Here is a 57303-nt window from a genome sequence, read left to right on the forward strand (position 1 = left end):
ATCCTGGTGCGCGAAACCTTCGGCTACTCGTTCTCGACATGGCGCTTCCATCTGCGCGGCGAGACCATCCGCAGCGCCCACGATGTCGGCTGGATGCGCAGCCTCACAGTCGGCTCGATGATGCGCAGGGACATCAAGACCATCTATGCCTCGACGACGCTGGCAGCCTTCCGCAAGGAGGTGCCGCTCGGCTCGGCCCAACGCGTCATCGCCGTCGATGCGGGCGACCACTATGTCGGCGTGCTGATCGTGGCCGAACTGCACAGCGATCCTTCCGGCGGCGAGGTGCCGGTGCGCGATCTTGCCAAATACAAGGACGCGGTGCTGGTGCCGAGCATGAACGTGCAGGCCGCCGCCGAAACATTCCAGCGCGCCGGCGCCGAAGAGCTCGCCGTCGTCGAGGATTTCACCGACCACATCGTGCTGGGCCTGTTGACCGAAGGCCATTTGATGCGGCGCTATGCCGAGGAACTCGACAAGGCGCGCCGGGACCTGTCGGGCGAGGGTTAGCGGGAAGGCCTAACCGGATGCCTGCGACAGTGGGCGCGGTTGCGGAGCCTAATGCTCGATTGGTCCCTTGGCCATCACAAGCGCCGTGCCGGCGGTGGTCGGGCGCTCGATCATGCGTCGTACGCGGGGCGGTTCGTCGCCGCTGTGCAGGGCCCGCACGCGTTCTCCGATGACAGCGTCGGCATGTGTGATGCGTCCATTGTGCCTGATATATTCGATCCAGGTCGGCGTGTGATAATGCTCGATCCATACGGTGGGATTCTCGAGATCGCGCGCCAGCGTCCAGTTGCGGGCGCCGTCACGGCGGCGGATGCGGCCCCGTTCGGCCATGATGGCGAGGAACTCCGGCTCGTCCTCGTGCCGGATCACATATTCGATCATGATGGCGATGGGACCACTGCGCGGCTTCAGGTCAAGCGCCAAATGCGGTTCCTTGAAGCGATTGAGCGGGTCGAGGTTGAGCACCTGCTGTTGCGGCAGCGGGAGCAAAAGACCGATGGCGCCGCCGGCCAGCATGGCGACGCTGGCTGCGATCAGCGCGGTTTCGGCGCCGTGCGCATCGGCGACGACACCCCAGATCCAGCTGCCGAGCGCGATGCCGCCGAAGGTCGCGGTCTGGTAGACCGACAGCACCCGGCCGACCACCCAGCGCGGCGTCGCCATCTGCACCGTGACGTTGAAATGCGAAAGCGCGATCACCCAGCAGGCGCCGCCGACAAGCAGGCCGAGTGACGTCTGCCAGGCATGCTGGCTGACGGCGGCATTGAAGGCGCAGACAGCGAAGCCGGCGAAAGCACAGCGCACCATCGTCTCGCTGGAGAGCAACTGCCGCAGCCTGACGCTGATCAAGGCGCCGCCGACCGCGCCGATGCCGAAGGCGCCGAGCATGATGCCATAGGTCAGCGCATCGCCCTTGACGACATCACGCGCCACCAGAGGCAGCAACGCAAGCACAGCGCCTGCACTGAAGCCGAACGCAGCACCCCTGACCAGCACCTTGCCGATGTTGGGCGACATGGCGACATAGCGCAGGCCGGCGCCCATGGCTGCCCCCAGCGACTCGCGCGGCAAGGTCGATATGGGCACGTCCGGCTTCCAGCGCGCCAGCACGATGATCAGGCCGATATAGCTCACCGCGTTCGCCGCGAAGGCGGCCGCGGCACCGGCGGCGGCGACGATGATGCCACCGATTGCCGGACCGACGCTGCGCGTCAGGTTAAAGCCCATCGAATTGAGGGCGACGGCCGCCGGCACCTTGTTGCGGGGAACGATATCGCCGACGGAGGCTTGCCAGGATGGGCTGTTGAGCGCGGTGCCGCTGTCGATCATGAAGGTGAAGGCAAGCAGCGTCCATGGCGTGATCAGGCCTGAATAGGTGAACAGGGTCAGAAGCACCGACACCACCAGCATGAAGGTCTGGGCGACAAGCATCACCTTGCGCCGGTCGAAACTGTCGGCGATGGCGCCGGCTACGAGTGCAAACAGCATGATCGGCAAGGTGGTCGAAGCCTGGACCAGGGCTACCTGATAGGGCGAGGTGGCGATCGTGGTCATCATCCAGGCGGCGCCGACACCCTGGATCAGGCCACCGAAATTCGAGACGAGACTTGCGCCCCACACGGCGCGGAAAATGCCGTGACGGAAGGGCGCCAGCGCCGAGACGCTCTCGCTGTCCGGCTTTTCGTCAATCATTTGGGGTTCCTGCCATGTCGTGCCTGCTCGTCAGACAATCCGTTTGCGCAGACCGTTTGCCGAAAGTAGGGCATGGCGCCGCAAAGGGCAAAAAAGCTCATGGTCCAACAATGGGATAGAGGCGGTCCAGGCCTGTCCGCCGTGGGTCCGGAGGTGCCGCGGGATCGGCGGCGTCTGTCTTCAGACAATTGTGAACGGCATGCCGCGGCACACGTTCCTGGAACAGGTTCAGAACCCGTTCTGGATGCGCTCGAAGATGACGTTGGTGAAGGCCGATATCTGGCTGCCGATGAAGGGGCCGGTCAGCGCCACCACCAGCATGATGGCGACGATCTTCGGCACGAAGGTCAAGGTGATCTCCTGCACCTGCGTCAGCGCCTGGATGAGGGCGATGCCGATGCCGACCACCATGGCGACAAGCACCACCGGAGCCGACGCGACGAGCACCGTCCACACCGCATACTGGACGATGTCGAGAGCGTCGGCCTCATTCATGGGACTGGCTCTCTGTCGAAAGCGTCAGCTAGCTGCCTTGACCGAAACTCCCGGACCGACCGCGACTTCGGTGCCGTTCTGCAGCACGGCGATGAGACCGCTGCTGGCGAGGCGCACCGAAGCCACGGTGCCCGTGGTCAGGCCGTCGGCGGAGGTTATCGAGCGCCCGATCAGTGCGTCGGCCTGCGACAGCGCCGACGACTGCATGATCTGATTGAGCTTGGTGTTGGTCTGCACCGATTGCTCGACCTGCGAGAAGGTGGCGAGCTGGGCGACATACTGCGTCGAATCCATCGGCTTGGTCGGGTCCTGGTTCTTCATCTCGGCGATCAGGAGCTTCAGGAAGGACTGGTAGTCGACCGCTGTCTTCGAGGTCGAGGCCGTGGCCTGATTGGCGCCGGTCGGAATCGTCGTCGTCATGTCCACGTTCATCAGTATCGTGCTCCCATGGCCAGCGGGCGCTCGGCACCCGAAACATCGTCATTACCGCCCAGCGCGCGGCGTTCGAGCGGATAAAGCGCGCGGATCGCCTTCAGCGCCTCGTAGATATGATCCTCCCCGACCATGCGGTCGATCTGTTTCAGCGCGCTGCAGATCTGGGTGTCCTCGAAGCTTGCCAGAAGCAGCGGCAGCGAACGGCGGAACATGTCACGCGCGGCGGCGGCGCCCGCCGGATTCATCAGCATGACCTGCAGGATGAAATAAAGCTGCTTGAGCGGCGTCGAGGCATCGTCGGCCTGGATCACGTGGCTTTCGAGCAGGAACTGGACGTCGTTCATCAATTCGACGGTGACCTTGCGGTCGACCCGGATGACGGCGCCGTTGATGTAGATCTTTTCGTTCGGCTTCAGCGATATCTTCAGCGTGTTGGTCATTGAATGCCGTCCCTGATGATCTGGGACACCTCGATCAACCCTTCGAAATTGTTGGTGCGGCCCTGACGGATGTCCTCCGCCTCGCGCAGCAGCCACAGGCCGATGGAAATGAGATTGGCGCGCAGTTCCTTGGGCAGGGCGTTGTCGCTGGAGCCAAGATCCTCGACGAAGGCGGTCCAGACGCGGTTGGTGAAATGAAGCGCCTCGATCGCCTCCATCGAATCGTGGCCGGCCACTGCTGCCGCCGCCAGCATGTCGATCGAGCGGGTCAGAAGCTCCCGCTCGCGGTCCTTCGCGTCGGCAACGGAGTTGCTCTGGATGTCGGCGTAGGAGAATTGGTACATCGTTGGGGCTCTACCGTTCCGTTAAGCGTTGTCAGGTCAGGTAATTCAACAGGCTGAGCTGCTGCAGGCGTGCGGTCAACGCGAAAGACGTTTCGATGTGCTGTGTCAGGTCCGCGACCCGTGTCGCGGCTTCGGCCGGATCGACGGCTTCCAGATCGAGAATGTGCCGTTCGAAAAGGTCAACCTGCGTTTTCATCCGATCGTTGGCATCGGAAACCCGCTTCTGGACGATGCCGGTCTCGGATTGAAGCTGGCCAATGCCGCTCAGCGCTTCGCCAACCAGCGTGGTGGAGCGGCTGACAACCGTATTCTTCGCCGCCTGGCTGATGTTGCTGGACATCAGGCTGCTGACCATGGCTGCGGCCATGGCGAGTTTCTGAATGCCATCGCTGTTGGCGCTGGTCGAAGTCGGTGTGGTTTCGTTGAGTGCGATGCGGCTGACGATCTGCTGGTCGGTGGCGTTCGACCAGTTGCCCTGCCAACCCGCGCCCGCGAATTGCGGCGCCACATCATTGGTGATGAAATCGTCCATCTGGGCAGCCGTGATATTGGCCGCTGCCGGGTCGTCCTGGGTGAAACCGAAATTGGTGAGGAAAGCGGTATCGAACGCAGCCTTGGCAGGAGAGCCGGCAGCCGTGAAATCGTTGATCGGCTTGACGTCTGTGTTGGTGCCGGCAAACAGATATTCACCATTGACGCTGGTGTTGAGGATCGAGGTCAGCTGCTGGATGGTCGCCTTGCCGGAGTCCCGGGTGAGGCTGTTGGACGAGTCGCTCGAGGAAGCGGTGGTCAGGGCGGACAGGAAGGTCTGCGCCGCGGTGGAGAGCTGACCAAGCGAGGTCTGCGTCGAGGAAAGCCGGGCGCCGACCAGGCCGTTGGAATCGATGATGACGTTGAGCCGGTCAAGGTCGCGCTGGAAGGTGACGGCCTGGGTGGTGCGCCCGCCGAGAGCCAGGCCGACATCGGCGACCCTGCCCGTCGAGGATTCCTTGGTGGCTTTGACGAGTTCGGCCTGCATGCGCATCTGCTGGGAGCGCATGGCATTGGAGATTGCGGCCGAGGAGACTGAAGTCATGGAATTATCCCACCGCGTTGAGCAAGGCCGTCATCATGTCGTCGACGGTTTTCATCATCCGGGCCGATGCCTGGTAGGTGTGTTCGAGGTCGAGCAGCAGCGACATTTCCTGGTCGACATTGACCCCGGTCGCGTTGGACAGCGCCTCGGCGCTGCGCGATGCCAGTGCTTCCTTGGCGTCGGAGGCGGTCGAAGCCTGCTGGCGCACGCCCTCGAACCAGCCGATCGAATTGGCGGCGTAGTCGGACACGCTGGACGTTGCAGAAACCCCGGCGGCGGGGTCGAAAGTCATCGGCTGGTCGAGCCGGTCGCCATAGGCAACGAGAAGGGTGGAATAGGATGCACCGCCGCCCGTGTTGGCGACATAGGCCGCACCGTTGGCGCCGCCGTCGCGCAGCAGCGTCGGGTTGCCGCCGGTGCTCGGGTCCATCGCTGCGTTGACGCTGATGGATGCGGCAAGGCCGGTGACCAGCGTGCCCGCGGCCGGCACGGCCGGCGCGCCCGACCAGGTGAACAGGCCGGCGGCATTGGCCATCGAGGGTGCGGTCTCGGCAAAAGCGGTGATCGGGCCACGCGCCGTCTCGTCGAGCTGGCTCTGCATGGTCGAGGCGACACCGTCGCGCAATTGCAGCAGGCCGGCAAGCGTGCCGCTGGCGCTGGTGTTGCCGCCGGCACCCGCCGAGATCGGCACGTTGTCGATGTAGACGGCATTGCCAGCGGCACCCGCGGTATAGCCTGCCGACGCCGCGAAGGTGACCGTGCGCGGTATCGTCTCGAACAAAGTCGTGCCATCGCCGGTGGTGATGACCATGTCATTGTCGCCTCGCGTGAAGGTCGACACCGGGACATAGTTCGAAATCTTCTTCAAAAGCGCGTCGCGCTGGTCGAGCGCATCGGAAACGTCGGTGCCGGAACGGGTTCCGGACATGACCGCCGTGTTGGCATCCTGGAACTGGCCGAGCAGCGAGTTCAGGTCATCGACGGCGGTGGCGATCTGGCCGTCGGTCTGGGTGCGGAAATCCTGGACTGCCTTGGAGCCCTCGTTGAGCGAGCGCACGACCTGCTTGGCGGCGTCGATGACGGAGGCACCGAGGTTCTGGTTGGACGGCGAGGTGGCGTAGAGCTGCAGCGCCTTCTGCAGGTCGGCGATGGCGGTCGAGGGCGAGGACGCATTGTCGACGCCATTGACCGCAACGCCCAGCTGATCCATGCCGCTGTAGAGCGCGCTCTGGCCACTCCAGGCCGACAGCGCGCCGAGATTCTGGCGAAACAAAAGCTCGTTGGCTGCGCGCTGGATATCGACCGAACGCGCGCCCGGCGCCGTACTGGTGACGACGGCCTGGCGCCGCGAATAGTCCGGGTTGGAGGCGTCGGCGACGTTGCGCGAGACAACGCTGGTCTGTCGCGCGGTGTTCATAAGCGCCGACTGGGCGATACTCAATGCGGTAGACAGTGACATGCGGGTCTTTCGCGGGCGACGCCCGTCTTATCTCTTCAGGTTGACAAGGACGTCCATCAGATCGGAACCGGTCTGGAAGACTTTCGAATTGGCGGTGTAGCTGCGCTGTGCCGCGATCATGTTGGTCAGTTCTTCGGCGATATCGACGTTGGAATTCTCGAGCGCGCCGGAGATGATGGAGCCGAGCTTGCCTTCATTGGCAAAGCCGACACGAACCGCACCGGACTCGGTACCCTGCGAATAGACGTTGCCAGGCAGCGCGGTGAGCTGGTCCGGGCTCTGCACGTCGGCGAGCGGGATCTTGTAGAGCGGCTTGGTGGAGCCGTCCTTGTACTGGGCGTAGATGGTGCCGTCCTTGCTGATCTGGACTTTGTCGATGGTGCTCGGCGCGTTGCCGTTGACCTGGGCGTCGGAAACGGTGAAGCCGGTGCCGAGCTGAGTCAGCGCCGACAGATCGAGATTGAGGGTGGCGCCGTTCGGCACGGTAAATGAAACGCCGGTGGGCGTGCCGGTGAGCTTGCCGGTGGTGGTGTCGAAGGTCAGGTTGGCCGAGCCCAGCAAGCCGCCGGCGGTGTAGGGGAACGATGTTCCAGCGGTGGCCTTCGACTGATCGAAGACCGCCACCTGCCAGGTGCCGGCGCCGGTGTTGGTGAAATAGACGTCGAGCAGCTTCTTGTTGCCGAGATTGTCGTAGGCGACCATCGAGGATTTCGACGTGTATTGCGCGGTCGCAGCGTTGGCGGCGGGCAGGTTGGCGGTCGCGACCGGTGTCGCGCCTGCCGGCAGGTTGCCGGCATAGCTGCCCTCGGTGCTCGGCGTTGCGGTCATTCCCTGGTCCGAGATGACGACCGGAACCAATCCCTCGAAGCCGTTGACCGTCGCTGCCGGCACGCCATTTTCGTAGCTGTAGGCCATCAGCTGGAAGCCGGCCGAGTTGACCAGCCTGCCCTGCCCATCGGGAACGAAGGCGCCGGCGCGGGTCAGATAGGGCGTACCGCTCGGATCCTGAACGACAAAGAAGCCATCGCCGCTGACGGCAAGGTCGGAAACCGAGGTCGTGTACTGAAGCACGCCCGGATCGCTGACCGCCTGACGGATCGTCGTGGTGACGCCGCCGGAATTGTAGGCGCCGCCGGTCGACGGCATGACCAGCGTCGAAAATTCGGCGGAGGACCGCTTGTAACCCGTGGTATCTGAATTGGCGATGTTGTCGGCGACCGTCGACAGGCGGTTTGCCTGCGCGTTCATGCCGGAAACGCCGGTCCGCATCATTCCATAGAGGCTCATCGAAACGTCTCCGCTGTGTCCATGCTGCTGGCTGCGAGGCTACGCATGTTTTCTTGCGCGAGGCTGGCGCGGCGCTGCATCAGAAGACGAGCCGGTAGCCGAGGAAACGCTTGGAATCGATCGGGTCGGTGCCCAGCTTCTCGCGCAGCTTCTTGCGCAGTTTGCTGATGTGGCTTTCCACCACGTTCTCCTCGACCTCTTCGTCGAAGATGCCGTAGATGGCGTTGAAGACCTGGGTCTTGGTGACCCGGCGCCCGCGATTGCTCGCCAGATATTCGAGGATGCGGCGCTCGCGGCGTGGCAGGGGGAGGGGCTGACCGTCGATCTCGGGGTCGCGGCCGTCCATGAAGATGCGCATGGCGCCGATCTCGGTGTAGGCGACGTCTTCCTGGGCGCGGCGGCGGATCGCGGTGATGCGGGCCAGGATCTCACGGATATGGACGGGCTTGCGAATGACGTCATCGACGCCGCTCTCGAACAACCGCAGCGTGTTCTCCAGCGAATGCTGTTCGCTCAGCGCAATCACCGGGGCGCCGGTGCGGTCGCGGATCTGGCGCGGAGAGATGGAACCTTCGCGGCAATCGCCGATGAGGAAGGCCCTGACCGAGCGCAGATCGGTGTCGGCGGCCGAATTCACCCACTCACCGAATTCGCCGGATGCAAAGCCTGCACAGGCGATGCCCTCACGATCGAAAAGTGAATTGTATCCCTCTGTTACGAGCTCGCGCTCGTCAACGATCACAATCATCGGCCCCGCCTTCCGAATCAAATCATTTTCCCCGTGAAGAGAGGCCTATCCGCTGGCGAGAATCCTGAACAACCGTCATTTCTTGTAGCTAGTTTCTTGGGAGTCTGGAATCGTATCGGTTGCATTAGCGTGCAGCCAGATACGCATTCGGCGCCAAGTTTTGGCCAGGCCAGAACAACAATTCGGGGTTGTGTGGTAGGTCTATTAGTAATGGGAAATGCGCTTATGGGTTGCAGAATCCGCGGGCGTTCGCGGTCCATTTTCCAAAGCCGGTGGCGACCATGTTGGCAATGACGCGGCAGACATAGATCTTCTGCGCCGGGTCATTGTCGGGGCCGGCATGATAGCGGGCCACGGCCATCGACCAGGTCTCGTGACGGGCATGAAGGCTGGCCAGGAAGCGCGCCGCATAGTCGACGTTCTGACGTGGGTCGAGCATGTCCTCGACGCTGCGAAAATGCGATGCGTGGTAGTGGTGGTTGATCTGCATGCAGCCGAGATCGATCAGGGTCTTGCCCTCGCGCCGGGCATTGGCGAAGGCGGCAAGGGCCTCGGTCCGGCTCCTGGGAAAGACTGCTTTTCCCTCTATATTCAAAGCGTTGGGTTGAAGGCTGCCCTTGTTGCCGGTCTCCGTCAGGCCAACGGCATAAAGGATGCCGGCGGGAACGCCATAGCGGTCGGCGGCGCGCAGGATTTCCGGCTCGCAAGGGTTGGTCGCGGCTGCGGCAGCTGTCACCGTGCTAGATAAAGATATCGCCGCCAGCGCGCTCGCGAGAAGGCGAAGGGCCGCGGCCGTAGTCCTGCGCGTCATCGTTGCGGTTCCCTGAGGATTGCTGGCCCGGTTGCTGGCCGCCGGCTCCACCATTGCCGCCGCCCGAATTCCCCGGTTGAAAGGATGCTGGATCGCGGCCTGTTGCCGCCGCCAACGGAGCGGTTGTATCCGTCCGAGTTGCAGCGGGAACTGCTACCGAAGGTTGCAGTATCGTGACCTTGTCAACCTCGAAGCCGAGCCCTCGCAGCGACTTGACGATGGCCTCGCTGTCGGCCGACAGCCGACGATAGGCATCGTGTGTTTCAGGCTTCAGCTCAATCGAAAGTTGTTCCCCGGAGAGGCGAAGATTGGCCGTCACCATGCCGAGTTCGGCAGGGTGAAGTTCGATCTTCAACACATGTGTCGGAACGGCAACAGAGCTGGCCAGATGGGTGGTCGTGGGTGAGGCTGAAAGCGCCTTTTGCGGCCCGGCGTCGGCGGCTATGGCGTTGACCACATTGAGGGCCGCCTGGCTGATGGGACCCTGCGGCAGCGCGGGGAAGCTCCGTTCCGACACCACGTCGATGCGCGCGGCGGACAGGGACTGTTTTCCCGCTTCGGGACGCATCGAGGACCGCACATCCTCGATGCTCTTCATCGCATTCGTGGTGGGCTTCGACGGCACGCCGGGCACATCGGCAGCCGGCGCGTCCGACAGCTTCTGAGCCGCCGCTGTGACGTCGCGTTTTGGCGCGCTGGAGGCAGCGCTCGGCGACTGACCGTCAAGCGCCGTCAAAGGTCCGTCGACGATCGACGCCTGCTCCGGCTTCGACATGGTTTCGAGTGCTTCGCGTCCGCCCGACGATTTTGAGCGGTAGGTCTTTGGCAGTGCAGCCTGTCCGCCGAGCGCCGGGTCCGACGGATTCTCGCCGGTGGCCGCATTGCCCCCTGCTGCCTTGGCCGCTGTCGAGAAATGCCGCAGGTCATGAAACGCGATCAGCAGCGGCAGGTCGTCCTGAAGCGGCGCGGTATCCGACGCCGTCTGTTCGGCGTCGGCCTTGTGCGTCTTTGCTTCCAATTCGTCCTTGCCGGTTTTCACGCTTGCGCCTTTGGCCGAGGTGGTCCTTCCGGGCTCGGCCGATGCCGGTTCGGCCTTGGCGCCATGCCCGGCGAGGCCGGCAGCGAGCTTGCTCCAGCGCCGGTCGCGCGATCCCGCCTCTGTCGACGCCTGCCGTTCCGGGCGGGCATCGTCGCGCAGCATTTTGCCGAAGCCGGCGTCATCGTTTCTGCCGTTCGCGGCAGGCTGCTCCGACGTCGCGCGCGTGGAGGCAAATCCTGGCAAGGCCGAGCCGAGGCTGGTGGTCATTTAGGGGCGGCTCCAAGCATCTGGTCGATCAGGTCGAGCTGTCGACGTGTTCTGGTCATGGCGGCGTCGGTCGGATCGGCGGGCTCTGGACCGGCGGCGGGCGAAGGTGCCGACGCCGGCACGACGGTCGCAGGCTCGGCGGATGTGGCTGCAACTGCCGCCGTGTCCGGCGCATTGGCGGCCGGTCCGCCGGAGGCCGCGGTGGCGGCGGGTTGCTCCGAGATGGCGCCTTCGACCGGTGGCAAGCCACTGTCATCGGCGTTTTGCGGCGTGGCGATCTCGGGAGCCGGAGGTTGCTCGGCCGCGACAGGGGCAGGCTTTTCCGCCGGAAGGGCGGTGGGCGGCGCGACGACCTCGCCGGCAATGGCCTGAGCGGCGTCGAGCAAGGCGCGGTCGCCCTCCGACAGCCGGCTGCGATCGATCTTGCCGAGCTTGGCACGAATGTCCTCGATTGTGCCCGAGGTGACGGTGGAAAGGCTGGCATAGAGCAGGGCGCGTGGATCGTCCTGATTGGTGTTGCCGTCACGGCCCTGCTCGGCCCGCGCCGAAGCGAAGGCCGAAAGGTCGTTCAGGCCGTCTATCGCGGCACGGCGGGCGATGCGCAGATAGATCACCTTCTCGCGCTCGGGATCCATCATCGAGGTGATGTCGCCCAGCTTGTCCTGGCTGATCGACATGTGCAGCGCGATGACGCCGGAGACAAAGGAGTCCGCGAACTGGCTGGCATAGGGCGAATAGAGGTAGCGCTCGACATACTGGGTGGAAGCAAGGGCGAAACGTGCCGCGTCGCCTTGCGCGACTGCAAGGCCGACCGAACGGCGAAGTGCCGCCTCCTCGACCAGCGTGCCGGGGCTGAGCAATCTTGCCTCGTCGAGCAGACCGAGTGCGGTCGCCGGTTGATCGCCGGCAAGCAGCGAGCCTTTGACCAAAGCGAGGAAGGCGCCGAGATCCGGAGGCAGCGCCATGGGATCGATCGGCCTCAAGGCTTCGATAGCCTTGCCGGGCCGGCCGTTGAGGTACTCAATCACGCCTTTGGCGATTGCAAGGCTTTGCGGGTCCGCCGTAGCGCGCGACGTGGCCGCTTCGACGGTCACCGGGTTGCCGCCGCTCATGCCGTAGACAAGCAGGGCCCGAAAATTCTTGGGATCCTTGTAGTCCTCGGCATTCGCCGCGCGCAGGCGCGCATCCGTCATCTCGAGCAGCTTGGCCTGCATCGGCAGGGCGGCATGATCGCCGGCGGCTATGCGGTCCTGGATGAGCTGCAGCGAGCGCACCAGCTGATACGGCTGCAGGGCCTCCTGGGCGAAACCAGTGGACGGGTGTCCGCCGGCCAGCAGCAACAGGCCAATCAACCGGCGGGTGACGGCCGCTCGCTTCATCCGCCGGTCGCCATCAGGATCTCGATGCGGCGGTTCGCGGCCGCCAATGGATCGGCTGCTATTTTCGGCTGGCGGTCCGCGAAACCGGCGACCTCGGTGATGCGGCGTTCGTCGACGCCGCCGCGCACGAGCATGTAGTACGCGGAATGCGCGCGCGCCGTCGACAGCCGCCAATTGTCGTAGCTGTCGCTGCGGAACGGCCGGGCATCGGTGTGGCCGTTGATGCTGATGGTGCCCTTCTGGCTGTTGACGATGCGGCCGATCTTCTCCATTGCCAGCACCAGTTCGCGTCTTGGCAACGCCGAGCCGACCTCGAACATGCCGAAGTCGAGCTGATCGGTGATCGAGATGACGACGCCCTTGTCGGTGGCTTCGACCGAGACGCCGTCGTGCAGCTTGTCGCCAGGCTTGAAAGCATCGGCCAACTGCCGCTTGACGTCGGCCGCTGCCTTCACGGCAGCAGCGGTTGGCGCCTTCTCCCCGATGTCGGGCTGGACGGCCTTTTGCGCCTCAGGCTCAGCCTTCGCTACCGCGGCCTTGGTGCCGTCCGGTTTCGTCTCGCCGGCCAATGCCGTGGCAGGGTTCGCGGCCTGTTTACTGGTCGCGTCCTTTGCCAGTGGCTCGAGCGGTGCCGCGACAGGCGGCACGGCTTTGACTTTGAGCACCTGCGTTTCGGCGGTCTTGTCGCCGGGCTTGGCCGGATCGCCCTCGATCTTGGTGCGCTGGGCGCTGGCCTCGGCGCCGGGCGCCGCGACCTGCTGCGACCAGAAATCCGGCTCGAAAGGATCGCGGTAGGAGGCGCCACCGGAGGCGCCGGTAGCCGGGCCGGCAGCCTGCACGCCGCCATCGCCTTTCTGGCTGACATTCTGCATGACGCCGGTATCTGTGGCGATTTCCGAAAGCACGGCGTAGGGGTCGGCGAAGAGATGGTCGTCGGAGTGTTCCGCCTGCTGTGGCTCCTGCTTGTCCTGCTTGCGCTCGGACGCGCCCGCGCCGGCATTGCCGTTCTGTCCGGCTTTGCTGGTCGCCTCTTGCGGATCGTCGGCCGTCAGTCCCATGGCGCGCGGGCCGTCGCCGAGATCCTCCAGGCCCTTGCGGCTCGAATTGCGGTCGACCAGCTTGACCGGGTTGAAGTAGCTGGCCACGGCTGCCTTGGTCTGCTCGTTGGCGGCGTTGATCAGCCACATGACCAGGAAGAAGCACATCATGGCCGTCATGAAGTCGGCGAAGGCGATCTTCCAGACGCCGCCATGGTGGGCCTCGTCATGGTCGTCATGACTGCGCCGCACGATGATGATCTCGTGGCGGCCCTGATCGGCGTTGGCGACGCTCATGCCAGGACCTCCGAGAGGGTCGTCGACCATTCGGCCATGCGCGTTTCGAACACCGCCTCGTCGATAGCCACGGTCAGGTCGAAGCCTGGCGCCTCGACAAAATCGAGATTGGCGGCGCGGGGTCCGAGCGATGCCTTCAGTGTTTCGAACATCGAGAGCGGGCCGCGCACGACGATGCGCACAGCCTCGGCGTCGCCAACCGCTTCGCGGACGGCGTCTGCCAACGCATCGATCGAACGTTTCTGCAGATCGTCGCTGACGATGCCGCCGATGATGCGGGCGACCGTGCCGGCGACAAGTCCGGTCACGCGCGCCTCCATCGCATCGATGTGCAACGAGACCGCCTTGCCGACATCGTCGCCAAGGCTTTCGAGAAATATCCTTGCTTCCTCAGCATTGGCCTGGCGTTCGGCTTCGAGCGCGGCGTCATGCGCAGCCGCCAGGCGGCCCTCCAGCGCTGCCTCCGCCTGGGCAACCGCCTCGGCGATCAGCGTGCCGATATCGGCTTGCGGCGCCGGCGTCTCGGGCTTGTGTTCGGGATCGACTGCTGCCCGGGGCTGGCCGGCACGCTGCGCGCGCGTGCCGAAATCAGGCAGAAGGTCGAAGAGGGCTACGGAAGGCATGGTTTACACCGCCACTTCCTGGGAAGCCCATTTGCGCAGGATCTGCGCGGTGCGCTCCTCGTTGAGGTCGACCATCCTGGCAAGCCGGTCCTGCGGCGCCGGCCGGATCTTCTGGCGAAGATCGTCGAGCGGAGTGGGGCCTGGGCGTGTGCCTGGCAAGGCGCCAACCGCGGCATTGTCGGTGGCCGCCATTGCCTCCGGCGTCGGCAGCGAGCGCTGGACGTCGTCGAAGCTGGGGCCTGCCAGGGCTGGAGCAGCCTTTGCCGTCAGCGCCGCGGCCATCGGCCTCAGGCCGAAGAAGGCCACCAGGAACACCACGACGATGAAGGCACCTGCATTGATCATCGTGCCGGCATGCTGGCCGATCGAATCGAGCATTCCCGCCTGCGGGATCGCCTCGCCATCCAGGCCATCGATGAACTCGACCGCCGAGACGTCGATGATGTCGCCGCGCTTTTCATCCAGGCCGGTGGCGGATGTAACCATCTTCTGGATCTCGGCGACGCGCTTGGCGATCTGCTCCGGTGTGGCGTCCTTGCCGAGGATGGTCGTCAGCCGCTGCTGGTTGACGACCACGGCAATCGACATCTTGGTGACGGTGTAGCCGTTGGAGACGGTGGCGATCTTCTTGGAATTGATCTCGTAGTTGGTGATCTCTTCCCTGCGGTCGTTCTGCGAGGAGGATTGCGGGCCATCGGTGGCGGTTGCCTGGGTCTCGGGCAGGTTCTGCTCGACGCTGGCCGGAGTGGAAGCCTGCTTCTGGTTGTTGTTCTCGTTGGCGCGCACCGACTGCACCGAGCGCTCGACGCGGGAATTCGGATCGAAGATGGTCTCTTCCGTCTGGCGGGTGTCGGTGTTGACCTCGGCCTTGACGCTGGCGCGGAAATTGTCGGGGCCGAGATAGGCCGTCAGCGCACGGCGGATGTTGTCTCCGATCTGCGCCTCGACGGTCTGCTCGACGCCGAGCGTGCGGGCGGCGCTGGTGTTGGAAGGGTCGTCGCCCGCAGCCAGCAGATTGCCGCTGGAATCGAGCACCGTCACCTTGTCGGCCGACAGGCCGGGGACGGCGGCGGCGACGAGATGGCGGATCGACATGGCGCTCTTTTCGGCGTCGATGCCGGCGTAGCGGATGACCACGGAGGCGGAAGGCTGCTGCTCGTCACGGCGGAAATTGGCGCGTTCGGACATGACGATGTGGACCCGCGCCGCCTTGATGCCCGATATCGACTGGATGGTGCGGGCGATCTCACCTTCCAGCGCGCGCACGCGGGTGATCTGCTGCATGAACGAGGTGAGGCCGAGCGAGCCGACATTGTCGAACAGTTCGTAGCCGGCATTGGCGCTGGTCGGCAGGCCCTTTTCGGCGAGCAGCATGCGGGCCTGGGCGGTGGTGCCGGCCGGCACCAGAACCGAGGTTCCGTCGGCGCCGACATCGAAGCCGATGCCGGCTTCGCCGAGCACCAGGCCGATCTGGTTCACGTCGGCGCGGTCGAGTCCGACATAGAGCGTGTCGTAGGCGGGGCGGTTGAGATAGACCGAGGCGATGCCGATGACGCCCATCACCAGAACGGCGATGCCCGCCAGCATGGCGAGGCGCTTCACGCCAAACCCGCGGAGATTCGAGATGATGCTCTGGATCTGTTCCGGCACGGTTCAACGACTCCCAGCATGATTGTCCGCCGGAACTCTAGTCTTCGAAGCTTGTGCGAAAATGAAATCGGGCCGCGCTTGCGGCGCGGCCCGTCAATCGGAGTGCGAAAAGGAGGCGCCGGTGGCGCCCGCGATTAGTTCTTGAACAGCGACAGGATCGACTGCGAGGAGCTGTTGGCGATCGACAGTGCCTGGATGCCGAGCTGCTGCTGCACCTGCAGGGCCTGGAGGCGGGTCGATTCCTTGTTCATGTCGGCGTCGACGAGCTGGCCGACGCCGCGGTCGATGGAGTCCATCAGGCTCTGGGTGAAGGTCTTCTGCAGGTCGATCGAGCTCTTGGCCGAACCGATGATGGTGGCGGAATCAGTCAACTGGGCCATGACCTTGTCCATCATGGTGACCATCTGGGTGATGATGCCGTCGGTCACCCCTGGGGCCGTGATGTCGAGGTTGTAGGCGGAAATATTGTCGACCTTGGTGACCGCTCCCGCCGCCGTCTGGCCGGCAGTGTTCGCGGCGATATCCGTTCCTCCGCCCGCGATCACGCCAGCATAGGCGTTGTCATACAGGGTCTGGGCGGCGCCCGTGGAATAGATGGAGGTCTGGCGATCGAGGACGCCCTGGTTCTTGACCTCGGCGGCAAGGCCGTAGTCGAAAAGCTTGGTGCCCTCGACATTGATGTTGATCGTTCCGATCGAGACAGCGCCGGATGAAGAGCGATTGAATGAGGACACGATCTGCGAGTCGGGCTGGACGCCATCATTGGCGGACGTGACCTGCTTGGAGGTCACCGCGAGGAAATTCGAGCCGGAGAAGGTGGCCGCATCGGCAAAGGACTTCATCTGCGTTTGAAGCGCCTTGATCTCGGTCTGGGTCTTCGCCTTGGCGGCATCCGTCTGGCCGACCATGGACAACACCTTGGTCTTGATCTGGCCGATCGTCGTCAGCACGTTGGTGATGCCGGTGTAGGCGGCATCGACTTTCGAGGCGCCGAGGCCGAGTGCATCCTGCACCGTCGACAGGGCCGAATTGTCCGAGCGCATGGTGGTGGCGATCGACCAATAGGCGGCGTTGTCCGAAGCCTGCGAGACCCGATAGCCGGTCGATATGCGGGCCTGTGTCTGTTCGAGCGACTTGTTGGTGGCGCTGAGGCTTTGAAGTGCGGTTAACGCCGAGGCGTTGGTCATGATGCTCGCCAAGAAAGTCGCTCCTTCTCAAAAGCCGACATGCTCAGACATGCCGGATGGGCCTGTTCAACGATTGGCATCGTGCCGGTCGGACCGATTCGCCAACTGTCGTAAGCTATTGGTTAACCATAACTAGCGCGGCATGGTTAACAGCCTGTTAAAAGCTGGTTTTTGAGAGTTAAGGATCGAGGATTGTGCGGGGCTGGAGCAAACGCAAATAGGGCCGCGCTTTTGGCGCGGCCTGAATTTCTAGTGCGAACTGTGGTTGAGCGGAGGCGATCAGCCGCGGAAGAGCGACAGGATCGACTGCGAGGAACCGTTGGCGATCGACAGCGCCTGCACGCCGAGCTGCTGCTGGACCTGCAGGGCCTGCAGACGGGTCGATTCCTTGTTCATGTCGGCATCGACGAGCTGGCCGACGCCGCGGTCGATGGAGTCCATCAGGTCCGAGGTGAAGGTCTTCTGCAGGTCGATACTGCTCTTGGCGGCGCCGAGCGTGGTGGCCGAGTTGGTCATGTCGGCAAGCGCGGAGTCGATGACGGTCAGCATCTGCTTGATCTGCGAATCGCTGGCAGCGGTGCCACCCGAGAAGATGGAAAGCGAGGCGGCCGAATAGGTGTCGGTGGCCAGTGCAGCCGCCCCTAGAGCTGTCTGCGTGCCGGAGACCGCTGCGGCCACACTGCCGTCGCTGCCGAGGCGGTACGTGTCAAGGATGCCCTTCGCGAGGCCCGAGGTGGTACCAGCTTCATAGAGCTTGATGCTTTCCACCTTGACGTCGATGGTCGAGATCGAAGATGCGCCGGCCGCGTCACGGTTGAAGGCCGAAAGGATCTTCACATCGGCAGCCGTCGTGGCTGTTGAGCCGCTGTCTACGGACAGCATGTTGGTGCCGGAGAAGGTGGCGCCGTCGGCGTAGGACTTCATCTGCGCCTGAAGAGCGGTGATTTCGGTCTGGGTCTTTTCCTTCGAGGCATCCGTCTGGCCGTAGGAAGCCAGCAGCTTTGCCTTGATCTGGTTGATGGTGGAGATCGCGCTGTTCATGCCGGTATAGGCGGTGTCGACCTTCGAGGCGCCGAGGCCGAGAGCGTCCGAAACGGTGGACATTGCCTGGTTGTCGGAGCGCATCGTGGTGGCGATCGACCAGTAAGCGGCGTTGTCCGAGGCCTGCGAGACGCGATAACCGGTCGAGATGCGGGCCTGGGTGTCCTGGAGGGATTTGCTGGTGGCGTTAAGGCTCTGCAGAGCCGTCAACGCGGCGGAGTTCGTCATGATGCTGGACATGGTACTCGTACCTTGGTTTTTACAGGTGTTTTTTTGACATACCGGGCCTCCCGGTATGACGGTGCGGCATCATGCCAATGATCTCTGAAATCGATCACCCGCCATCTGCGAGCGAATATGCGGGCAAGTCCCTACCAAAGGGCTAAACCGGACGGTTAATCGAAAATATATTGCTGGAATTTCGAGCCGGCGCGGCAGAGTCAGTTGAAGGAGCGCACCAGGCTGCCGACAAGCAGGTTCCAGCCGTCGATCAGGACGAAGAACAGGATCTTGAACGGCAGCGACACCACAGTGGGCGGCAGCATCATCATGCCCATCGCCATCGTGATGGTGGCGACGATCAGGTCGATGACCAGGAATGGCAGCACGATCAGGAAGCCGATTTCGAAGCCGCGCCGGATCTCCGAGATCATGAAGGCGGGCACCAGGATGCGCAGGTCGACGGTGTCACGCGAAACGGTCTGGCCGCGCTCGCGGGCGAGATCGGCGAAGAGGTCGAAATCCTTGTCACGCACATTGTGCAGCATGAAGGTGCGGAACGGATCGGAAATCTTGTCGAAGGCTTCGGTCTGGGTGATCTGGTTGTCCATCAGCGGCTTGACGCCGGTGTTCCAGGCCTGATCGAAGGTCGGCGCCATGACATAGAAGGTCATGAACAGCGACAGCGAAATCAGGATGAGGTTTGCCGGTGTCGACTGCAGGCCGATGCCGGCGCGCAGGATCGAGAAGGCGATGACGAAGCGGGTGAAGCTGGTCACCATGATCAGCAGGCCCGGCGCGACCGACAGAACAGTCAGCAGGCCGAACATCTGGATGATGTAGCCGACGGTGGTGCCGTCAGCCTTGCCGATGCCGCCGAGATCGATCTGCTGAGCCGCCGCGATGGAGGTGGCGGCGGCGATCATGGCGGTGGCGAGAAGGAACTTTCTCATTCGAGCAGCAATGTCCTGATGAGTACCTGTTTGGCGTGACCCTGGCTGCGGATCGCGGCGCGTTCTTCGAGGTCGGCCTTCAGGTGCTGGTAGCCGCTGGCTCCCTCGATCTGATGCATCTTCAAGGTGCGCACCAGGGCCAGGAGATCTTGGTGGATGTCATCCGACATTGCCTGTGGCTGCGGCGCGTCATAGACGACGGACACCTCCATCCTGATCCAGGTGCCGGCAGGCGAGGCGATGTTGGTGGTGATCGGCGCCAGCACGACAAGCATCGGGCCCAGGCCTGGTTGCTCGGCTGCGGCGGGCTGCATGATCTTACCTTCGTTCTCAGGCGCGACCGGTACCGACGCCGGTGCGCCGACGCCCTTGAGATAACCGCCGGACATCCAACCCACGCCAATGGCGGCCGCCGTCACAAGCAGCAGCATGCCGGCCTGAATGACAGGGGAGGGACCCTTGCGCGGCTGAACCTGTTCAATATTTGCCACGGCGCCCTGCCCCGATCCTAGAACGGAAGAACCTGGTCGAGGATCTGCTGGCCGTAGGCAGGTTGCTGGACCTCGGTGATGCGACCGCGTCCGCCGTAGGAGATGCGGGCCTCGGCGATGCGTTCGTAGGGGATGGTGTTTTCGGCGCCGATATCGGCCGGCCGCACGATGCCGGCGAGCGTCAGCACCCTGAGCTCGGCATTGACGCGCACTTCCTGCGATCCGGTGATCATCAGATTGCCGTTGGGCAGCACATCGGTGACGATCGCCGCGACATTGAGTTCAAGCGTTTCCGAGCGCTTGATCTCGCCGTCAGCCGTCGTGTCGGTGGTGGAGGTGAGAGCCCCGGCGCCCTTGCCGGCGGTGCTCCACTTGTCCCACTGCGCGCTGAGGTCATAACCGAGCTTGCGATTGGCGGTGCGGCTCCTGTCGTTCTGGTTCTTGAAGTTGGCGCGATCGTTGATCTTGATCTTGACCGTCAGGATGTCGCCCTGGGACAGCGCCCGCGGGTCGGTGAACAGCCGGCTCTGGCGGTCGTCCCACAACGAGAATTTCTTGACCGGCACTGGCGGCGTTTGCGGATATCGATAGAGCGAGCCGGTGCTGCCGCCATCGATGCCGGAGCCGACCGGGGACAGGGCCGGCTCTCTGCCGACCTCCTTGAGGTTGGTTCCGCAACCGGACAGCATGGTAACCGCGCACAGGACAAGCATCTTCCGGATCATGACGGATCTACCCTTCGGGCTGCGCTGGCCATAATGCCGGTGAGCGTTGCCGCCGCCTTCTGGTCCATTTCGTTGAGGATGACGCTCGCCTTGCGTGAATCGAGCTTCATCAATATAGCCGCAGCCAGGTCGGCGTTGACGATGGCCAGCCGCTCGGCGGCGGCGTCGGGTTTCATACCGGCGTAGATCTGGACGACGCCGTCCTCGGCCCGGGCCAGGAAAACCTCGCGCCGCTTCAGCCAGGTCTCGTATTCAGCTTTCTTTGCATCAAGAGCTTTCATGCGCTCGTCAATGCCAGCCTGGAGCTGCTTCAGTTCCTGCGCCTGCAGGACATAGCGGCGGTCGCGGGCGGCATCGGCGATGTTTGAGCAGAAGCGCTCGATCTCGCTTTGGTCCGGCGCCTTTTCCCGTGTCAATTGCTGCGGCGCCGCCGCCACCTGTGCTCCCGGCAGGACCTGGCGGACCGTCTCCTCGCCGCGCGCGGTGCCGCCGGCAAAGGGCAGAGCCGCGAGAAAAGCGGTCGCAAGCAGGATCGCGGCTTTGTGGTGTCTGTCGTGGCGTGGGAAGGAGCGCTTCATCGGCATCGCCTATTGCAGAACCAGGTCGGCCTGCAGGGCCCCGGCCGACTTGATGCCCTGCAGAATGGCGATGATGCCGTCCGGCTTGACGCCGAGGCGGTTGAGGCCGGAAACGAGGGTCTGGAGATCGGGCCCGTCAAGCACGGCAACGCGGGCGTCGGGCCGGCTGGCGTCGATGGCGGTGAACGGTTCGATCGCGGTCTCGCCCTTGGAGAAGGGTTCGGGCTGCACGACGCGCGGCGCTTCGGTGATGCGCACGGTGAGCGTGCCGTGGCTGATGGCGACCCTTGAGATCTTGACGTCATTGCCGATGACGATGGTGCCGGTGCGCTCGTCGATCACGACACGGGCCGGCGTGTCGGATTCGACCACCAAATTCTCGATTTCGGCATAGAAGCGCGCCGCCGAGACACCCTTCGGCCTTCTGATCTGGACGGTGCGCGAATCGCGCTCGGCCGCCACCCGCATGCCGAAGCGCTGGCCGGTGTAGTCGTTGATGGCGTCCGCGATGCGGATAGCGGTCGAGAAATCGGGATTGCGCAGCTGCAGCGTCAGGATCGCCTGATCGTCGAATTCGGCTTGGACGGCACGCTCGACGATGGCGCCGTTGGGCACGCGGCCGGCGGTCGGCACGCCTTGCGTCAGCTGCTCGGCCTGTCCTTGCGCGGTAAAGCCGGACACGATGACCGAGCCCTGGCCGACGGCATAGATTTCGCCGTCCGCCGCCTTCAGCGGCGTCATGATCAGCGTGCCGCCGGAAAGCGAGGTCGCGTCGCCCATCGAGGAGACGTCGATGTCGATGCGGGCGCCCGACTGCACGTAGGGCGGCATGTTGGCGGTGACGATGACGGCGGCGACATTCTTGGCGCGCGCGCTGCCGCCTTCGGTGGCGATGCCGAGGTTTTCGAGCATCGCGCGGATCGACTGTTCGGTGAATGGCGAGTTGCGCAGGCTGTCGCCCGATCCGGCAAGGCCGATGACCAGGCCGTAGCCGACGAGCTGATTGTCGCGCGAACTCTGCAGCTGGGCGATGTCCTTGATACGCGAGGCGACCTGGCCCGGCGGCAGCGAACTCGGCCCGGTCGAGACCCGGAACATGCGGCTGGTGGTGGCCGGATCATATTCGGGATCGTTGTAGACGCCGCCATTCTTGGCGGCGAGCTCGCGCTTGGCCTTCGGCGTCAGGCCGTCGGCCAGCGCCGGCTGCAGGCCAAGCACGGCTGCCAGGATCAAGGTAAGCCCGCGCATCATGAAGCGCTGACCTGGATGGTTCCATCCGCCATCACCGTGCCGGACAGGATTTCGCCGCTGTCGATGTTGCGAACCTTGACGAGGTCGCCCGCGGCTCCTGGCTGCAGCGTCACGGCGGTCGCCGAGATCGTCAGGCCGCCGGCGATGAAGAAGATCTGCACGGAGGCACCCTGTTCGACCAGCCAGGCCTCGCGGATGGCGGCGGAGGGAATGTAGCGGCCGGGCAGCAAGGTGCGCTTGGCGACCTTGCCATCCAGTTCCTCGGCCCGTGTGGCGACCGCCTCCGGCTTGTGCTTGCCGACGATAAGGGTGACCTGTTTCAGGGCAGCCAGGTTGATGGTCTCGCCGGGATAGATAACCCGGCTCGGAATAAGCACCACCTCGCCGCCAGCTTGATTGCTGGCGATCCGGGTGGCCGACTGGTTGGCCGATTCCTGGGCAAAAGCCGGCATCGTGCCGGTCACCAGCGCAAGGACGAGCGCGGTGCGGCGGAATGCAGACAGCAGGCCGGGCGTCGACATCATGCGTTACCTGATGTTCTTGGAGACCACGGAGGCCATGTCGTCGGCGGCCTGGATGACCTTGGAGTTCATCTCATAGGCGCGCTGCGCCGAGATCAGCTCGGTGATTTCCTTGACCGGGTCGACGTTGGAGGCTTCGAGATAGCCCTGCTGGATGGTGGCAAAACCGGGATCGCCAGGCACGCCGACATTCGCGGGCCCCGAAGCCGTGGTTTCCTGGAACAGATTGTCGCCGAGCGGCGCCAGGCCGGCCTCGTTGGCGAAATTGGCGATCTGAAGCTGACCGAGGTTCTGCAGGTCGGTCTGGCCGTCGATGCGGGCGAAGACCTGGCCGGTCTTGTTGACGATGACCTCGACGGCATCAACGGGAACATTGATTGCCGGAATGACCGCAGCGCCGTCGACCGTCACCAACTGGCCGGTGGCGTTGGTGTTGAGAGCGCCGGCGCGGCTGTAGAGCGTGCCGCCGTCGGCACCCTCGATCTGGAACCAGCCCCTGCCGGTCAGCGCCAGGTCGAAACTGTTGCCGGTGCTGGTCAGTTCGCCCTGGGTGTGCACGTTGCGCACCGCCGTCGTCTTGACGCCGAGGCCGATCGAGACGCCCTCCGGCACCAGCGAGGCGTTGGAGCGGTTGGGCACGCCTTGCGTGCGGTCGACCTGATAGAGCAGGTCGGAGAATTCGGCACGGGCGCGCTTGTAGCCGGTGGTGTTGATGTTGGCGATGTTGTTGGCGATGACTTCCAGATTTGTCTGCTGGGCATTCATGCCGGTGGCGGCGATGGCGAGTGCTTTCATGGCGGAATTCCTCAGATGCCCATTCGACTGACTTCGAGATAGGCGGAGACCACCTTGTCGCGTATCGCGACGGCGGTCTGAAGCGCCTGCTGCGCGCTCATCACGGCGTCGACCACCTGGCGGGTGTCGGCATCGCCCTTGAGCGCCTGCATCGATACCTGCTCGGCATTCTGCATCGTGTCGACGGTCTTGGAGGCTGCCTGGCTCAGCGCCTCGGCAAAGGAGGTGCCGACATTGCCACCGGCCGACGGTGTCGCGCCGCCCTGGAGCAGGCTTGTCGCCGCGTCATCGCCGCCGATCGACGGCTTGAACTGAAGGGCTCCGATACCGCTGATCATTATTGGTTCCTCATCAGGTCGATGGTCATGGAAATCAGGTCGCGGGCCTGCTTGACCACCTGAAGGTTGGCCTCGTAGGAGCGATTGGCCTCGGTCATGTCGGCCATTTCGATCAGCACGTTGACGTTGGGCATCTTGACGTAGCCCTTCTCGTCGGCGGCCTCGTTGCCGGGCTGGAACTCGACTGGAAAGTCACTGGGATCTCGATCGATCGAGTTCACTGCAACCGTTGAACTGCCGGAGGCCCGGTCGAGCTCGGAGACGAAGCTGATGGTCTTGCGGCGATAAGGGTCGGAGCCGGGCGCGGTGCCCGTCGACTGGGCGTTGGCGAGGTTTTCGGAAACCACGCGCAGGCGCTCCGACTGGGCGCCGAGGCCGGATGCTGCGACTTTGAGGGCTGCGGTCAGCGCGTCCATGGTCAGCTCTTCACCGCCATCATCATCATCGAATGGAACGCCTTGACGATCGCCGTGTTGAGCTCGAAGGACCGGCGCACCTCGCCGGCCTTCAGCAACTGGTCCTCCAGCACGACCGAGTTCTTGGACGGCATGACAACGCCGTCATCTTCCTGCGGCTTAATGGTGAAGCCGGCATTGGTCGCTGCATTGCCGAGATGGCCGGCCTGGGTGGCCTGCAGCGATACGGCGGCGCGGTCGAGCACCTTTTCGAATGGCTCGACGTCGTTTGCCGTATAGCCCGGCGTGTTGGCATTGGCGATGTTGCCGGCCACGGCCGACTGGCGCACGGCCAGCCATTGCGCTTGCTTGGCGGCGAGGTCGAAAAGGGAAACGGGCTCCATGGGAATCTCCGAGCAGGTACCCAGAGACTAGGCCGCCAGTCTTGCGCGGGCCTTGCGGATGGCCGGAAGCCGGAGATCGTTTATCGGGACAGTTCGATCACCTGGTCGGCACTGGTGACCATGACCCATTTGCCGTTGCGCTGCTCGATGGAGGATACCTTGCTGGAATCCGGCAGTATCGAGCCGCGCTGGACCATCCAGAGGCCAGCGTCGTCCTGGATCATGGCGCGGCCGTTGGCGACATGAACCATGCGGAATTTCGCCGCGTCGGCCGGAAACGGTTGCTCGTCGGATGCGGCTGCGGGATCGGCATCATCCCGCACCGTCCCCGTGGCAAGAAGATCGAGATTGGCCGCGGGAACGTCCTTTGCCGTCAGCGGCGCGCTGCGTTCGGCGACCACGCCGCCGCCCGCTCGCCCGGAATTAGAGCCTGTGCCGCCGAACTTCATCGCCTGGACGCCAAACTGGTCCTGGTTGAAGAAGATATACCAGGGGAACAGGGCGCAGATCAGGCCGAGCGCGATGCCGAGCGCGGCAATGACGAAATCGCTGCGTCGGTCGGACTTCTTCTCCAGTCGGGGAAACGGCGCCTTTGGCGGCTGCGGCCATTCGGCGCGCGGGAACAGGCCGTCGATCAGCGATTCCCGGCTGGCCTGCGTCATCTCGGCAGCCACCGCCTGGGGAGCCCGGGACAGAGCGGGTTCGACGGGCCTGGCCAGATCAGGATCGGCTTTGCCAGCCCGTGGCAGGATTGGCTTGACGGCTCTGGCCAGAACGGCCTCGGCTTTGGCCGCGATGGCACGGGCGGCCTTTGCTTTGGCATTTCTCGCCGTGTCAGCCTCTGCCTGCTGCGCGGCATTGGCCTCGGCGATCATGTCGCGCAGGATGCGCTCGGTGTATTCGCGTTCAGTCTCCGGCATCGGCGTTCAGCTTGCTCTTGAGGTGGCGGGCGAGATCGGAGAACGGGTCGGCTGAGGGGCGATCCTTCGGCCCTTGCGTCAGCGCTTCATAGATCAGCGGCACCTGGCGCACGGCGATGTCGAGTTCGGCATCGACGCCGCCCTGATAGGCCCCGAGCAAGCGGATATCGCGTGTGTCCTCGAAGCGCGAGATCATCGACTTCAGCCTTGTCACCAGCGCGCGCTGTTCGACGCTCCAGGCCTTTCCGGCCAACCGCGATATGGACGACAGCGGGTTGACGGGGGGATAGCGACCCTGTTCGGCGATCGTGCGGTCGAGCACGACATGGCCGTCGAGGATGCCGCGCACGGAATCGGCGACCGGGTCGTTGTGATCGTCGCCGTCGACCAGTACGGAAATGATGGCGGTGATGGATCCCTTGCCCTCCGTACCCGGCCCGGCGCGTTCGAGCAGCTTGGGCAATTCGGTGAACACCGAGGCCGGATAACCGCGGGCGACCGGCGGCTCGCCGGTTCCCGTCGCCACCTCACGCAAGGCGTGAGCGAAGCGGGTGATCGAATCCAGCACCAGCAAAACGCGATGCCCCTGGTCGCGAAAATGCTCGGCGACGCGCATGGCGGTGTCCGGCGCACGCCGGCGCATCATGGCGCTTTCGTCGCTGGTGGCGACGACGGCGATGGTCTTGGCCATGCTGTCGCCGATCGTGTCCTCGAGGAATTCACGGACTTCCCGGCCGCGTTCGCCGATGAGCGCCACCACGACGGTATCGAATGCGTCGGCTCCGGCGAGCATGGCGAGCAGCGTCGACTTGCCGACGCCGGAGCCGGCAAAGATGCCGAGGCGCTGGCCGAAGCAGAGCGGCGTGAAGATATCGATGACCTTGACGCCGGTCATGAAGGCAGTGCCGACGCGTTGCCGCGCCATGGCGCCCGGCGTCGTCTGGGCGCCGCGCGATGTGTCGTCTCCCCGGGCGAGCGGCGGGCCGCCATCGATCGCCCTGGTGAGTGCGTCGATGGTGCGGCCGCGCCATGAGGCATGCGGTGCCACCACAAGCGGACCGCGGCGGAACACGGCATCACCGATGCCGGAATCGGCGCTGCGTTCGAAGGGTGCCACGACGGCCTCGTCGCGGCCGATCTTGACGATCTCGCCGCGGCGCGCACCGGCATGGCCGGGCTGCTCGACGATGTCACCCAGCCTGGCGAAGCCGGAAAGGCCGTGCACCTTGTAGTGCGTGGGCGTGACTTCGATGACGCGGCCGCCGCGCTTGAGCAGTGCCTCGGCGTCGGCGAAACGCCGCCAGACCCGTTCCAGGGCGGCAAGCCGGTCTTCCGGTGCCGGCTGGAGTTGTCTTTCGAGTGCCCGCAGGGATGGCTGGTCGAGCGACATGGACTATTTCGAGCCGAGCGTCTTGATCGCCTCGTCGGTGGACGAGTCGGTCTGGCGCATCAGGGCGGCGGTGTTCTCGAAGGCGCGCTGGACCATGATCAACCTGGTGATCTCCAGCACCGGATTGACATTGGACTCTTCGAGAAAACCTTGGGCAACGCCGATATCGGAGCGATCGGTGACAGGCTCCGGGGTGCGTGCCGGAACAATGCCGGAATTGCCATAGCGGACGAAGTTCGCGCCTGGATCGAAATTGTAGAGGCCGATCGATCCGACAAGCTGATCGTTCTGGCGCAACGAACCATCGGCCCCGGCCTTGGGCGGACCGTTGCGGGGGTCAAGCTGGATCGGCGAGCCGCCGGCATCGAGCACCGGGTGGCCTTCGATCGACATCAGTTCGCCGTTCTCGTTCATTGAAAAACGGCCGTCGCGGGTCATGACGGTGCCGACCGGCGTCTCTATGGCGAACCAGGCATCGCCCTGGATGGCGAAATCGAAGGGATTTCCGGTCTCGCTCAAGGCACCGTGGGCGCCGGAAAGGTAGGTCTTGCCCGGGGAGGCGAATGACACCGATTTCTGCCCGGTGCCAGAGACGACGTCCTCGAACTTCACGCCGGTGGCGCGAAAGCCGATCGTGGAGGCGTTGGCGACGTTGTCGGCGATGGTGTCGAGGCGCCGCTCGAGCGCGATCTGCGATGAAAGAGCGACGTACAGGCTGTCCCGCATGATGGTCTCAGAACCTCAGTTTCTGCATGGCCATCATCAGGTCGGTGGAGATGCCGACGGTGAGTGGCTGGGCAAACAGCACGCTGACCGAGGTGACGGCCGATGAAGTCGGGTTGTTGATCTCGTACATGCTGGTGAAGCGCGTCAGGAACTTGCCGAGTTTCTCGGGGTCGGAGAAATCCGAAATGTCGAGTTTCTGCTCGAACAGCTGCGCCTGCTTGTCGACATCGGCGGTGGCGAAGGAATCGGGCAGGCCGAGCACGGTGCGCACGACACTGGCAAGCGCAGTGTCGGCCAGCACGTCATACCAACTGGTGATGGTTGGGGCCTTGCGATCGAAATAAAGCGCCAGCCGCACGCCCTGGTTGGTCTGGCCGGCATCCTCTTCGAGGGTCTGGCGCATGTATTTGTCGACGGTCGGCTGCTGCGCCGGATTGATGGTGGTGGCCGCTTCGCCATATTGTTCGAAGTTGAAGGCGGCGGCCAGCCCGGCATAGGCCTTGTTCGTCATCTTGTTGGCGACGCTGTCGGCGTCGCGAATGCCACCGGCAAGAACGTTGCGGATGAGGTCCTTGCTTTCCGTCGCCGGGTCCAGTCCGTAGGCCGAGAGCACGTAGTTGTACAATCGGCTGTTGGCCATCAGGTCGTCGATGGATTTCACGTTCGTGACGTTGGCAAGGTAGTACGCGGTCTCCGACTTGATGTAGTCCGCATTCGGCGCGATCAGGCCAAGCGCCGACTCCGTCGTATAGATTTTCGGCGTGTCTTTCTGCACTTCGTCGCGCGACGTTGTCTGATCGCCATATTGGGCAAAGTTGAAGGCCGTGACGAAGTTGGCGTACCGTTTATCCGTCAGCTTGTTTGCTGGGCTGTCGGGGTCGCTGACGCCGCCCTCGAGCATTGTGCGGATCTGCTGCGGCGTTTCGGTTGACGCATCAAGTCCGTAGGAAGCCATGGCGAAGGTGAGCAGGCGCTTGTCCGCCATGAGGTTGTCGATCGACGTCACCTTGGAAATGTTTGCCGCGTAATAATCGGCCTCGCCCTTGATATATTGCGCGCTTGGCTCGACCAATGTCAGTCCGGCTCCGGCCATGTATCCTTTCGGCACCGCCTGCTGGACATCGTCGCGCATGGTCGTCTGATCGCCATACTGGGCGAAGTCGAAGGCTGCGACGAATTTGGCGTAGCTCTTGTCGGGCAGTTTGTTGGCGGGACTGTCGGGATCGCTGACGCCACCTTCGAGCATCGCCTTGACGGTTGCGGCAGGTTCGGTTGCGGCGTCGAGTCCGAAAGCGGCCATCGCATATGTCAGCAGGCGGCTGTCGCCCATCAGGTCGTCGACCGATTTAACCTTGGCGATGTTGGTGACGTAGTAGGCGGTTTCGCTCTGGTAGTAAGGGAGCCCCTTCTGCGAGGCGCCGATCTGGACTTGCAGCGCATAGTTGCTGGTCACCAGTTGCTGCGCCTTGTTGTAGACAGTCGTACTGGTGCCGTTGGCCGCGAAATTGAAGGCCCTGACGAATTCGGCGTAACGCTTGTCGGTCAGCTTGTTGGCGAAGCTGTTGGGATCGGAGACGCCTTCCTTGAGTGCCTTGACCATGAAGGCCTTGGCGTAAGCCATGTCCTCGAGCCCGTAGGCCTTCATGGCATATTTGAACAAACGGTCATTCTTGACGAAATCGTCGATCGATTTCACCTTGGTGATGTTGTCCAGATAATACTTGGTGTCGCGATCAACCACGGGCTGCTGCTCGATCCTGTCGATCGACTTTGAAATGTCCCTGGTGATGAGCTGGTAGCTGGTAAAGGTATTAAGCAAAGAGGTGCCTCCGGCCGAAGCTATGTCGGGACAATACCCCTACTTCCTTGCGCGAAACTGAATCGTCTCCGACGCCTTCGATTCAAGCCTCACACAAGGCACGGGGGCTATCCCTAGCTCCTGATGTGAAATGCGGAAGGACCTGTCGTGGGCATTCTGATTGGACTGGTGGTAACGCTCGGCTGCGTCCTTGGCGGCTTCATGGCCATGGGCGGCCATCTTCACGTGCTGATCCAGCCCTGGGAGGCAGTGATCATCTGTGGTGCGGCTTTTGGCACCTTCCTCGTCGCCAATCCGATGAAGACGGTCAAGGATACCGGCAAGGGCATTCTCGAAGCTTTCAAGCAGGCGGTGCCGAAGGAACAGGACTATCTCGAAACGCTCGGCGTGCTGCACTCGCTGATGCGCGAGCTGCGCTCGAAATCCCGCAGCGAGGTCGAGGCGCATATCGACAATCCGGAAGAGTCGGCGATTTTCCAGGCGTTCCCAACCGTGCTGCATAACCACGATCTGACGCATTTCATCTGCGACTACTGCCGCATCATCATCATCGGCAATGCCCGCTCGCACGAGATCGAGGCGCTGATGGACGAAGAAATCCAGACCATCAGGTCCGACAAGATGAAGGCCTATCACGCGATGGTGGCGGTGGGCGATGGCCTACCGGCGCTCGGCATCGTCGCCGCCGTGCTCGGCGTGGTCAAGGCGATGGGCGCGCTCGACCAGTCGCCGGAAATTCTCGGCGGTTTGATTGGTGCCGCACTTGTCGGAACGTTCCTCGGCATCTTCCTGTCCTATTCGGTGGTCGGACCGGTCGCCACCAAGATCAAGACAGTGCGCGAGAAGAAGAACCGCCTCTATATCATCGTCAAGCAGACGCTGTTGGCCTACATGAACGGCGCGCTGCCGCAGGTGGCGATCGAGTTCGGCCGCAAGACCATCTCGTCCTATGAACGGCCGACGATCGACGCGGTCGAGCAGAGCACGATGAATACCGGCACCGTCGAAAAGAAGGCCGCCTGAACGATGCGCGACAGATCGGTCCCGGCACTGTCATGACCAGCCTGGGCAGTCCAGCGGAAGCGCGCTCGCTGATCATCGAGCGTCTGGTCGGCGACAGCGGCGAGGCCGCGCAGGTCATCGACGCAGGCCGCGCCATGGCCGAACGCGCCGTGCCGCTGCTGCAGAAAACCCTGACCAGCGAGTTTGGCGTTCCGGTCGTCGTCGATCTCAAAGCGATCGAGGTCAGCCGCGTTCCCGAGGCGCGTTCGCGTGCCGGCGACACGTTTGCGATGACCGTGATCGGCTCGTCGGCGTCCTCCGATGCGATGACCCTGGTGATCGATGCTCCGGCGATCGCCATCATGGTCTGCACGCTGTTCGGCGGCGACCCGGATCTGCCGGCATCGCCGATCGAACGCGATCTGTCGCAAATCGAAATCGATGTTTCGACCATGGTGTTCCAGCAGGTCGCACAGGCCCTCAACGGATCGGGAAAGCGTTCGCTCGACCTGCGCCTGCCCGCGCCGCGGGCAATGTCGGGCACCGAGGCGAAGCGGTACGTGCTGCGCGATGGCGCGGCAATCCGCATCGTGCTTGGCATCTCGACGCCGGCCGACAGTGGCACCGTGACGGTGACGATGCCGCAGCGCGTCGTGCTGGCCAGCCGCGACGGAGCCGTGCCTGTCAGCGACGACGATCACGGCCCCAGCTGGCGCGCCCGCTTTTCGGAAGAGGTGATGCGCTCCACCGTGGCGCTCGAGGCCACGATGCCGCTGGCGCGGCTGACGCTCGGCGACCTCGCCGGTTTCGAAATCGGCGACGTCATCGAATTCGAGGAAACGGCCCAGTCCCAGGCGCGTCTCAGCGCACGGGGCAAGACGCTGTTCGTATGCGAGTTCGGCAAACTGGGACAGAATTACACCGTCCGGATCAGGCAACCTTACGATGCCGGGCAGGACTTTATCGACGGGCTGATGCCGGCTGCCGCCGGACGCGCCTGAGCATTTGGAGACGATCATGGCCAAAACCAAGGCGGAAGCCGACCTCGACCAGCCGGACGAGCAACTCGACCGTGCCATCGAAGAGTTGCGCGGGGTCCTGCATGAAGAGGAGCAACGTCCCGATGCGGCGTTCAGGGCGGCCTCATCGGCCAATTCGAGCGTGATCATGAACATCCCCGTCGATGTCCAGATCATCCTCGGCAGCACCGAGATGCCGGTCTCCGATCTGATGGCGCTGCAAAAAGGGTCGACCGTGGCGCTCAATCGCCGCATCGGCGAACCTGTCGACGTCGTGGTCAACGGCCGAAAGATCGCGCGCGGCGAGATCACCGTTCTGGAAAGCGATCCTTCGCGCTTCGGCATCAGGCTGACCGAAATCATCGCCGGCACGAAGGGCGCCTAGACATGGTTTGCGGGGCTTGCCGGTGGCAGCGGAGGCGAGTGGCATGACGACGCCGGTGACCTTGACCCGCGCGCAGAAGGCGGCCGCCATACTTGTGGCGATGGGCAAGCCGTCGGCCAGCCGCCTGCTGAAATTCTTCAAGCAGGAAGAACTGAAGGCCCTGATCGAGGGCGCCCGGCTGCTGCGGACGATTCCGCAAAGCGATCTTGAGCGCATTGTCGCTGAGTTCGAGGCCGAATTCACCGAAGGGGCGGGATTGCTCGATTCCGCCGACAGGATGGACACCATCCTCAACGAATCGCTCTCGCCCGAAGAGATGAGCGCGATCATGGGCGACAGGAAATTCGAGGTCGCACCGGAAGGCCCGCCGCCGATCTGGCCCGAGCTCGAAAAGCTCGAGCCGGCGCGGCTTGGCGCCTTCCTGGCCGGTGAGCATCCGCAGACAGCGGCCATGGTGTTGTCGAAGCTGGCGCCGCAGGTGGCGGCGAGCGTGCTGCTGACACTGACCAAGCCGATGCGTGGAGAAATCATCAAGCGCATGGTGACGATGGCCAATGTTCCCGACGCTGCCGCCAGGATCGTCGAAAACCGGTTGCGCACCAGTGTGCTGGCCGAAACCTCGACCAAAGACACCTCGGCCGGGCAGGCGCGTGTCGCCAGCGTCCTCAACGAACTCGACAAGCCGCTGCTCGAGGAGGTGATGCAGGATCTGGAAGCCGCCGGCACGCCTGATCTCGACGGCGTGCGAGCCCGGCTGTTTGCTTTCGACGATCTGCCGCTGCTCACCCAGAAAGCGCGGGTGCTGCTGTTCGACGGGCTGTCGACGGAGCTGGTCACGCTGGCCTTGCGTGGCACGTCGGCCGCCCTTGCAGAATCGGTGCTGTCGGCCATCGGCGCCCGCTCGCGGCGCATGATCGAAGCCGAGCTCGGGCAGGGCTCGGACGGGATCCCCCTCGCCGATATCATGGCGGCCCGCAAGACGATCGTTACGACGACGATCCGGCTGTCGCGCGAAGGCGCCTTCGAACTCCCCTCGACCCAAGACGCCGCCTAGGACCGCGCCATGGCTGACGCGGTCGACAAGGATTCGAAAACCGAAGAGGCGACGGAAAAGAAGATCCGCGACACCATCGAACAGGGCAAGCTGCCCCATTCGCGGGAGACAGCGCTCTTTGCCTCGTTCGTTGCCATACTGGTGTTCACCGTCTTCTACGCCAAGGATGCGATCATCGATCTCGGCATGTTCCTGTCGATGTTCCTGGAGAAGCCGGAAGCCTGGCCAATGGACACCGAGACCGACGTCATCGCGCTTTACAAGATCGTCCTGCTCGAGGTCGGCCGCGCCGTCCTGAGCTTGATGGTGCTGCTGACCGTCGCCGGCGTCGGCGCCTCGGTGTTCCAGAACATGCCGCAATTCGTAGGCGAGCGGGTCCGGCCGCAACTCTCGCGCATTTCGATCGCCAAGGGTTGGAACAGGCTGTTCGGCATCCAGGGTTGGGTCGAGTTCCTGAAGTCACTCGGCAAGGTCGGGTTTGCCATCGTCGTGCTGAGCTTCACCCTGTCGGAAGACCACCGCAAGCTGCTCGCAGGCATGATCACCAATCCGGTCGCCTTCGGTCTCGTCATCCGCGGCATCGCCGTCGACATCCTGGTGGCCATCGTCTTCGTCATGGGGCTGATCGCGGCAGTCGACATCGTCTGGTCGCGCTTCCACTGGAAGCAGGATCTGCGCATGAGCAAGCAGGAGGTCAAGGACGAGTTCAAACAGTCCGAGGGCGACCCGATCGTCAAGTCGCGGCTGCGCTCCCTGGCGCGCGACCGGGCGCGCAAACGGATGATGACGGCTGTGCCGCGCGCGACGCTGATCATCGCCAACCCGACGCACTTCTCGATCGCGCTGAAATATGTGCGCGACGAGGACTCGGCGCCCATGGTGCTGGCCAAGGGCCAGGATCTGGTGGCGCTCAAGATTCGTGAGATCGCGCGGGAACACAACATCCCGATCTTCGAGGACGTGGCGCTCGCCCGCTCCATGTACAAGCAAGTTTCGGTCGATAATGTGATCCCGTCACAATTCTACCAGGCCGTCGCCGAACTGGTGCGGATCGTCTACTCGAAAAAGGCTGAGCGCAGACAGATTTCATGAACCGGCAACCGCACGCAAAATCCCGCGAGATCATCGTCGCCAGCGCCATCGAGCAGGTGGTGGGCGAACTGAGGCTGATCGATGTCGCCGACTACATCGCCTTTATCCGACTGGAGCATTTCGCATGCCTGTCGGACCTGGTCGATTCAGCGGTTGAGTTGTTCTTCATGCCGGGCACTCTGCGGCTCGGCCATGGTGGTGAGGCGCATGTCGACTGGAGCGGCAGCCCGCGCATCGTGCTCGATCTGGAACTGAGGCCGCCCGGCGTCACCGTCTATTTCCAGCTGACGCTGAGCGAGCTCGGCGCGTCGGTGGCGGTCAACTACGTATCGTTCGAGAAGCCGGGCGAAGACCCGGAGCGCAACACGGCGCTGCTCGAAGCGGTGATCGAAGAGGCGCGTATCCGCAAGGTCGAGCCGCTGGCCTATCGCTGATCGTCGGTCGCTTTCGAAGCGCTGCCGAATTCCCCTATTCGATCAAGCCCAGCCGCAGCGCCTTGGCAACGGCCTGGTTGCGATTGACGGCGTTGAGCTTCTGGGTCGATTGGGTCAGATACTGGTTGGCGGTGTGCACCGACAGTTTCAGGAGTCGCGCGATCTCCTCGCTGGTGTTGCCGTTGGCGGTCAGCTTCAGGCATTCGAGTTCGCGCTTGGAGATTGCACGCATGCGGCCGGCATCGCTCGGGCGGATGCGGGCGACTGCGGCGAACAACGAAAAGCAACGAGCGTGGATCTCGTAGAGAGCGTCCTGCGACAGGGTGATCTCCGAGCCCAGGAAAACGACAAGGCCGCATTGGCCGCGGTCGGCGTGGACGGGGAAGGCGATGCCGCTGGTGCCGGGCGCCAGCGGCGCCATCTGCTGCGTCCAGGCGAGATTGCCGAACATCTCGGCCATGGCGGTGACGCCGTCATCCGTCCACCAGCGCGGTTCGGTCGAGATGCGCGTGTGACGCACGATCTCCTCGCCATTGGCGCCTGAAATGAACTTCGTCGCCACGGCAATCCCGGGATAGTCGGAATCAAGGCAAGGAACGAGCCGCGCCCGTTCGGGCGAGGGGCTGACGAAGAACAGGCCGAAAGCCGAGGCGTTGATGTCGACGGCGATCCAGCGGCAGCGGCGCACGGCGTCGGGAATGGTGACCGCGTGATGGGTTTCGGAGCTAAGGGTGAAGGCGCCGAACGGCTTGCGCTGCTCGTTGAAAAGGGCTTCGGCGGCTTCCTTGATATCGGCGTGTTTCAAATGATGCCGCTCCTGATCGCCGTGGCGATGGCCATCGCGCGGTTGCTGGCCGCGAATTTCTGGATGGCGTGGGTGATGTAGCTGTTGACGGTGTTGGAGGAGACGCCAAGGATGACGGCGACCTCGTCGGTGGTCTTGCCTTCGGAAACCCAGAACAGGCATTCGCGCTCGCGATCCGACAACGGGTCCTGCATGGCGGCGGCGGCAATCAGTTGCGGGATGTGCGAGAGCGCGTAGCAGCATTTCAGCTGCGCGCGCATCAGCGCCGGCTGGTCGATGCTGCCGGCGGTCGCCGCAGAGAACAGGGCAAACAGGCGCTGGCGGCCGACATTGAGGCGCAGCGAATAGATTTCGGCATGGCCGAGCACGTCGAGAAGGCGGGCTTCCTCGCCGGTGACCAATCCGTCTGCCTCTGGTGCTTGAGATGCCACCAGCGGCTGTGGGCGGATGCCTGGCGCGACGGTGAGCGCGCCTTGCGCAAGCCCGGCGATCAATCGCTTGCCGATCAGCTCGATGGCATCGAAAATCCAGTTGGAGGAGACGATGCGCGCATCGTTGCGGTCCTGGTCGTGGACGATGGCGACCAACATGTAGCTGTCGGCGCCGATCTCGGCGGTCAGTTGCATGAAAAAGCTGGTGAGATCGCCGCGCGACGTCAGGCGCGAGCCCAATGTGTCGGATTGAAGACGTGCGGCGGGACTGCTCATTCTTGTTGCTTTTGGCCGGAATCGTTTCTGCTGTCCGGATACTGGAAGCCAGCCGCCGAACCCGAATACGCATTACTTTGACGAAGACACACGCGTGGCGCAGGGCTGCACCGAACCAAATCCCGAATCCATTCAGGGAACGCGAAGCCGTCCGCGTCTGGTGCCGGAAAAGCTCCGGAACAAAAGACTTTGGGTGGTCGCCGCGCCCCCCAGGACCGGCTGATTCGGGTCTAATCTACCCGCAGTTGAATCTGACATCAAACGCGATTTGACAAAATCGAATCCGGTGGACTCATGTGCGACTCACAAGTCGGTTTTCGCGCCCTGGACAGAAGACCGGGACGCGAAAGTCTTCGCCGGCCACCTCGGCGGCTGGTCGATTTCGCCAGGCTCGGGAGCATTGGACAGACGGGCGCGCCGGTTGCTGTGCCGAAGACTGGTGCCTTGGCCCGATAGTGGGAGCCGGGCGATGTTGCCGCCCGGTCCCGGTGGTCCTTTGCTTATGCCTGTCGTTGTCCCAAAACCGCCAGATGCTCCTGGACGACAGGCATTTACCGATCCTCGAACCCGGTCAGCACGCCGACCGCGTTGATGCCGATCTCCTCGACGGCATAGCCGCCTTCCATGACGAACAGCGTCGGCAGGCCGAGCCTGGCGATGCGGCGGCCGATCTTGGGATAATCAGACGTCTTCAGCTTGAACTGGCTGATCGGGTCCTTCTCGAACGTATCGACACCCAGCGAGACGATGACGACATCCGGTGCATAAGCGGCGAGCCTGCCGCAGGCATCCTCGAGCGAGGCGTTCCATGCATCCCAGTCGGTGCCGAAGGGCATCGGATAATTGATGTTGAAGCCTTCGCCGGCACCCGCGCCGCGTTCGTCGGCATGGCCGAGGAAGAACGGGTACTCGACCATCGGATCGCCATGCAGATTGAGCACCTGGACGTCGGCACGGTCGTAGAAGATCTCCTGCGTACCGTTGCCGTGATGGTAGTCGACATCGAGGATCGAGATGCGTTTGGCGCCGTGGTCGCGGAACCATTGCGCGGCGACAGCGGCGTTGTTGATGTAGCAATAGCCGCCCATGAAGCCAGCCCCGGCATGGTGGCCGGGTGGACGGCAGAGCGCGAAGGCGGAAGCCTCGCCATCCTTGAGCAGGCCGGCGGCGGTCAGCGCTACGTCGTAGGAAGACTTGATCGCGGCCCACGTGCCTTCGACGAAAGTGGCGCCGGCATCGAAGGAATAATAGCCGAGCAGCGCGTCGACGCGCTTTGGCGGCACGTCGCCGCGCAGGCCGCGCGTCGGCCAGGTGAAGGGCATCGCCGTGCCTGTGAGGCCTGCTTCCAGCCATTGCGGCCAGACCGTCGGGAGAAAGTCGATATAGTCTGATTTGTGGATGCGCTTGGCGGCGGCGAGGTCATGTTCGTGCGGCGCGATGATGGGACCCAGTTTCTCGCTTTCGACCCGAGCCTTGATGAATTCGGCCCTCGATGGCTTCTCGAAACCCGGCACGATGGCTGATGTGACCAGTTCCATTTGACCGGCATGGCCGGCGTGAAGGGGGGAGAAAACAGTCTTCATAAATTCCTCTCGAAGTGCGAAATCAGTCAAGATTCAAGATTGAGATAAGGGCTCACCAGAGCGAGCCACATTCTTTCCACATCGTCCTCGATGAGGTCGTATGTCTTGCGGTCTCTTTTCAGCCCGACAAGCCGGCAGGCGTGCCCGACGTCCATCATCAGCACGCCGAGCCGGCTGGCGATCTTGTCTTCAAGTGCCGGGTTCACATGCTGCAGCCATGCGGCGTAGAGCGCGATGATCTGCTCGTCATATTCGTTCTGGATCGGCCTGAGGTCGGCGTTGCCTGAAATGGCCTCGATCACCGGCATCAGGCTGGCGTTTTCGAGGTAGAGTCTGGACGTGTCGATGAAGAGCTTGCGCACTTCCTGCCGAAACTCTTCACGGTTGGTGGGCGGGGCGACCTTGATACGCTTGGCGATCACCTCGGGAAAGGATGACAGCCAGCGCCGGGCGAGGTCCAGAAGAATGGCTTCCTTGTTGGGAAAGTATTGGTAGATCGAACCAACCGACAAGCCTGCGCGCTGCGCAATGGCGAGCGTCGTCGGCGTTTTGGTTCCTTGCTCCCGCGTCAAGACCAGCGCTGCGTCGAGAATCCGGTCGACCACCTTGCTGGAGCGTTGTTGCCGCGGCTGTTTGCGCGGTTCGAGCGCTATCCTGGTTTTGCGGTCGAGACTGCGCTTCACCGTCCGATGTCCTCGTTCCCCGCCCGGTCTCAACATGGTGGGAGCTTGCTGTCCACGACACATTCCAGATTCGGTATGTTGACAAACGCGAATAATCAGTCGCATTCTTTATCCACGCTGCCTCTTGGGATGACAAGGGGAATTTCCAAGACAGCGCGCTGGCATTCTTTTTCGTCCCATGGCGCCGCTCCGGTGGAGTGGCAGGTCGTTGGCCAAGAGGTTGTCGGTCTCAGTCAGTCGTCAAAAGCGCGGAGTCGCGATGTCTGTCACAGGTGCAGGTCACAATGCGGATCTGATCGTCATCAATGGTCGTGTACTGACCATCGACGACGACAATCCCACCGCCGAGGCCGTCGCCGTCAAGGACGGCGCAATCATCGCCATCGGCAGCCGCGCCTCCATCGAAGAGTTCAAGGGACCGGCCACCAAGGTAATCGACGCCAAGGGCGGCTCCGTCCTGCCGGGTTTCATCGAAGCCCACATGCATCTGTTTTCGGGCGGGGCTGAACTTGCCCACCTTCAACTCACCGGTATCCATGGCTTCGAGGCGCTGCAGAAGGCGATCCGCGACTATGCGCCTACCCGGCCCGACGCGAAGATGCTGGTCGGCCAAGGCGTCGACTACACCGTGCTCGGCAGCGAGCGCGTGACGCGCCATCACCTCGACGCCATTTTGCCCGATCGTCCGTTCTGCATGGCGGCGCCCGACCATCACACCATGTGGGCCAACACCAAGGCGTTGGAAATGGCCGGCATCCTGCAGGGGCGCACGCTCGGCCCTGGCAATGAGATTGTCATGGATGACGATGGACTGGCCGCCGGCGAATTGCGCGAAGGCGAGGCCTTTGGCCCGGTGCTCGACCTTGCCGGCGAAAGCCGGGTGCGGCTGGGGCTGTCGACCGGCGGCGAGCCGGACCCGATGCCGACGGCGGCCGAGCGGGACGCCGACCGCGACATCATGCGGCGCGGGCTCGCCTGGTGCGCCCGCCACGGCATCACCTCGATCCAGAACATGGACGGCAACCTCTATCAGCTTGAGCTGCTGGCCGAGATCGAAGCCGAGGAAGGCTTGCCCTGCCGCGTCAAGATCCCGTTCCACTACAAGAATTTCATGACGCTCGACATGCTCGACAAGGCATCTGGTATGGCCGAAAGCTACAACAGCGAATGGCTGTCGTCGGGCATGGTCAAGGTGTTCTACGACGGGGTGCTCGACTCCTGGACAGCTGTCATGGTCGAGCCATACGCCGACCGGCCCGACTGGGTGGGCGAGCCGCTGTTCACGCCGCAACAATTCATCGATCTGGCCGTCGCGGCCGACAGGCGCGGGCTGCAGATCGCCGTGCACTCGATCGGCGACGGCGCGGTGCGCGCGGTGCTGGACGGTTATGAGGCGGCGCAGAAGGCGAACGGCAAGCGCGACAGCCGTCACCGGGTCGAGCACATCGAGGTCACCACCACATCGGATGTGCCGCGTTTCGCAGAACTCGGCGTCATTGCTTCCATGCAACCGCCGCATCCGCCCGGCGCCATGGATTTTCCGCTGGAGCCGACGGTGTCGCGCATCGGGCCGGCACGCTGGCCGCTGAGCTATGCCTGGCGAACCTTGAAGGATGCCGGCGCGCATGTCGTCTTCGCATCCGATTGGCCGGTGTCGCCGATCGATCCGATCCTGGGCATTCAGGCGGCAGTGTTGCGCAAACCATGGGCAGAAAGCGACCCGGACCAGAGTTTCTCGCTGCATGAAGCGATCGCCGGTTACACGATCGAGGGCGCCTACGCCGAATTCGCCGAGCACCGCAAGGGCACGCTGAGATCGGGCTACATGGCCGATCTGGTGGTTTTGTCGATGGATATCGAGAACACCGCCCCGGCCGATCTGCACAAGGTGCGGCCGGTGACGACGATTTGCGGCGGCAAGATCACCTATCAGGCCTGACTATGGCATGGGGCTTGCAGGCCTCAATGACTGACTGAACTGTGACCCAATGCCGGGCTTGCCAACCCACCGGCCATGTGGTCACATCGAACAGGGGAAGAGCTCCGCCAGCAAGAGCGGGGTCAACAGTGAGGCGTAATCGTGCCGGACAAACCGGATCGGAATGCGATTGAAGTAGTAAACGTCAGCAAAATTTTCGGATCAGGTGAGGGGCAGGTGGCTGCCCTCGACACGGTCTCGGTATCTATCCGCGAGAACGAATTCTTCACGTTGCTGGGGCCATCCGGCTGCGGCAAGACGACGTTGCTCAGGCTGATCGCCGGCTTCGATTTTCCAACCGCCGGTGAAATCCTGCTCTACGGCCAGGACATCGCGCCGCTGCCACCCTTCAAACGGCCGGTCAACACCGTTTTCCAATCCTATGCGCTGTTCCCGCACATGACGGTCGCCGACAATATCGGCTTTGGCCTGGAAATGCTGGGTAAGCCGAGGGCCGAGATCAAGGCGCGCGTCGCCGAGATGCTGAAGCTGGTCAAGATGGAGGCACTCGCCGGTCGTCGCACCAGCCAGATCTCCGGCGGCCAGCAGCAGCGCGTGGCCTTGGCCCGCGCCTTGGCACCGCAGCCGAAGGTGCTTTTGCTCGACGAGCCACTGTCGGCGCTCGACTACAAGCTGCGCAAGGAGATGCAGATCGAGTTGAAGCGGCTGCAGCACGAGACCGGCATCACCTTCATCTTCGTCACCCACGACCAGGAAGAAGCGCTGACCATGTCCGACCGCATCGCGGTCATGTCATCGGGCAAGATCCTCCAGGTCGGTTCGCCCTGGGATATCTACGACAAGCCGGCCGAACGCTTCGTCGCCGACTTTATCGGTGAAACCAACTTCCTGACGGCCGCTATCAGCGAGATGGCCAACGGCAAGGCGCGCGCCACGCTCAAGTCCGGTGCGACCATCGAGGCGACCGTGGCCCAGGGTTTCCAGCCCAAGCCCAATGCCACGGTCGTGGTTCGGCCTGAACACGCCAAGCTGACCAAGGGCAAGGGCGAACTGTCGGGGAGGGTCGACAACATCGTCTATTTCGGCACCGATACCCACATCCACGTTCATCTCGACAGTGGCGAACTCTTCACCGTACGCCAGCAGAACACGCGCAGCGCGGGCTGCGGTTTCGAGAAGGGCGACGCGGTCGGCATCCTCATCGGCAGCGATGCCGCCCAGGTCCTGAAGGACTGACGATGGCGACCGCGGAAGAAGTCGCCAAGGCAGCGGAGCGGCGCGATGTCCGTGACCGCTGGCTTTTGTCAGCACCAGCGCTGCTGGTCATTTTCCTCGCCGCGACCGGCCCTTTGCTGATCGTGCTCGTGTACTCGTTCCTGACGCCAGGCTCCTATGGCGACGTGAAGTGGCAGTTCTCGCCGGAAGCCTGGATAGCGGTGTTTCTGGAACGCGATATCTTCGACGACACGCTTTCGATCGCCGCGGCCCACGTCACCATCTTCCTGCGCTCGATCAAGCTCTCGGTGGTGACGACGATCGCCACCTTGGTGCTTGGTTTCCCGACCGCCTATTTCATGGCGACGCGCAGCGAAAAGACCCGCGATCTCTGGCTGTTCCTGATCACCATTCCGTTCTGGACCAACCTTTTGATCCGCACCTTCGCGGTGCTGCAGATCATCCGCAACGAAGGCATCATCAACACGATGCTGCTCAAGCTCGGCATCATCTCGGCGCCGATCCAGATCCTCTATACCGACACGGCGATCCTGATCGGCATGGCCTATGTCTACCTGCCGCTGATGGTGCTGCCGATCTACGCCAGTATGGAAAAGCTCGATTTCCGGCTGGTCGAGGCGGGCTACGACCTTTACGCCACGCGCTTCCAGGTGCTGCGGCGGATTATCTTTCCGATGGTCAAGCCGGGCGTCATCGCCGGCTCCATCCTGGTCTTCATTCCAGCGCTTGGCGCCTATGTGACGCCGAGCGTGCTTGGCGGCGGCAAGAACATGATGCTGTCCAACCTGATCGAATTGCAGTTCGGGCAGGGCCGCAACTGGCCACTCGGCTCGGCGCTGTCGATCGCCGTCATGATCATCGTCATGGTGGCGCTGCTTGCCTATGTGCGCAATGCCGGCAAGTCGGGGGTGCGTCATGGCTAAGAACTTTTCCATCAAGCACCAGCCAGGATTCAGCGCGATCGCCGCGACCTGCTTTATCGTGCTGTATCTGCCGATCATCGTGCTGGTCATCTATGCCTTCAACGCGGCGAGCTCGACCTCCGAATGGGGCGGCTTTTCGCTGAAATGGTTCCAGTCGGCATGGCAGAACACGCAGGTCGTCGATGCCACGCTGCGTTCCTTCCAGATCGGCTCCATCGCGGCGGTGCTCTCCACGATCTTTGCCACCATGGCGGCGCTCGCCACCACCCGCACCGCGTCCTATCCCGGCCTCACCTTCAAGTATGCGGCGATCAACCAGCCGCTGATGGTGCCCGAGATCGTCACCGGGGTGGCGCTGCTGATCTTCTTCTCGCGCATCAAGATCTTCACCGGTTATTCCGGCATCGGCTATCTGGTCGCCGCGCACACGGCGTTCTGCATTCCCTTTGCCTATTTGCCGATCCGGGCGCGGCTTGAGAATATGGACCTGACGCTGGAGCGTGCCGCAGCCGACCTCTACGCGACGCCCTGGAAGACGTTCCGGCGCATCACGTTGCCGCTTCTGTGGCCCGGCATCCTGGCCGGGCTGATGCTGGCCTTCGTCATCTCGCTCGACGACGTCGTCATCACCGAGTTCGTCAAATCGGGCGGCCAGGACACGCTGCCCACCTACATGCTCGGCCAGATCCGCCGCGGCATCACACCCGAGATCAACGCGATATCGACCGCCTTCCTGCTGCTCTCGGTTGCCATCGTCACGTTGTTTTTCTTCGTCAGCAGGAAACGAGACTGAACCGAAAAATGGGAGTTAAAACCATGAACTGGAAGACAACAGCAACCGCCATGGGGTTGGCGTTGCTCGCCTCGACGGGCCTGGCCCGCGCCGACGGCGTGCTCAACATCTACAATTGGGGCAACTACACCAGCCCCGACGTGATCAAGAAGTTCGAGGCCAAATACAACGTCAAGGTGACCATCACCGATTACGATTCCAACGACACCGCGCTGGCCAAGGTTCGCCAGGGCGGCACCGGCTTCGACATCGCGGTGCCGTCGCAGACCTACGTGCCGATCTGGATCAAGGAAGGTCTCCTGCTCGAGACGGATCCGGGCAAGATGGAGAACTTCAAGAACGTCGCGCCGGAATGGGCCAATCCTGAATTCGATCCGGGCCGCAAATATTCGGTGCCGTGGGCCTGGGGCACGATCGGCGTCGTCGTCAACACCGATGCCTACAAGGGTCCGGCCGACAGCTGGGGCATCGTCTTCAACACGCCAGACGAGCTAAAGGGCAAGGTCAACGTCGTTCCGGAGATGGGCGACGTCATCTTCGCGGCGATCAAATATGTCGGCGGCCAGCAGTGCACCGACGACAAGGCGGTGCTGAAGAAGGTGCGCGACCTTCTGGTGGCGGCCAAGCCGAACTGGATCGCGATGGAATACAACACCATCGAGAAGATGGGCGCCGGCGATTTCAAGGCGACCAGCGACTGGAACGGCTCGGCGCTGCGCCAGCGGCTGGCCAATCCGGCTATCCACTACAACTATCCGAAGGAAGGCTTTGGCCTGTGGAGCGACAACGTCGTCGTTCTGAAGGAAGCCAAGAACGTCGACAATGCCAAGCTGTTCCAGAACTTCATCATGGATCCGGAAAACGCGGCGGGCCTCTCGGCCTTCCACCGCTATGCCAATGCCATCAACGGCTCTGACAAGTACATGCCTGCCGACATGAAGGACGCGCCGGAAGTCGTCATTCCGGCCGATGCCAAGCCGAAAGGCGAATTCCAGAAGATGTGCCCGCCGGAAACGCAGGAACTCTACACCAAGATCTGGACCGAACTGCAGAAGTAATCGCTGCATGACAGACCCGGCGGCACATGCCGCCGGGTCTTTTCTTTTCCGGGAATGGCCTTTCATGGACTCCTATCGCAACAGCGATCCGCGGCCGCCGATCATGCAGGGCTCGCCGCCCGCCATGGTGCCGCCGAAGCTCGACTGGGACCGGCCGCCATGGAACCGCTGGGCGTTCCAGCACATCCGTGAAATTCTGCCGACCGCCGAAGTCTGGCGCGGCAACGGCCATCGCCGCCGTCTCGAACGCGCCGAGGTCGATCTTGACGGGCTGGCGGTCGAGGACAGCGAGGGCAAGCCGACGACACTCGCCGGGCTGCTCGACGAGACCTATACGGACGGTTTTCTGGTGCTCAAGGACGGCAAGATCGCCTATGAGCGCTATTTCAACGGCATGGGTGAGCGCACGCTGCACCTGTCGCAGTCGATGGCCAAGTCCGTCACCGGTTCGGTATTCGGCATACTGGTCGGGCGCCGCTTGATCGATCCGGCCAGGCCGGTCACGGATTATTTGCCGGAGCTCGGCGCCACCGGCTGGGCCGGCGCCAATGTGCAGCATGTGCTCGACATGACGAGCGGCGTGCGTTTCTCCGAGGAATATACCGACCGCTATTCCGACATCGGCCAAGTCGATGTCGCCACCGGCTGGAAGCCGGTGCCGCCGGGCAGCGATCCGGATTTTCGCTGGCCCTCGCACATGTTCGAGCTGATCCTGGGCTTGAAGGACACGATCCGTCCGCACGGGGCTCAATTCGAATACCGCTCGATCGAGACCGACGTGCTTGCTTTCATCATGGAGCGGGTGACAGGCAAACGGCTGCCGCAACTGGTTTCGGAAGAACTCTGGCAAAAGCTCGGCGCCGACGAAAGCGCCTGCTTCACCGTCGACAGCGCCGGCTATGCGGTGGCCGATGGCGGCTTCAATGCAACGTTGCGCGATTATGGCCGCTTCGGCCAATTGATCCTCGACAATGGTGGCGGCGTCGTGCCGGCCGGCTGGGTCGAGGACACGCGCAACGGCAGGCATGGGCCGGACTTCAGCCCCAGCCTGCCGGAGGGCAGCTATCGCAACCAGTTCTGGATCGAGGACCCGCGCTCGCGCGCACTGATGTGCCGCGGCGTGTTCGGTCAGATGATCCATATCGACTGGAACACCGGAATGGTCGTGGTGAAGCTTTCGACCTGGCCGGATTTCGCCAATGGTGCCTATTCCATAGCGACGCTGAAAGCCGTGCACGCTATCGCCACGGCGCTTCGCTGAGCCCCCACAAAGAAGAAACGACCGGAAGGAAACGCCATGACCGGCAAAACCGTGTTCGAGACCCGCTATGGCTTCCGGCGCAACCAGGTCGTGCTCGCCAATTGGCGCGAGAACCCGTTCAACCGGTGGTCGTTCCAGAATCTCGGCGAACTGGTGCCGACCGCCCGGGTGGCGGCGACGTCGGGCGTTGTCGAAATCCCCGTGCGCGATATGGGCGGCCTGCTCGGCGAGAAGGTCGCGATCGCCGGCACACCGGAGACGGTGGCTGATTTTCTCGCACGTTCGAGCACCGACGCACTGACGGTGATGAAAGGCGGCAGGATCGTCGGCGACTGGTTCGCGCCGCATATGGATTTCGGCGCCCGCCACATCATCTTTTCGATCAGCAAGTCGCTGACCGCCATCATTGCCGGCATACTGGAAGGCGAGGGGGTGTTCGACCCGGAAGCGCCGGTGACGGCCTACATCCCCGAAGCCGCCGGCTCGGCCTATGGCGATGCGAGCGTGCGGCATGTGCTCGATATGAGCGTCAGTCTCGATTTCGAGGAAGCCTATCTCGATCCGGAAAGTGCTTTCGCCCGCTATCGCCGTGCCACGCTGTGGAATCCGGGCGGCGGTACGGAGAGCCTGCGCGAATTCATCCTGACCCTGCAACGTCTTGCAGAGCCGCATGGCCAGACCTTCCGCTACCGCTCGCCGAATTCCGACCTGCTCGGCCTGCTGCTCGAGCGTGCGTCGGGCCAGCGGTTCACCGACCTGATGCGCGAGAAGCTGTGGCTGCCGCTCGGCGCTGTCAGCGAAGCCTCGATCGGCGTCGACATGGAAGGCACGGCGCGCACGGCCGGCGGCATTTCGGTGACGCCGCGCGACCTGGCGCGTGTCGGCGAGATGATGCGGCAAGGTGGCATGGCCAATGGCCGCCGCATCGTACCGGAAGCCTGGGTGCGCGACACGACCAGCACTGGCGGCAGTGCGGACGCCTGGCAGCGCGGCGCGATGCTGCCACTGTTTCCCAAGGGCCGTTACCGCAACAAATGGTACCAGACTGGACACGAGAACGGCGCCTATTGCGGCATCGGTATTCATGGCCAGTGGCTGTATGTCGATCCCAGGACCGAAGTGGTGATCGCCAAGATGTCGTCGCAGCCGGAGCCTGTCGACGATCCGCTCGATATCGAGATCGTCGCGTTCTTCGAGGCGCTCAGCCGGATAATCTAGCGCGGCTGTCCACCACATTAGCATACGCTTTCTTGTGGACCCGCTGGGCTGATCGAAGCGCGGCGGTTGGCGGGCCGGACGTCTGCGCCTATGGTCGCCGCTCTTTGGATGAGAGCAGGAACGACATGGCATCCGACATCAAGCGCATTGCAGCCATCATCGCGGCCGAGATCAGCGCGCGGCCCGAACAGGCGGCCGCGGCGATCGAACTGCTCGATGAGGGCGCGACAGTGCCGTTCGTGGCGCGCTACCGCAAGGAAGTCACCGGCGGGCTCGACGACACGCAATTGCGCGATCTTGCCGAACGCCTTGCCTATCTGCGCGAGCTCGACGCGCGCCGCGACACCATCCTTGGCTCGATCCGCGAACAGGGCAAGCTGACCGAGGAGCTTGAAGGCAAGATCGTCGCCGCCACCACCAAGGCGGAACTTGAGGACATCTACCTGCCCTACAAGCCCAAACGCCGGACCAAGGCCGAGATCGCCAGGGAGCGCGGGCTGGGGCCGCTGGCCGAAGCCATCTTGGCGAACCGCTCATTGGTGCCTGCCGAACTGGCGCTGGCCTATGTCAGCGAAGAGGTGGCCGATACCAAGGCGGCGCTCGAGGGCGCGCGCGACATCCTGTCGGAACAATTCGCCGAGAATGCCGATCTGGTCGGCAAATTGCGCAGCTACATGAAGGAGCGCGCCTTCATGCGGGCCAGGGTGGTCGACGGCAAGCAGGAGGCCGGCGCGAAATTCTCCGATTATTTCGACCATGTCGAGCGTTGGGCAAATGTGCCGAGCCATCGCGCGCTGGCGATGCTGCGCGGCCGCAACGAGGAAGTGCTGTCGCTCGACATCGAGGTCGATGCCGATGACACCTCACCGGTGAAGCCGGTCGAGCGGATGATCGCCAATGCCTATGCCATCGGCGGCAGCCTTCCGGGTGACAGATGGCTGATGGAGGTGGCGGGCTGGACCTGGCGTATAAAACTGTCGCTGCACCTGACGCTCGATTTGATGCGCGATCTGCGCGAGCGGGCGGAGGAGGAAGCGATCCACGTCTTTGCCCGCAACCTCAAGGATCTACTGCTGGCCGCTCCCGCCGGCTCGCGCGCCACGATGGGGCTCGACCCCGGCATCCGCACCGGCGTCAAGGTGGCGGTGGTCGACGGCACTGGCAAGGTGCTGACAACGACGACGGTCTATCCATTTCCGCCCAGAAACGATGTGCGTGGCACGCAGGCGGAACTCGCCAAGCTCATCCGCCTGCACAAGGTCGAGCTGATTTCGATCGGCAACGGCACCGGCAGCCGCGAGACCGAAAAGCTGGTGGCCGACATGCTGTCCGACATGCCGGCGGACGGTGGCCCCAAGCCACTGAAAGTGATCGTCAGCGAGGCCGGCGCCTCTGTCTATTCGGCATCGGCAACCGCGGCGGCGGAATTCCCCGGTCTCGACGTGTCGTTGCGCGGCGCTGTCTCGATCGCCCGGCGGCTGCAGGATCCGCTGGCCGAACTGGTCAAGATCGAACCCAAATCGATCGGCGTCGGCCAGTACCAGCACGATGTCGACCAGTACCGGCTCGGCCGCTCGCTGGAAGCGGTGGTCGAGGACGCGGTCAATGCCGTCGGCGTCGATCTCAACACTGCCTCGGCGCCGCTTTTGGCGCGCGTTTCAGGTCTGGGCGCATCGCTGGCCGACGCGATCGTTGCGCATCGCGATGCGACCGGGCCCTTCGCCAGCCGGAAGGATCTGCTCAAGGTGCCGCGGCTCGGACCTCGGGCCTTCGAACAATCCGCCGGCTTCCTGCGCATTGCCAATGGCAGCGAGCCGCTCGACGCCTCGTCGGTGCATCCGGAGGCCTATGGCGTGGCGAAGAAGATCGTCGCTGCCTGCGGGCGCGATGTGCGGTCGTTGATGGGCGATAGTGCCGCGCTCAAGGCACTCGACCCACGCGTCTTCGTCGACGAGCGTTTCGGCTTGCCGACGGTGCGCGATATCCTGGCGGAGCTGGAAAAGCCCGGCCGCGACCCGCGCCCAGGCTTCAAGACGGCGACCTTCGCCGACGGCATCGACGACATCAAGGATCTCAAGCCCGGCATGCTGCTGGAAGGCACGGTCACCAACGTGGCCGCCTTCGGCGCCTTCGTCGATATCGGCGTGCATCAGGACGGGCTGGTGCATGTCTCGCAGCTGGCCGATCGGTTCATCAAGGATGCGCATGAGGTGGTCAAGGCCGGCGACGTGGTGAAGGTGCGGGTCGTCGATGTCGACATCAAGCGCAAGCGCATCGCGCTTTCCATGCGCAAGGATAGCGGCGAGGGTGGTGCTCCGCGCAGCGGACCGCGCGACAATGGTGGCGGCAGGCCGGCACCACGTTCGCCGGCACCCCAGCAACGCCAGCCGGAGCGGCCGGCGCAACAGGGAGCGTTCGGTGCTGCTTTGGCGGATGCGCTGAAGCGAAAGTAGCTATTCTGCGACGAGCCCTATGAGTGTTCCAGCCCAACGAGACAGGGAGGCGTGGAGTTCAAGAGCCATTGAGTGGCTGTCCTCCCTCAAGAATAGTTGGGATGTCGCGGGCACCATGCAAGACGCGCTCGACACGCACCTCATCGCCGTCGGTGGTGTAGAAAATAACATAGCGATGAAATGCAAAGGAGCGCAGGCCGGGCCATAGGGTCGGGCGGGGGACGCCGCCATGCGGCACGTCTGCAATGCGGCTACAGCGTTCCCTGAGCGCGGCAATGAAGCGCCGACCCGCAGCCGGATTTTCAGCATGGATGTAGTCGCTGATCTCTTCGACGTCCTGCGCGGCGGCTGGCGCAAATATGACCGCCATAGTTCACGGCTTTCCGCCGCGGTATTTTGCTTCCAGCCGCTGAAATACCTCTTCGGCAGGGATACCTGGGCCGCTTTCCACGCCTTTGCGGATATCCGCGCGCAACGCAGCAAGCTTTGCCTTACGCTGTTCTTCGCGCTCTTCCAGCAGGCGCAGGCTATCGCGCATAACCTCACTGGCGCTGGCATAGCGGCCGCTTTCCACCAACTCGCGAACCAATGTCTCATAGCGGGTGCCGATGCTGTAGCTTGCAGGCATGGTCTCTCCTTTCGCTTTATCCAATATTATCAATTTTTGATAAACCGGCCAAGTCAAATTTGACGTGCGACCTGATCCAGCAGCCAGTCGCGAAAACTGGCGACCGGCGGATGGCCGCGCTTGTCGTGCGGGACGACGAGATAGTAGGCACTGCGGCTTTGCATGGGCTGGCCTGGCGCCGGCACCAGCTGGCCGCGCTGCAATTCGCCTGCAATAAGGATCAACGGCAGCAGCGCCACACCAAGCCCCGCCATGCAGGCTTGGGCGGCGGTGCCGAACTGTTCGAACTGCATGCCGGGTCCGGTCGGCGCGCTCAGGCCCTGATGCTCGAACCATTCGGTCCAGGCGCCAGGACGCGTCGCCATGTGCAGCAGCGGCAGGCGGCCGATATCGGCCGGTGAGGCGATGGCGCGGCCGGCGAGGAATTCGGGCGACACGACCGGCGCCACGGTTTCGCGCACCAACAGTGTCGAGTCGGCCTCCGGCCAGTCCGGCAGGCCGTAGTGGATGGCGGCATCCAGCCTCTCCCTGGCGAAGTCGAAGCGACCGACGCGGGTGACGAAGTTGATGGTGATATCGGGATTGTTTTCGACGAAATCGGGGATCATCGGCATCAGCCAGCGCGTGCCGAAGGTCGGCAAAATGGCAAGGTTCAGCATGCCACTATGCCGATTGCTCATCAATCCAAGGGCTGCGTCACGCAATTGCCCAAGTGCTGAACGAACCGCCTCGGCGTAGATCTCGCCCGATGTCGACAGCCTGACATTGCGGCTGTCGCGTTCGAAGAGCCGGCGGCCGAACTGATCTTCCAGAAGTTTGATCTGGCGGCTGACCGCGCCCTGGGTCAGATCTAGCTCCTGGGCGGCGGCGGTGAAACTGCCCAGCCGGGCTACAGCCTCGAAGGCGGCAAGGGCGCTGATGTTGGGCAAAAGGCGGCGCTGGACACTCATGATCCATTCTTAATGCTCATTGATCGGTGAATCAATTTCGTTTGATTTTTTCGAGGCACAGGCCGATAGAACGGGCCAACATTTTGCTTCATGCGTGTCATCGTTTTGAGCGACATGCATTGGTTTGGGAGAACGTCATGGCCGCCGACAAGAACGCATTCGTCTGGGAAGACCCGTTCCTGATCGAGGGCCAGCTTTCGGAAGACGAGCGCATGGTGCGCGACGGGGCGGCCGCCTTCGCCGCCGACAGACTGGCGCCGCGGATCGAGGACGCCTACCTCAACGAGACCTTCGACACCGCGATCTTCCGTGAAATGGGCGAGGCCGGCCTGCTCGGCATCAACATCCCTGAAGAATTCGGCGGGCTTGGCGCGAACTACGTCACCTATGGGCTGGTCGCACGCGAAGTAGAGCGCGTCGATTCCGGCTATCGGTCGATGATGTCAGTGCAGTCGTCGCTGGTGATGTATCCGATCTATGCCTATGGCTCGGACGAACAGCGCAAGAAGTACCTGCCCAAGCTCGCCAGCGGCGAGTGGATCGGCTGTTTCGGCCTGACCGAGCCGGATGCAGGCTCCGACCCGGGCGGTATGAAGACGCGCGCCGAGAGGACCGCCAACGGCTACAAGCTGTCCGGTTCGAAGATGTGGATTTCCAACGCGCCCGTCGCCGATGTGTTCGTCGTCTGGGCGAAGCTGAAGGGCGAGAACGGCAAGGACGAGATCCGTGGCTTCGTGCTGGAAAAGGGCATGAAAGGGCTTTCGGCGCCGAAGATCGGCGGCAAGCTGTCGCTGCGGGCGTCGATCACCGGCGAAGTGGTGATGGAAGGCGTCGAGGTCGGCGAGGACGCGCTGCTGCCCAACGCAAAGGGCCTTGGCGGACCGTTCGGATGCCTCAACCGGGCTCGCTTTGGCATTTCCTGGGGCTCGATGGGCGCCGCCGAGGATTGCTGGCACCGCGCCCGCCAATACGGTCTCGACCGCAAGCAGTTCGGCAAGCCGCTGGCCGGGACGCAGCTCTACCAGAAGAAGCTTGCCGACATGCAGACCGAAATTGCGTTGGGATTGCAGGCGTCCTTGCGCGTCGGGCGGCTGCTGGATGAAGGCAAGATGGCGCCGGAAATGATCTCGATCGTCAAGCGCAACAATTGCGGCAAGGCGCTGGACATCGCCCGCCAGGCCCGCGACATGCATGGCGGCAACGGCATCCAGATCGGCTACCACGTCATGCGCCATGCGCAGAACCTGGAGACGGTCAACACCTATGAAGGCACGCATGACGTGCATGCGCTGATCCTGGGAAGGGCGCAGACGGGGTTGCAGGCATTTTTCTGAGCCGGCAACCGTTGCTTAAATTAGGTGCACCGCAACATCTCTGCTTGGAGAATGGTCGCCAGATGTGTCAGGGTTCAGCGAAATCGTTTTGAAACGCTGAATTCCGGGGCCCCATGGCAATTCTGGCAGCCGTCTACCACCTGACCCATTACAAATACGACCGGCCGGTGGTTCTCGGGCCCCAGATCATCCGGCTGCAGCCGGCGCCGCATTCCCGTACCAAGGTGCTGAGCCATTCGCTCAAGGTCGAGCCGGCGAACCACTTCGTCAATCTGCAGCAGGATCCTTACGGCAATTTCCTCGCCCGCTTCGTCTTTCCGGAGCCAGTGACGGAGTTGAAGATCGAGGTTGACCTCGTCGCCGACATGACGGTCTATAATCCGTTCGATTTCTTCGTCGAGCCGTCGGCCGAGGCGTTTCCGTTCGAGTATCCGGAAGAGATACGCGACGATCTCGCCATCTATCGCACTCCGGAGCCGGCGGGACCGCTGCTGTCGGCGCTGCTGAAGACCATCGATCGCAGCGCTGCCAACACCGTCAATTTCCTGGTCGATCTCAACGCGCGGCTGCAGCGCGAGATCGCCTATATCGTGCGCATGGAAACCGGTGTGTTCTCGCCGGAAGAGACCTTGGCCGCGAAAAAGGGATCGTGCCGGGATTCGAGCTGGCTGCTGGTGCAGATCCTGCGCAATCTCGGCATCGCGGCGCGCTTCGTTTCCGGCTATCTGGTCCAGTTGAAGCCCGATCTGGTGGCGCTGGACGGTCCAGCCGGAACCGCCGTCGACTTCACCGATCTGCATGCGTGGTGCGAGGTCTATCTTCCCGGCGCCGGCTGGATCGGCTTCGATCCGACCTCGGGCCTGCTCACCGGCGAGAGCCATGTGCCGCTGGCCGCCACGCCGCATTTCCGCAACGCGGCCCCGATTTCCGGCATGGCGAGCTTCGCCAATGTCGAATTCGGCTTCGAGATGCGGGTCGACCGCATCGCCGAACATCCGCGCATCACCAAGCCATTTTCGGACGAAAGCTGGCAGGCGCTCGACGCTCTGGGCAACAAGGTCGATAAAGCACTTGCCGCCGGCGACGTGCGGCTGACGATGGGCGGCGAGCCGACTTTCGTGTCGATCGACGATTTCGAGTCGGCCGAATGGAACACCGCCGCCGTCGGTCCCACCAAGCGCGAAAAGGCGGACGAACTGATCCGTAAACTGCGCGAGCGCTTTGCGCCGGGCGGCTTTCTCCATTACGGCCAGGGCAAATGGTACCCGGGCGAAAGCCTGCCGCGCTGGACCTTTTCGCTCTACTGGCGTGCCGACGGCCAGCCGGTGTGGAGCGATCCGTCGCTGATCGCACGCGAAAAGAGCGAGGCCGATATCGGCCCGAAGCAGGCCGAAAGCCTGCTCACCGCGATTGCCGGCGAGCTCGGCATCGACAAAGCCATGGTCAGCGAAGCCTATGAGGATCCGGCCGAATGGCTGCTCAAGGAAGGCAAGCTGCCCGACAATGTCGATCCGTCCAACTCCAGGCTGGAGGATCCGGAAGAACGCAGCCGCATGGCGAAAGTGTTCGAGCGCGGGCTGACCAAACCGTCCGGCTATGTGCTCCCCGTCCAGCGCTGGAACAGCCAGGCATCGGATCCGCGCTGGCGTTCGGAAAAATGGAAGACGCGGCGTGGCCGGCTGTTCCTGGTGCCAGGCGATTCACCGGTCGGCTACCGGCTGCCGCTCGGCACGTTGCCCTATGTGCCGCCGGAGCAATTCCCTTATATCGTGCCGGTCGATCCATCACTGCCACGCGGCCCGCTGCCCGCGCGTGAAGCCATACTGGCCGGACCGGCTCCAGCCGAACTGGAAGGCGCCGACGAGATGGCGCGCCGCCAGCAGGCGGCATCGTTCACCGCTGCGACCGGCCAGCAGGAGCGGGTCGAGCAGGAGATCACCGAGATCGGCGGCGCGGTGCGCACCGCACTTTCGGTCGAGCCGCGCGATGGCCGGCTTTGCGTGTTCATGCCGCCGGTCGAGGCGCTGGAAGACTATCTCGAACTGGTCGCGGCGGCCGAGAACGCGGCGAAGGCGATAGGCCTTCCCGTGCACATCGAAGGCTATGGCCCGCCGCACGATCCGCGCCTCAACGTCATCCGCGTCGCGCCTGACCCAGGCGTCATCGAGGTCAACATCCATCCTGCTTCCAACTGGCAGGATTGCGTGGCGACGACGACGGCGATCTACGAGGAGGCGCGGCAGACACGGCTTGGCGCAGACAAGTTCATGATCGATGGCCGCCACACCGGCACCGGCGGCGGCAACCATGTCGTGGTCGGCGGTGCGACACCCAATGACAGCCCGTTCCTGCGAAGGCCGGACCTGCTGAAGAGCCTGGTGCTGCAATGGCAGCGCCATCCGTCGCTGTCCTACCTGTTCTCCGGCCTGTTCATCGGGCCGACCAGCCAGGCGCCACGCTTCGACGAAGCGCGTCACGACTCGCTCTACGAGCTTGAGATCGCTATGGCGCAGGTGCCGCATCCAGACCAGGGCAACGCACCCTTGCCATGGCTGGTCGACCGGCTGTTCCGCAATTTGTTGACCGACGTCACCGGGAATACGCATCGTTCGGAAATCTGCATCGACAAGCTGTTCTCGCCCGACGGACCGACCGGCCGGCTGGGGCTGGTCGAATTCCGCGGCTTCGAGATGCCGCCCAATGCGCGCATGAGCCTCGCGCAGCAACTTTTGGTCCGCGCCATCATTGCCCGTGCCTGGAAGAGCCCGCTCGACGGCCGTTTCGTGCGTTGGGGCACATCGCTGCATGACCGCTTCATGCTGCCGCATCATGTCTGGGCCGATTTCCTCGACGTGCTCGACGACCTCAAGCTCAACGATTTTGAGTTCCGTCCCGAATGGTTCGACGCCCAGCTCGAATTCCGCTTCCCGTTCTGCGGCGAGGTTCAGCATGCCGGCATCAAGCTGGAACTGCGCCAGGCGCTGGAGCCGTGGCATGTGATGGGCGAGCAAGGCGCGATCGGCGGCACCGTGCGCTTCGTCGATTCCTCGGTCGAACGGCTGCAGGTCAAGACCGAAGGGCTGAACCCGGAGCGCCACGCAGTCGTCTGCAACGGCCGCATCGTGCCGATGAAGGTCACTGACAATCGCGAAGTGGCGGTGGCAGGCGTGCGCTTCAAGGCCTGGCAGCCGGCATCGGGCCTGCATCCGGCGCTGCCCGTCAACACGCCGCTGGTCTTCGACATCTATGACCGATGGTCGGGCCGTGCGGTCGGCGGCTGCGTCTACCATGTCGCCCATCCCGGCGGGCGCAATTACGACACCTTTCCGGTCAATGGCAACGAGGCGGAAGCCCGGCGGCTCGCCCGCTTCGAACCGCGTGGCCATACGCCATCCGCCTATGTGATCCGTGAAGAACAACCGGCGGAAGATTTCCCGATGACCCTTGACCTTCGGCGGCCGGCAAGACTCTGATCAGCAATGGCAAAGGGGAATCACAAGAGGGGACGCGGCAAGCCGCAGACCCACAGCCTGCTGGAGCACTACCAGCCCATAGACGGCGTCGTCGACGAGATGGTCGATACATCGGGCAATCCTCGCCCGGCCTGGAAGCATTTTGTCGAGGCGCTCGAGGAACTCGGTGCTGAAAAGCTCGGCCAGCGCTTTGCCCGCGCCGACCAGTATCTGCGCGATGCCGGCGTTTATTACCGCGTCTATGACAAGGCCGGCGCCAACGAACGCGAATGGCCGCTGGCGCATGTCCCGGTTCTCATCGAAGAGAGCGAGTGGGCGGCGATCAGCGCCGGCCTCGTGCAGCGCGCCGAACTGTTCGAGGAAACCATCGCCGATATATACGGGCCGAACCGGCTGGTCGAAAAAGGCATCCTGCCGGCGGGATTGATCGCCGCCAGCCCCGAATATTTGCGGCCTGTCGTCGGCACCAAGCCGGCCGGCGGCCACTTCCTGCATTTCTGCGCCTTCGAGCTCGGCCGTGGACCTGACGGCCAGTGGTGGGTGCTTGGCGATCGCACGCAGGCGCCGTCCGGCGCCGGTTTCGCACTGGAAAACCGCGTCGCCACCACACGCGCGCTGTCCGACATCTATGGCGAGATGCATGTGCACCGCCTTGCCGGCTTTTTCCGCCGTTTTCGCGACGCGCTGATCGGCATGGCCAAGGAGACCGACGGCCGCGTCGCCATCCTCACGCCGGGGCCGCTCAACGAAACCTATTACGAACACGCCTACATCGCCCGCTACCTTGGCATCATGCTGCTCGAAGGCGAGGATTTGACCGTTTCAGGCGGCCGGCTCATGGTACGCACGGTTTCCGGCCTGATGCCGATCAGCGTGTTGTGGCGGCGGCTCGATGCCGCCTTCGCCGACCCGCTCGAACTGCGCCCGGATTCGCAGATCGGCACGCCGGGCCTGGTCGAGGCGATCCGCCAGGGCGCGGTTGCTACCGTCAATGCGCTTGGCTCCGGCCTGATGGAGACGCGTGCGCTGCTCGCCTTCCTGCCCAAGATTTCACGGGCCTTGCGGGGCGACGAATTGCTGCTGCCAAGCGTCGCGACATGGTGGTGCGGGCAAGCAACCGAACGCGCGCATGTGCTGGCCAACATCGATCGCATGGTGATCGGCCCGGCGCTATCGACGAGACTTGCCTTCGAGGATGACGATTCAACGAAGCTCGGTTCGGCGCTGTCGGCCGGAGAGCGGGCGGAGCTGGTGGCGCGCATCGAACGCGATGGCGGCGATTTCGTCGGCCAGGAAGCGGTGACGCTTTCGACGACGCCGGTCTATGTCGGCGGGTGGCTGGAGCCGCGGCCAGCGAGCCTGCGCGTCTACCTGGCGCGAACGCCGGAGGGCTGGACGGTGATGCCGGGCGGTTTTGCCCGCATCGGCCTGTCGCTCGACCCGACGGCGATCGCCATGCAGCGTGGCGGCCAGGCGGCGGATGTCTGGGTTGTCAGCGACAAACCGGTGGAGCGCGAGACGCTGCTGCCGCAGGAAGGCGACAGTTTCAGCCGCACCAGGCCCGGCAGCCTGCCCAGTCGCGCGGCGGAGAACCTGACCTGGCTCGGCCGCTATATCGAGCGCTCGGAAGACACGGTGCGCATCCTGCGCGCCTACCATGTGCGGCTCGCCGAAACGTCCGACCCGGACATGCCGCTGCTCGCCGACATCAGGGATTATCTCGAACCTTTCGGCATCGACGTCGAGACGGCGATCCCGTCAGGGCTGATCGGCACGCTGGATAGCGCGGTCTACAGCGCCGGGCAGATTCGCGACCGCTTCTCGCCCGATGGCTGGCTGGCGCTGAAGGACCTGTCGAAAACCATCCATCAGTTCGCAACGACGGTCGCGCCCGGCGACGACGCGACCCGGGCGATGACAGTCATCCTGCGT

At 63.5% G+C, this 57303-nt stretch carries 56 protein-coding genes (1 of these 56 only partly in view); 18 read left to right on the forward strand and 38 right to left on the reverse strand.

Annotated elements, in window-relative coordinates; translation table 11 throughout:
* Positions 1–510: CBS domain-containing protein (locus EN955_RS06470; RefSeq protein ID WP_164769874.1), on the forward strand; the 510-nt coding region annotated here is incomplete at its 5' end.
* Positions 511–558: 48 nt separating this feature from the next.
* Here the strand turns inward: EN955_RS06470 and EN955_RS06475 are convergent.
* The 31 genes from EN955_RS06475 to EN955_RS06625 form a co-directional block, all read right to left on the reverse strand.
* Positions 559–2202 carry an MFS transporter gene (locus tag EN955_RS06475; RefSeq protein ID WP_024502701.1) on the reverse strand — a complete coding sequence of 548 codons (1644 nt, stop codon included), beginning with the start codon at positions 2200–2202 and terminating at the stop codon, positions 559–561.
* A gap of 228 nt (positions 2203–2430) precedes the next feature.
* Positions 2431–2697, reverse strand: a complete 267-nt coding sequence (gene fliQ / locus EN955_RS06480; RefSeq protein WP_013529773.1) for a flagellar biosynthesis protein FliQ — start codon at positions 2695–2697, stop codon at positions 2431–2433.
* A gap of 24 nt (positions 2698–2721) precedes the next feature.
* Positions 2722–3129, reverse strand: coding sequence for a flagellar hook assembly protein FlgD (gene flgD / locus EN955_RS06485; protein WP_024502700.1), 408 nt, complete (start codon positions 3127–3129; stop codon positions 2722–2724).
* Positions 3129–3572, reverse strand: a complete 444-nt coding sequence (gene flbT / locus EN955_RS06490; protein WP_024502699.1) for a flagellar biosynthesis repressor FlbT — start codon at positions 3570–3572, stop codon at positions 3129–3131. Before flbT ends, flgD begins: the two co-directional genes overlap by 1 nt.
* Entirely contained in the window at positions 3569–3916 is a 348-nt protein-coding gene (gene flaF / locus EN955_RS06495; protein WP_024502698.1) for a flagellar biosynthesis regulator FlaF, read from the reverse strand. The genes flbT and flaF overlap by 4 nt, the downstream gene beginning before the upstream one ends.
* Before the next feature lie 31 nt (positions 3917–3947).
* Positions 3948–4991, reverse strand: coding sequence for a flagellar hook-associated family protein (locus EN955_RS06500; RefSeq protein WP_024502697.1), 1044 nt, complete (start codon positions 4989–4991; stop codon positions 3948–3950).
* A 4-nt stretch (positions 4992–4995) separates the two neighbouring features.
* Entirely contained in the window at positions 4996–6450 is a 1455-nt protein-coding gene (flgK, locus tag EN955_RS06505; RefSeq protein ID WP_024502696.1) for a flagellar hook-associated protein FlgK, read from the reverse strand.
* 27 nt (positions 6451–6477) lie between these two features.
* Positions 6478–7737, reverse strand: a complete 1260-nt coding sequence (locus EN955_RS06510) for a flagellar hook protein FlgE (protein ID WP_024502695.1) — start codon at positions 7735–7737, stop codon at positions 6478–6480.
* A 79-nt stretch (positions 7738–7816) separates the two neighbouring features.
* The gene (locus EN955_RS06515) at positions 7817–8485 is read right to left on the reverse strand and encodes a response regulator transcription factor (RefSeq protein ID WP_013529780.1); all 669 of its coding nucleotides are present in this window, start codon (positions 8483–8485) and stop codon (positions 7817–7819) included.
* 223 nt (positions 8486–8708) lie between these two features.
* Positions 8709–9296, reverse strand: coding sequence for a transglycosylase SLT domain-containing protein (locus tag EN955_RS06520; protein ID WP_050580446.1), 588 nt, complete (start codon positions 9294–9296; stop codon positions 8709–8711).
* Positions 9226–10602, reverse strand: a complete 1377-nt coding sequence (locus EN955_RS06525) for a flagellar hook-length control protein FliK (RefSeq protein WP_024502694.1) — start codon at positions 10600–10602, stop codon at positions 9226–9228. The genes EN955_RS06520 and EN955_RS06525 overlap by 71 nt, the downstream gene beginning before the upstream one ends.
* Complete coding sequence (locus EN955_RS06530) at positions 10599–11981, reverse strand: chemotaxis protein MotC (protein ID WP_024502693.1); 1383 nt, start codon at positions 11979–11981, stop codon at positions 10599–10601. The genes EN955_RS06525 and EN955_RS06530 overlap by 4 nt, the downstream gene beginning before the upstream one ends.
* Positions 11978–13315: a MotB family protein gene (locus EN955_RS06535; protein WP_013529784.1), complete on the reverse strand. Its 1338-nt coding sequence runs from the start codon at positions 13313–13315 to the stop codon at positions 11978–11980. The genes EN955_RS06530 and EN955_RS06535 overlap by 4 nt, the downstream gene beginning before the upstream one ends.
* Entirely contained in the window at positions 13312–13938 is a 627-nt protein-coding gene (locus EN955_RS06540) for a hypothetical protein (RefSeq protein ID WP_024502692.1), read from the reverse strand. The genes EN955_RS06535 and EN955_RS06540 overlap by 4 nt, the downstream gene beginning before the upstream one ends.
* A 3-nt stretch (positions 13939–13941) precedes the next feature.
* Positions 13942–15588, reverse strand: a complete 1647-nt coding sequence (fliF, locus tag EN955_RS06545; protein WP_013529786.1) for a flagellar basal-body MS-ring/collar protein FliF — start codon at positions 15586–15588, stop codon at positions 13942–13944.
* 134 nt (positions 15589–15722) lie between these two features.
* Positions 15723–16787: a flagellin gene (locus EN955_RS06550; protein ID WP_024502691.1), complete on the reverse strand. Its 1065-nt coding sequence runs from the start codon at positions 16785–16787 to the stop codon at positions 15723–15725.
* Positions 16788–17054: 267 nt separating this feature from the next.
* On the reverse strand, positions 17055–18056 hold the full coding sequence (locus EN955_RS06555; RefSeq protein WP_013529788.1) for a flagellin: 1002 nt from the start codon (positions 18054–18056) through the stop codon (positions 17055–17057).
* A gap of 200 nt (positions 18057–18256) precedes the next feature.
* Positions 18257–18988 carry a flagellar type III secretion system pore protein FliP gene (fliP, locus tag EN955_RS06560; RefSeq protein WP_024502690.1) on the reverse strand — a complete coding sequence of 244 codons (732 nt, stop codon included), beginning with the start codon at positions 18986–18988 and terminating at the stop codon, positions 18257–18259.
* Positions 18985–19479: a flagellar basal body-associated FliL family protein gene (locus EN955_RS06565; RefSeq protein ID WP_013529790.1), complete on the reverse strand. Its 495-nt coding sequence runs from the start codon at positions 19477–19479 to the stop codon at positions 18985–18987. Before EN955_RS06565 ends, fliP begins: the two co-directional genes overlap by 4 nt.
* A gap of 17 nt (positions 19480–19496) precedes the next feature.
* On the reverse strand, positions 19497–20204 hold the full coding sequence (gene flgH, locus EN955_RS06570; protein ID WP_024502689.1) for a flagellar basal body L-ring protein FlgH: 708 nt from the start codon (positions 20202–20204) through the stop codon (positions 19497–19499).
* Positions 20201–20788 carry a MotE family protein gene (locus EN955_RS06575; protein WP_032899019.1) on the reverse strand — a complete coding sequence of 196 codons (588 nt, stop codon included), beginning with the start codon at positions 20786–20788 and terminating at the stop codon, positions 20201–20203. The genes flgH and EN955_RS06575 overlap by 4 nt, the downstream gene beginning before the upstream one ends.
* 3 nt (positions 20789–20791) lie before the next feature.
* Positions 20792–22033: a flagellar basal body P-ring protein FlgI gene (locus EN955_RS06580; protein ID WP_013529793.1), complete on the reverse strand. Its 1242-nt coding sequence runs from the start codon at positions 22031–22033 to the stop codon at positions 20792–20794.
* Positions 22030–22557 (reverse strand): flagellar basal body P-ring formation chaperone FlgA, encoded by a 528-nt coding sequence (flgA, locus tag EN955_RS06585; RefSeq protein WP_024502687.1) that lies wholly within the window; start codon positions 22555–22557, stop codon positions 22030–22032. Before flgA ends, EN955_RS06580 begins: the two co-directional genes overlap by 4 nt.
* Before the next feature lie 3 nt (positions 22558–22560).
* Positions 22561–23349, reverse strand: coding sequence for a flagellar basal-body rod protein FlgG (gene flgG, locus EN955_RS06590; protein WP_013529795.1), 789 nt, complete (start codon positions 23347–23349; stop codon positions 22561–22563).
* Between the two features lie 11 nt (positions 23350–23360).
* Complete coding sequence (locus EN955_RS06595; protein WP_050580445.1) at positions 23361–23690, reverse strand: flagellar hook-basal body complex protein FliE; 330 nt, start codon at positions 23688–23690, stop codon at positions 23361–23363.
* Positions 23687–24103, reverse strand: coding sequence for a flagellar basal body rod protein FlgC (gene flgC, locus EN955_RS06600; RefSeq protein ID WP_013529797.1), 417 nt, complete (start codon positions 24101–24103; stop codon positions 23687–23689). The genes EN955_RS06595 and flgC overlap by 4 nt, the downstream gene beginning before the upstream one ends.
* A 2-nt stretch (positions 24104–24105) precedes the next feature.
* The gene (gene flgB / locus EN955_RS06605) at positions 24106–24486 is read right to left on the reverse strand and encodes a flagellar basal body rod protein FlgB (RefSeq protein WP_013529798.1); all 381 of its coding nucleotides are present in this window, start codon (positions 24484–24486) and stop codon (positions 24106–24108) included.
* An 80-nt stretch (positions 24487–24566) separates the two neighbouring features.
* The gene (locus tag EN955_RS06610; RefSeq protein WP_024502686.1) at positions 24567–25406 is read right to left on the reverse strand and encodes a hypothetical protein; all 840 of its coding nucleotides are present in this window, start codon (positions 25404–25406) and stop codon (positions 24567–24569) included.
* Positions 25393–26796 (reverse strand): flagellar protein export ATPase FliI, encoded by a 1404-nt coding sequence (gene fliI, locus EN955_RS06615; RefSeq protein WP_024502685.1) that lies wholly within the window; start codon positions 26794–26796, stop codon positions 25393–25395. The genes EN955_RS06610 and fliI overlap by 14 nt, the downstream gene beginning before the upstream one ends.
* A gap of 3 nt (positions 26797–26799) precedes the next feature.
* Complete coding sequence (gene flgF / locus EN955_RS06620) at positions 26800–27522, reverse strand: flagellar basal-body rod protein FlgF (RefSeq protein ID WP_013529801.1); 723 nt, start codon at positions 27520–27522, stop codon at positions 26800–26802.
* 7 nt (positions 27523–27529) lie between these two features.
* A complete protein-coding gene (locus EN955_RS06625; protein ID WP_024502684.1) occupies positions 27530–29341 on the reverse strand; it encodes a DUF1217 domain-containing protein in 1812 nt (603 codons plus the stop codon).
* A 147-nt stretch (positions 29342–29488) separates the two neighbouring features.
* Here EN955_RS06625 and motA point away from each other — a divergent pair, with 147 nt between their 5' ends.
* The 6 genes from motA to EN955_RS06655 are packed head-to-tail and all read left to right on the forward strand — an operon-like array spanning position 29489 to position 34327.
* Entirely contained in the window at positions 29489–30364 is an 876-nt protein-coding gene (gene motA / locus EN955_RS06630) for a flagellar motor stator protein MotA (protein WP_013529803.1), read from the forward strand.
* A 32-nt stretch (positions 30365–30396) separates the two neighbouring features.
* Complete coding sequence (locus tag EN955_RS06635; RefSeq protein ID WP_013529804.1) at positions 30397–31344, forward strand: FliM/FliN family flagellar motor switch protein; 948 nt, start codon at positions 30397–30399, stop codon at positions 31342–31344.
* A gap of 16 nt (positions 31345–31360) precedes the next feature.
* Positions 31361–31747: a flagellar motor switch protein FliN gene (gene fliN, locus EN955_RS06640; RefSeq protein WP_023809994.1), complete on the forward strand. Its 387-nt coding sequence runs from the start codon at positions 31361–31363 to the stop codon at positions 31745–31747.
* A 43-nt stretch (positions 31748–31790) separates the two neighbouring features.
* On the forward strand, positions 31791–32801 hold the full coding sequence (locus EN955_RS06645; RefSeq protein ID WP_013529806.1) for a flagellar motor switch protein FliG: 1011 nt from the start codon (positions 31791–31793) through the stop codon (positions 32799–32801).
* A gap of 9 nt (positions 32802–32810) precedes the next feature.
* Positions 32811–33893, forward strand: coding sequence for a flagellar biosynthesis protein FlhB (gene flhB, locus EN955_RS06650; protein ID WP_024502683.1), 1083 nt, complete (start codon positions 32811–32813; stop codon positions 33891–33893).
* On the forward strand, positions 33890–34327 hold the full coding sequence (locus EN955_RS06655; protein ID WP_024502682.1) for a hypothetical protein: 438 nt from the start codon (positions 33890–33892) through the stop codon (positions 34325–34327). Before flhB ends, EN955_RS06655 begins: the two co-directional genes overlap by 4 nt.
* Before the next feature lie 34 nt (positions 34328–34361).
* Here EN955_RS06655 and EN955_RS06660 read toward each other — a convergent pair whose 3' ends face one another.
* The 4 genes from EN955_RS06660 to EN955_RS06675 all read right to left on the reverse strand — a co-directional run bounded on the left by EN955_RS06660 (position 34362) and on the right by EN955_RS06675 (position 38210).
* Positions 34362–35132: a helix-turn-helix transcriptional regulator gene (locus EN955_RS06660; protein WP_024502681.1), complete on the reverse strand. Its 771-nt coding sequence runs from the start codon at positions 35130–35132 to the stop codon at positions 34362–34364.
* A complete protein-coding gene (locus tag EN955_RS06665; protein WP_024502680.1) occupies positions 35129–35839 on the reverse strand; it encodes a helix-turn-helix transcriptional regulator in 711 nt (236 codons plus the stop codon). The genes EN955_RS06660 and EN955_RS06665 overlap by 4 nt, the downstream gene beginning before the upstream one ends.
* Before the next feature lie 551 nt (positions 35840–36390).
* Positions 36391–37422: a histone deacetylase family protein gene (locus tag EN955_RS06670; RefSeq protein WP_024502679.1), complete on the reverse strand. Its 1032-nt coding sequence runs from the start codon at positions 37420–37422 to the stop codon at positions 36391–36393.
* A gap of 26 nt (positions 37423–37448) precedes the next feature.
* Complete coding sequence (locus EN955_RS06675) at positions 37449–38210, reverse strand: TetR/AcrR family transcriptional regulator (protein WP_245265318.1); 762 nt, start codon at positions 38208–38210, stop codon at positions 37449–37451.
* A 154-nt stretch (positions 38211–38364) separates the two neighbouring features.
* On the opposite strand from EN955_RS06675, the gene EN955_RS06680 reads away from it, so the two are divergent.
* The 8 genes from EN955_RS06680 (at position 38365) to EN955_RS06715 (ending at position 48986) form a co-directional block, all read left to right on the forward strand.
* The gene (locus EN955_RS06680) at positions 38365–40044 is read left to right on the forward strand and encodes an amidohydrolase (RefSeq protein WP_024502678.1); all 1680 of its coding nucleotides are present in this window, start codon (positions 38365–38367) and stop codon (positions 40042–40044) included.
* A gap of 141 nt (positions 40045–40185) precedes the next feature.
* Positions 40186–41280: an ABC transporter ATP-binding protein gene (locus EN955_RS06685; RefSeq protein WP_024502677.1), complete on the forward strand. Its 1095-nt coding sequence runs from the start codon at positions 40186–40188 to the stop codon at positions 41278–41280.
* A gap of 2 nt (positions 41281–41282) precedes the next feature.
* Positions 41283–42203, forward strand: coding sequence for an ABC transporter permease (locus EN955_RS06690; protein WP_013529815.1), 921 nt, complete (start codon positions 41283–41285; stop codon positions 42201–42203).
* Positions 42196–42996, forward strand: a complete 801-nt coding sequence (locus EN955_RS06695) for an ABC transporter permease (protein WP_013529816.1) — start codon at positions 42196–42198, stop codon at positions 42994–42996. Before EN955_RS06690 ends, EN955_RS06695 begins: the two co-directional genes overlap by 8 nt.
* A 23-nt stretch (positions 42997–43019) precedes the next feature.
* The gene (locus EN955_RS06700) at positions 43020–44054 is read left to right on the forward strand and encodes an extracellular solute-binding protein (RefSeq protein ID WP_024502676.1); all 1035 of its coding nucleotides are present in this window, start codon (positions 43020–43022) and stop codon (positions 44052–44054) included.
* Positions 44055–44118: 64 nt separating this feature from the next.
* Positions 44119–45315, forward strand: a complete 1197-nt coding sequence (locus EN955_RS06705; protein WP_024502675.1) for a serine hydrolase — start codon at positions 44119–44121, stop codon at positions 45313–45315.
* Between the two features lie 36 nt (positions 45316–45351).
* Entirely contained in the window at positions 45352–46533 is a 1182-nt protein-coding gene (locus tag EN955_RS06710; protein ID WP_024502674.1) for a serine hydrolase, read from the forward strand.
* Positions 46534–46658: 125 nt separating this feature from the next.
* On the forward strand, positions 46659–48986 hold the full coding sequence (locus EN955_RS06715; protein WP_024502673.1) for a Tex family protein: 2328 nt from the start codon (positions 46659–46661) through the stop codon (positions 48984–48986).
* 58 nt (positions 48987–49044) lie between these two features.
* Here the strand turns inward: EN955_RS06715 and EN955_RS06720 are convergent, their stop codons facing one another.
* From EN955_RS06720 to EN955_RS06730, 3 genes are read right to left on the reverse strand one after another with little or no spacing between them, the layout of a single operon-like run.
* Positions 49045–49356: a type II toxin-antitoxin system RelE/ParE family toxin gene (locus EN955_RS06720; RefSeq protein WP_024502672.1), complete on the reverse strand. Its 312-nt coding sequence runs from the start codon at positions 49354–49356 to the stop codon at positions 49045–49047.
* A gap of 3 nt (positions 49357–49359) precedes the next feature.
* Positions 49360–49614, reverse strand: a complete 255-nt coding sequence (locus tag EN955_RS06725; protein WP_013529822.1) for a type II toxin-antitoxin system ParD family antitoxin — start codon at positions 49612–49614, stop codon at positions 49360–49362.
* 53 nt (positions 49615–49667) lie between these two features.
* Positions 49668–50564: a LysR family transcriptional regulator gene (locus tag EN955_RS06730; RefSeq protein ID WP_024502671.1), complete on the reverse strand. Its 897-nt coding sequence runs from the start codon at positions 50562–50564 to the stop codon at positions 49668–49670.
* 137 nt (positions 50565–50701) lie between these two features.
* Between EN955_RS06730 and EN955_RS06735 the strand changes: the two genes are divergently transcribed.
* The 3 genes from EN955_RS06735 to EN955_RS06745 form a co-directional block, all read left to right on the forward strand.
* Entirely contained in the window at positions 50702–51898 is a 1197-nt protein-coding gene (locus EN955_RS06735) for an acyl-CoA dehydrogenase (RefSeq protein WP_024502670.1), read from the forward strand.
* A gap of 113 nt (positions 51899–52011) precedes the next feature.
* Positions 52012–55371, forward strand: a complete 3360-nt coding sequence (locus tag EN955_RS06740; RefSeq protein WP_024502669.1) for a transglutaminase family protein — start codon at positions 52012–52014, stop codon at positions 55369–55371.
* A gap of 6 nt (positions 55372–55377) precedes the next feature.
* Positions 55378–57303: the 5' portion of a circularly permuted type 2 ATP-grasp protein gene (locus tag EN955_RS06745; RefSeq protein WP_024502668.1), read on the forward strand. Its footprint extends 486 nt past the window's final position; 1926 of the gene's 2412 nt are visible here — the first part of the coding sequence; the start codon lies at positions 55378–55380; its stop codon lies off the right edge, out of view.

Origin of the sequence: Mesorhizobium sp. M7A.F.Ca.CA.001.04.2.1 (genome assembly GCF_003998485.1) — a bacterium.
Classification (GTDB): Bacteria; Pseudomonadota; Alphaproteobacteria; order Rhizobiales; family Rhizobiaceae; genus Mesorhizobium; species Mesorhizobium ciceri.

Coding starts and splice junctions, on each gene's coding strand:
- EN955_RS06475 (WP_024502701.1), bottom strand. CDS start 2,202: ATGATTGACGAAAAGCCGGACAGCGAGAGCGTCTCGGCGCTGGCGCCC.
- fliQ (WP_013529773.1), bottom strand. CDS start 2,697: ATGAATGAGGCCGACGCTCTCGACATCGTCCAGTATGCGGTGTGGACG.
- flgD (WP_024502700.1), bottom strand. CDS start 3,129: ATGAACGTGGACATGACGACGACGATTCCGACCGGCGCCAATCAGGCC.
- flbT (WP_024502699.1), bottom strand. CDS start 3,572: ATGACCAACACGCTGAAGATATCGCTGAAGCCGAACGAAAAGATCTAC.
- flaF (WP_024502698.1), bottom strand. CDS start 3,916: ATGTACCAATTCTCCTACGCCGACATCCAGAGCAACTCCGTTGCCGAC.
- EN955_RS06500 (WP_024502697.1), bottom strand. CDS start 4,991: ATGACTTCAGTCTCCTCGGCCGCAATCTCCAATGCCATGCGCTCCCAG.
- flgK (WP_024502696.1), bottom strand. CDS start 6,450: ATGTCACTGTCTACCGCATTGAGTATCGCCCAGTCGGCGCTTATGAAC.
- EN955_RS06510 (WP_024502695.1), bottom strand. CDS start 7,737: ATGAGCCTCTATGGAATGATGCGGACCGGCGTTTCCGGCATGAACGCG.
- EN955_RS06515 (WP_013529780.1), bottom strand. CDS start 8,485: ATGATTGTGATCGTTGACGAGCGCGAGCTCGTAACAGAGGGATACAAT.
- EN955_RS06520 (WP_050580446.1), bottom strand. CDS start 9,296: ATGACGCGCAGGACTACGGCCGCGGCCCTTCGCCTTCTCGCGAGCGCG.
- EN955_RS06525 (WP_024502694.1), bottom strand. CDS start 10,602: ATGACCACCAGCCTCGGCTCGGCCTTGCCAGGATTTGCCTCCACGCGC.
- EN955_RS06530 (WP_024502693.1), bottom strand. CDS start 11,981: ATGAAGCGAGCGGCCGTCACCCGCCGGTTGATTGGCCTGTTGCTGCTG.
- EN955_RS06535 (WP_013529784.1), bottom strand. CDS start 13,315: ATGAGCGTCGCCAACGCCGATCAGGGCCGCCACGAGATCATCATCGTG.
- EN955_RS06540 (WP_024502692.1), bottom strand. CDS start 13,938: ATGCCTTCCGTAGCCCTCTTCGACCTTCTGCCTGATTTCGGCACGCGC.
- EN955_RS06555 (WP_013529788.1), bottom strand. CDS start 18,056: ATGTCCAGCATCATGACGAACTCCGCCGCGTTGACGGCTCTGCAGAGC.
- fliP (WP_024502690.1), bottom strand. CDS start 18,988: ATGAGAAAGTTCCTTCTCGCCACCGCCATGATCGCCGCCGCCACCTCC.
- flgH (WP_024502689.1), bottom strand. CDS start 20,204: ATGATCCGGAAGATGCTTGTCCTGTGCGCGGTTACCATGCTGTCCGGT.
- EN955_RS06575 (WP_032899019.1), bottom strand. CDS start 20,788: ATGCCGATGAAGCGCTCCTTCCCACGCCACGACAGACACCACAAAGCC.
- EN955_RS06580 (WP_013529793.1), bottom strand. CDS start 22,033: ATGATGCGCGGGCTTACCTTGATCCTGGCAGCCGTGCTTGGCCTGCAG.
- flgA (WP_024502687.1), bottom strand. CDS start 22,557: ATGATGTCGACGCCCGGCCTGCTGTCTGCATTCCGCCGCACCGCGCTC.
- flgG (WP_013529795.1), bottom strand. CDS start 23,349: ATGAAAGCACTCGCCATCGCCGCCACCGGCATGAATGCCCAGCAGACA.
- flgC (WP_013529797.1), bottom strand. CDS start 24,103: ATGGACGCGCTGACCGCAGCCCTCAAAGTCGCAGCATCCGGCCTCGGC.
- flgB (WP_013529798.1), bottom strand. CDS start 24,486: ATGGAGCCCGTTTCCCTTTTCGACCTCGCCGCCAAGCAAGCGCAATGG.
- EN955_RS06610 (WP_024502686.1), bottom strand. CDS start 25,406: ATGCCGGAGACTGAACGCGAATACACCGAGCGCATCCTGCGCGACATG.
- fliI (WP_024502685.1), bottom strand. CDS start 26,796: ATGTCGCTCGACCAGCCATCCCTGCGGGCACTCGAAAGACAACTCCAG.
- flgF (WP_013529801.1), bottom strand. CDS start 27,522: ATGCGGGACAGCCTGTACGTCGCTCTTTCATCGCAGATCGCGCTCGAG.
- EN955_RS06635 (WP_013529804.1), top strand. CDS start 30,397: ATGACCAGCCTGGGCAGTCCAGCGGAAGCGCGCTCGCTGATCATCGAG.
- fliN (WP_023809994.1), top strand. CDS start 31,361: ATGGCCAAAACCAAGGCGGAAGCCGACCTCGACCAGCCGGACGAGCAA.
- EN955_RS06645 (WP_013529806.1), top strand. CDS start 31,791: ATGACGACGCCGGTGACCTTGACCCGCGCGCAGAAGGCGGCCGCCATA.
- flhB (WP_024502683.1), top strand. CDS start 32,811: ATGGCTGACGCGGTCGACAAGGATTCGAAAACCGAAGAGGCGACGGAA.
- EN955_RS06655 (WP_024502682.1), top strand. CDS start 33,890: ATGAACCGGCAACCGCACGCAAAATCCCGCGAGATCATCGTCGCCAGC.
- EN955_RS06665 (WP_024502680.1), bottom strand. CDS start 35,839: ATGAGCAGTCCCGCCGCACGTCTTCAATCCGACACATTGGGCTCGCGC.
- EN955_RS06670 (WP_024502679.1), bottom strand. CDS start 37,422: ATGAAGACTGTTTTCTCCCCCCTTCACGCCGGCCATGCCGGTCAAATG.
- EN955_RS06675 (WP_245265318.1), bottom strand. CDS start 38,210: ATGCGACTGATTATTCGCGTTTGTCAACATACCGAATCTGGAATGTGT.
- EN955_RS06680 (WP_024502678.1), top strand. CDS start 38,365: ATGTCTGTCACAGGTGCAGGTCACAATGCGGATCTGATCGTCATCAAT.
- EN955_RS06690 (WP_013529815.1), top strand. CDS start 41,283: ATGGCGACCGCGGAAGAAGTCGCCAAGGCAGCGGAGCGGCGCGATGTC.
- EN955_RS06695 (WP_013529816.1), top strand. CDS start 42,196: ATGGCTAAGAACTTTTCCATCAAGCACCAGCCAGGATTCAGCGCGATC.
- EN955_RS06700 (WP_024502676.1), top strand. CDS start 43,020: ATGAACTGGAAGACAACAGCAACCGCCATGGGGTTGGCGTTGCTCGCC.
- EN955_RS06705 (WP_024502675.1), top strand. CDS start 44,119: ATGGACTCCTATCGCAACAGCGATCCGCGGCCGCCGATCATGCAGGGC.
- EN955_RS06710 (WP_024502674.1), top strand. CDS start 45,352: ATGACCGGCAAAACCGTGTTCGAGACCCGCTATGGCTTCCGGCGCAAC.
- EN955_RS06715 (WP_024502673.1), top strand. CDS start 46,659: ATGGCATCCGACATCAAGCGCATTGCAGCCATCATCGCGGCCGAGATC.
- EN955_RS06720 (WP_024502672.1), bottom strand. CDS start 49,356: ATGGCGGTCATATTTGCGCCAGCCGCCGCGCAGGACGTCGAAGAGATC.
- EN955_RS06725 (WP_013529822.1), bottom strand. CDS start 49,614: ATGCCTGCAAGCTACAGCATCGGCACCCGCTATGAGACATTGGTTCGC.
- EN955_RS06730 (WP_024502671.1), bottom strand. CDS start 50,564: ATGAGTGTCCAGCGCCGCCTTTTGCCCAACATCAGCGCCCTTGCCGCC.
- EN955_RS06735 (WP_024502670.1), top strand. CDS start 50,702: ATGGCCGCCGACAAGAACGCATTCGTCTGGGAAGACCCGTTCCTGATC.
- EN955_RS06740 (WP_024502669.1), top strand. CDS start 52,012: ATGGCAATTCTGGCAGCCGTCTACCACCTGACCCATTACAAATACGAC.